The organism is Ruegeria sp. CDSA141, assembly GCF_059612005.1.
Genome location: NZ_JBXWPT010000006.1, coordinates 55,808 through 113,478, shown reverse-complemented (window position 1 = coordinate 113,478; position 57,671 = coordinate 55,808). Strand labels below are relative to the sequence as shown.

Here is a 57,671-nt window from a genome sequence, read left to right as displayed (position 1 = left end):
ACCCTTTCAGGTTCTCGGTAAGATTGACGATCTGGGCTTCGGCACTTTCGACTGCTTCTAGAATCTCTGCTGCGCCACGATAGAAAGATTTCCCCTGCTCGGTGGGCGTCAGGCTGCGTGTCGTGCGTTGGAACAAACGCACGCCAAGATGCTCTTCCAATTGCGATATACGCGCCGACGTAACAGCTGGCGAAACCCTCAAATCACGGCCCGCGGCAGACATGCTGCCCAGTTCGTAGACCCGGACAAAGGTTCTGATGTTATCAAGGTAGGACATTTTTTTGCATTTTTTGATACTGCTTGGTCTTTACCAGCAATACCAGAACAAAACACACTCGCATAGAGTAACCGGAACTATAGAATCTTAGGAGCAAAGCCATGTATGACTTGGCCGTAATGTGGGAGTGGATCGCCTTTTCCGTCCGTTGGCTGCATGTGATCACCGCGATGGCGTGGATTGGTGCGTCATTCTACTTTATCGCGCTGGACCTCATGTTGAAGCCAAACCCTGCCTTGCCGGACGGGGCCTACGGCGAAGAATGGGAAGTACATGGCGGCGGTTTCTACCACACCGTCAAGTATCTGGTTGCGCCCTCGCGCATGCCCGAGCACCTGACCTGGCACAAATGGCAGAGTTACACGACCTGGCTGTCGGGCGCGGCGTTGCTCATGATCATATATTGGGTCGGGGGCGAGTTGTTCCTGCTTGATCCGACCAAAGTGGACCTGGCGCTGTGGCAGGGGATCCTGATTTCTGGCGGATCGCTGACCATTGGCTGGCTGCTCTACGACCAGATGTGCAAATCGAAGCTGAGTGATCACCCGACCGTTCTAATGCTGCTGTTGTTCGTGATCCTGGTGATCATGTCGTGGGGTTACAACCAGATCTTCACCGGTCGCGCCGCGCTTTTGCATCTTGGCGCCTTCACTGCGACAATCATGACGGCCAACGTGTTCTTTCAGATCATGCCGAACCAAAGGATTGTGGTCGAAGACCTCAAGGCCGGTCGGACGCCTGATGCCAAATACGGCAAGATCGCCAAGGTTCGATCCACACATAACAACTACCTGACTTTGCCGGTCGTTTTCCTGATGCTGTCGAACCACTATCCGCTTGCTTTCGGCACCGAGTATTCCTGGATCATCGCCAGCCTGATCTTTCTGACGGGCGTCACCATCCGTCACTACTTCAACTCGATGCATGCAACCGGGAAAGGCCCGCACTGGACTTGGGGGGTGACGGTTCTGCTAATGGTCGTGATCGCCTGGCTGTCTTCGGTGAGAAACACTGAGACATGGGAGGACGCCGAAGCGCGTGACCTGACGCCATACGAACAGAAATTTGCGTCAGCCGCGGGCTTCGAAAACGCCTATGACACGGTCTTGGGGAATTGCTCGATGTGCCACGCCCGCGAGCCGGTGTACGGCACCATGAAATGGGCCCCGAAGAAGGTTTATCTTGAGACACCCGGCGATGTCGCCCGCAACGCCGACCAAATCTATCTGCAAGCCGGCATCAGCCATGCAATGCCACCACCATCTGCAGTGCAAATGGATGAAGAGGCACGCCAAACCATCATCGCATGGGTGCGTGAGGTCAGAGACCAATAGACGCCTGCGCGCAAAACGAAGATTGTTAACCGGGTCGTAAGCCCGGTTTTTTTTCTTTATGCGAAAAAGCGTTTGCTGTGCTGCGCGATGTGTTCGACAAACAGACGCACCTTGGGGTCTTGCAGCTTTTTGTGCGGATAAAGACATCCGAAAATCGTTGGCAATGGGGGCGTCTCGGGCAGGACTTCGACCAGTCGCCCATCCTTTAGAAACTCCCGTACGTCAAAGCGCGGCTTGTTGACGATCCCCCTGCCCGCCAAGGCCCAGTCTGTCAGTACATCACCATCATCCGCGTCGTATTTACCGCGAACTTCAAGTTTTCGCGGACCCATATCAGTGCGGAGCGTCCAGTAGTATTCCGGAGACCTTGGATAACGCAGCAACAGGCAGTTATGGGGCATGTGCAACAAATCGTCTGGTGTTTTGGGCGTGCCAAACTGCGACAAGTAATCGGGCGAAGCGCACAGAACACGATCACAATCCGCGAACTTCCGCAGTTTCATGGTTGAATCACCGGGCTCACCAATGAAAAAGGCTATGTCCAGACCGTCGGCCAGAATGTCCACCTTGCGATCGGACAAACGCATGCGAATCTCTGTTTCCGGGTAGCGATCAGAGAATTCCGGGACAAGTGGCGCAACGATTCTGCGCCCGACACCCAAAGGCGCGGTGATGCGGATGGCCCCCCGAGGCGCGTCGGAAAAGCTGGCGACACGCGCTTCAGCGTGATCAAGCGCCAGCAGGACCGCCTTGGCTTCATCGTAGAAAACCGTCCCCACTTCGGTTGGTGTCATCGACCGGGTCGTTCTGTTGAACAGCCGTACACCCAGATGGTTTTCAAGCTCTTTCAACCGTTTGCTGGCCACCGCCGGGGTCAACCGAAGATCACGCCCGCCAGACGTGATGCTGCCCAGTTCCATCACTCGGACAAAAACACGCAGACTTTCGATGTAAGACATTGGAACCTCCCAGCAGCGAAAGAATGCGTCATGGCCCTATCTTTTTCAACGATATGTTGAAAGTATTTGCCGTTTGCGGCGATTTTCCGACTCAATCTTTGCACCTATGGTTCCAGTGACCGCCCTCCGGAAGGCAGGGCAGAGGGAGAATTCCATGACGCATCGCACCCACATCCGATTTGTCCTGAACGGCAAGGATGTCTCCGTCCCAAACGTCTCAGCAGGCCAGACACTTCTCGATTTCCTGCGCCTGGAACGTCGACTGACAGGAACGAAAGAAGGCTGCGCCGAAGGCGACTGTGGCGCGTGCACCGTGCTTGTCGGACGGCTTGGGCGCACGGGCCTGCACTATGCTCCGGTCAATGCCTGTATCCGGTTTCTTGCCTCTGTCGACGGCTGTCATGTCGTGACGGTTGAACACCTGACCGGACCTGAAGGCCGACTGCACCCGGTTCAACAAGCCATGGTCGATCATCATGGCAGCCAGTGCGGGTTCTGCACGCCAGGCTTCGTCATGGCCCTCTATGCGCTTTGGATGCAAACTCCGGAACCAACCGAAGTTCAGGTTGAAACCGCATTACAGGGTAATCTGTGCCGTTGCACAGGGTATGAGCCTATTATCCGAGCGGCCATTGCCGTCGGCCGCTACGGCACCCCGGCTTCTGACCATCTGAACACCGAACGCGAAACCATGACGGCGCGCCTGGCGGCCCTGAAAGACGGGCGGCGCGTGGTGTCCGGTCCTGAAGACAACCTGAGCATTCTCCCATCCAGCGTTGATGATCTTGCCGCATGTCTGCAAGCTTATCCAAACGCCACGATCGTGGCCGGAGCCACCGATGTGGGCCTTTGGGTGACCAAGTTCCTGCGCGACATTGGCCCCGCCATCTTCACCGGTCATCTCGAAGACCTGAGAACAGTTGAAAGACAGGGGTCCCTCCTCCTGATCGGTGCTGGTGCCAGCTACACCGATTGCCAGGAACTTCTGTCTGAGCACCTGCCACACCTGTCCTCCTACTGGGATCGCATCGCAGGGTGGCAGGTGCGGAATATGGGAACTGTTGGCGGGAATATCGCCAACGGCTCCCCTATCGGGGATACGCCGCCGGTTCTGATTGCGCTAGGCGCAGAAATCACGCTGCGGCGCGGTTCCGAAAGCCGGACGCTGCCTCTGGCTGATTTCTTCATCGACTATGGCAAGCAAGATCGCCAACCCGATGAATTTGTCGCAAGCATCCACGTGCCCCTGCCCGGCCCCAACGATCTGAACGCGGCCTACAAGATTTCCAAGCGGCGTGACGAGGACATCTCTTCCGTCGCTGCCGGTGTCCACATGACGGTCACGGATGGCACGATCAGCAATGCGCGCATCGCATTCGGCGGCATGGCCGCTACGCCCAAGCGAGCCGCAGCTGCCGAGGCCGCGCTAAACGGTCAACCCTGGTCACGCGAAAGCTTTGAAGCTGCCGCTGTGGCGCTGGCACAGGATTTCTCTCCTCTGACCGATTGGCGTGCATCGTCTGACTACCGGATGCTGACCGCCCAGAACCTGCTGCGTCGGTTCTTCCTTGAGAATGACGCTAAAACCGACACCCCCGTTCAACTGGCTAGCGCGTAATTAGGAGACGGCAAAATGAAAGATAACGTTTCCATCATTGGATCAGCCCACACCAACGTCAAACATGACAGCGCGATCAAGCACGTCACAGGGCGTGCCGACTATACCGACGATATTGCCCAGCCCGAAGGCACGCTGCATGCCTATCTGGGTGTCTCCGACGTCGCCCATGCCAAGTTATTGGACATTGATTTCACCGAAGTGCTGGCCACGCCGGGGGTCGTCGGTGTACTGACCGCAGACGACGTGCCGGGGGTCAATGACATCAGCCCGACACATCTGAACGACGAACCTGTTTTCCCGACCGACGCCATTCAATTCCACGGCCAGCCGTTGTTTGCGGTGGTTGCCGAATCCCGCGACATCGCGCGCCGCGCTGCGGAACGGGCAAAGATCGACTCCGAAACCCTGCCCCATGCGCTGGATCCGATTGCCGCAAAGAAAGCAGGGTATCCGCATGTCACAGCGCCCCTCAAGCTGGAGCGCGGAGACGTCGCACCGGCTCAGGCGGCCTCGCCCAACCGGGTCAAAGGCCGGATGAGCGTTGGCGGTCAGGATCACATGTACCTTGAAGGTCACATCGCCTTTGCGATTCCGGGCGAAGACGACGATGTGGTGGTGCATTGCTCGACCCAGCACCCGTCCGAGGCACAGCATATGGTGGCGCATGTCCTTGGGGTGCCGTCCAATGCGGTTGTGGTCAATGTCCGTCGCATGGGTGGGGGATTTGGCGGCAAGGAAAGCCAGATGAACCTGTTCTGCGCAGTGGCGGCCATGGCTGCCAAAAAGTGGAACCGCGCCGTCAAAATCCGCCCCGACCGGGATCAGGACATGACCGCAACCGGCAAACGCCACGACTTCGTGATCGACTATGATGTCGCATTTGACGACGAGGGCCGCATTCAGGCGGTCGAAGGCAGTTTTGCTGCGCGCTGTGGCTTTTCGGCAGACCTGTCGGGCCCTGTCACCGACCGGGCGCTATTTCACGCCGACAACGCCTATTTCTATCCGAATGTACGCCTGAACAGCCACCCGATGAAAACCAACACCGTGTCGAATACCGCGTTTCGGGGGTTTGGCGGCCCGCAGGGCGTGATCGCGGCGGAACGGATGATCGAAGAGATCGCCTATGCCACGGGGCAGGACCCGTTGGATGTTCGCAAGGCGAATTTCTACGGCGCCACGGACCGCAACGTGACCCCGTACCACCAGGAAGTCGAAGACAGCATTCTCGACCGGCTGGTCGGAGAGTTGGAAGAAACATCGGAATACCGCCAGCGCCGTCAGGATATCATCGCGTTCAACAAGACATCGCCGGTTCTGAAAAAAGGCATCGCGCTGACCCCGGTCAAGTTCGGCATTTCCTTCACCGCGACCTGGTACAATCAGGCCGGCGCGCTGGTGCACGTCTACAATGACGGATCAATCCACCTGAACCACGGCGGCACTGAAATGGGCCAGGGCCTGAACACCAAGATTGCTCAGGTCGTCGCCGAGGCCTTCCAGGTCGATTTCAACCGGATCAAGATTACCAAGACAACGACCGAGAAGGTTCCCAACACCTCGGCCACTGCGGCGTCCAGCGGGACCGACCTGAATGGCATGGCAGCGTTGAACGCGGTCGAACAGATCAAGGAACGTCTGGTAAAGTTCGCTGCTGAAAACTGGAAAGTCGCTCCTGAGGAAGTCGCATTCCACGCCAATCAGGTGCAAATCGGCCAAGACGTTCTGGCCTTCGATGCATTCATCAAACAGGCCTATCTGGCGCGCGTACAACTGTCGGCGGCCGGGTTCTACAAGACACCAAAAATCCATTGGGACCGAGCCAAGGGGCAAGGCCGCCCGTTCTATTACTTCGCCTATGGTGCGTCCAGTTCGGAAGTCACAATTGATACTCTGACCGGTGAATACCACGTGGATCGGACGGATCTACTGCACGACGTCGGACATTCGCTGAACCCTGTGCTGGACAAAGGTCAGGTCGAAGGCGCCTTTATTCAGGGGATGGGATGGCTGACCACCGAAGAGCTTTGGTGGGACGATGCCGGTCGTCTGCGCACCCATGCCCCATCAACATACAAAATCCCACTCGCATCAGACCGCCCGCGCATCTTCAATGTGAACCTCGCCGATTGGTCGGAAAACCGGGAACTGACCATCAAACGCTCCAAGGCTGTTGGCGAGCCGCCGTTTATGCTCGGTATCTCGGTGTTCGAGGCGTTGTCGATGGCCGTGGCTTCTGTTGCTGATTACCGGGAATGCCCGCGCCTCGACGCACCGGCCACGCCCGAACGCGTCCTGATGGCCGTTGCGCGGTTGCAAGCGGGGCCCTGAACTATGGCAGCACCGCGTTCTCTGAGCGAATTTCTTTCCGCGCAGCTTTGTGTGATCCGCGTTGCGTTGACGCGTGTACGCGGGTCTTCGCCGCGCAATGAGGGAACAGAGATGTTCGTGGCACCCGGATCGTTGTGGGGAACCATTGGCGGTGGGCAATTGGAGTTTATTGCCATCAACGCCGCGCGGGACATGCTGCGTGATGGAGCGTTGCATCGGGACATGGATGTGCCTCTAGGCCCGGAAATCGGGCAATGCTGCGGTGGCAGGGTCGAACTGAAACTGACCCGCATGCGGGCCTCAGACAAACGGGCGGCAAAAGAACGCGCCGCCCGGCGCGAAGACGCTTTGCCCAAAGTCTACGTCATGGGCGCGGGCCACGTTGGTCGGGCTCTGGCCAATCTGCTTCAGTACCTGCCGGTGTGCTGCATCCTCGTCGACACCCGGCCCGAAGAGATTGAGCTTTGCACCGCAAATGTCGAAACCCGGGTCAGTGCAATCCCCGAAGCCGAAATCTGGCGCGCACCCGAAGGCAGCGCCTTTATCGTTCTGACCCATGATCACGGATTGGATTTCCTGCTGACGACCGCCGCGCTGGAACGAAAGGATGCCGCTTATGTGGGGATGATCGGTTCCGCAACAAAGCAGGTAAAGCTCAGGAACTGGGCGCAGAAACACTGTGACGGACTATCCGTCGAACAACTGAATTGCCCCATCGGGGCAAGCGGTAGCCGCGACAAGCGGCCCAGCGTCATCGCCGCCTTCGTGGCGGCCGAAGTGATGGCTGAATTGACCTCTGAAACTGCCGCGACCGCCCTGACCGGGGCAAACCAGGCGCCCCTGCGGGCCCACCATCACGACCGGAAAGGGAGATCGGCCTGACACCCGTCGGGCCAACCCGGTCACATCAGAGGAGGAGACCGTCATGGACGGGAGGACCTATGAATACAAGCTGTTTACCCGCAGCGACTTCAGCGCTTTCTGGGCGCTGTTCACGGACAACCTTGTAAACCTGCTAATCCTGTCGGGGGTCTGCCAGTTCGTGTTCCAAATGCCAGCGGAAATCGTCTTTGGCCGCATCGTACCCGGCGCCGCCATCGCGATTTTGGCCGGTGTCGCGGTCTACACATACCTCGCCAAATGGGCGGCAAATGCTCAAGGTAAAGACGTAACCGCGTTGCCCTACGGCATCTCGACGCCGGTAATGTTCGTCTACCTGTTCGGTGTGATCGGTCCCATCTATTGGGCAACCAACGATCCGATGCTGGCTTGGCAAGTCGGTATCGGAGCCGGATTCATGGGCGGCATTGTTGCGGCGTTAGGCGCAATCGTGGGGCCATACCTCAAGAAGATCACGCCCCGCGCAGGAATGCTGGGAACGCTTTGCGGGATCGCTCTGGTTTTCATCGGCTCCGTCCCGCTGGCCGAAGTGTTCGAGAACCCCGTCATCGGCTTTACATCGCTGCTGTTTATCCTTTGGGGTCTGATCGGGCGCTTCCGTCTTCCCGGCAACGTACCGGCCGGTCTGGTTGCAATTGCCGCTGGTACGGTGATTGCCATCATCCTTGGTGAGTCAAGGATTGATGTCAGCGGCATCGGGTTCTACCCGCCAATCCCTTACATCGGGGACCTAATTGCCGGCGTGCAATACCTTTTCGCCAACCCTGAGCTGTTTCTGGTGCTGATTCCGGTGCAGATATACAACTTCATCGAAACCATGAACAACGTGGAATCGGCCGAGGCCGCGGGGGATCACTACCCGGTTGGGCTGTGCCAGGTCACGGACGGCGCGGGCACGATGCTGGGTGCTCTGTTTGGGTCGCCATTCCCGACAACCGTGTACATCGGCCATCCGGCCTATAAACGATTGGATGCGCATGCGGGGTATATTGTCGGTGTGGCCGTTGTAATTGCCGCCGCCGCCTTCCTTGGATTCCTGTCGTTCCTTGCTGGCCTTATCCCGATCGCCGCAGCTGCACCAGTACTGGTCTTTGTCTCAGTCAGCCTGATCACCAACACGGCATGGGCTGTCAAACCGATGCACATGGCTGCGGTATCCTTTGCGATCCTGCCCCATATCTCGGCCTTCCTGATGGTCAAGTGGGGATCTTTGATGAACGCCCTGCGCAGCAGCGGTGTCGAAGGACTGCCGTCTTTGGGAGATGCAAATCTGACCTCGGCCCTTCTCATGGAAGGGGCTCATTACGAGGGACACCTTGCCCTGAGTCAGGGGGCGATCCTCACCGGACTGGTCTGGGGCGCCATCGTGGCCGATGTGATTGACGGACGCTTCCGGATGGCCGGCGCGTTTGCCGTCGCAGGTGGGCTGATGTCTTCGATCGGCATCATCCATTCCTACACGCTACAGATGCCTCAGTTCGACGGGATAACCATCGGCTATCTGATCATCGGCGCATTCCTCTGTGTCTACCCGATGTTCGCACCTAAAGAGGATCTCGAACATCGTATCATCGTACCGGATGAGCCCGATCTCATCGATGACGATTCACCCGCTCAACAAGCCTGATCGACAGCGGGGCAGTCGCACGGCTGCCCCAAAAACCTTCCAGTCCCGTTCAATCAAGGTCGTTCGCGAGGCAGAGATTGCTCTGCGACCGCTTGCCGATCTTTCTCTCGCCTTCCTCCGGGCGACGGCATGTGGTTCGGAAGGGTCTTCCAGCGGATCACCCATGGCGGTTTCTCACAACACAACTGCACCGCCTTGACTCCGTCCATCATGAACACGATCAAAGCCTTGGCTGAGGTTACATAAAACAAACGACCGCAAGTGATTTGCGCGAGGTTATGAACCTCACCTGTGGGCCCCGCGATCGGCCGTCAGCCGATCAACCGTGGCGAATTTTGTCGTTTGCAGGCTTTTCTGTCGCTTTCCCGCTTGTCGCGGCAAGCTGGTATGAACAAGAATACCTGCTTATGAATAGTTGTTTTCCAAATCCTATGGATCGCCGTGCCACCGGCTGTGACCTTGTGATCCTAGCCTGATTTCAGGGCCCCTGGCCCATATGCATCAGGCTGTGACTACGGATTTTTCGGATAACCTCATGACAACTCAAGCGCTGCGCCTGGCCATCGATATTGGCGGCACGTTCACGGATACGGTTCTTGTCTCTGGCGAAGAGACGATACTTGCCTCGACCAAAACCCTGACCACGCATCACAACCCCGCCGACGGCGCCATGCAAGGCGCAGCGCGCGTAATGCAACAGACTGGGCACCATCTGAGCGAAGTCACCGGTTTTATTCACGGCACCACGCTGGCCACCAACGCACTGATCGAAAAACGCGGTGCGGTCGTGGCAACCGTGACCACCGAAGGGTTCAGGGACATTCTGGAAATCGCCTACGAGCGGCGCTATTCGCAATACGACATCAATCTGGAAAAACCTGATCTTCTGGTCCCACGTGAGCGCGCGCTGACAGTCCGCGAACGCGTTTCGGCGGATGGCAAGGTATTGATTCCGCTAGAAGGCACAGCCGTCGACGCGTTGCTGAAGGACATCGACGCCAGCGGAGCGGAAGCCATCGCCATCTGCCTGATGCATGCTTATGCAAACCCCGAGCACGAGCGCAGGCTGCGCGATAGACTAGCGGACAGGCGCCCCGATCTGACCGTCTCGATCTCGTCGGACGTCAGCCCCGAGGCGCGCGAATTCGACCGGCTGTGCACGACAGTCGCCAACGCCTATATCCAGCCTCTGATGGAGACGTATCTGGCCCGGTTTGTCGAACAATTCGAGGCCCGGGGCGTCACCTGTCCGATCCTGATGATGACGGCAGGTGGCGGAATGTGCACCCTGCACACCGCCGCGCGGTTTCCAATCCGGCTTGTAGAATCCGGCCCTGCCGGCGGAGCCATTCTAGCCGCCCGCGTCGCCGCCTGCGCCGGTCTGGATCAGGTACTGTCCTTTGACGTCGGCGGCACCACCGCCAAGCTGTGCCTGATCGACAACGCCCATCCGCAGACTTCACGCCAGTTCGAGATTGCCCGCGCCGCCCGGTTCATCAAAGGATCCGGAATGCCGGTACGTATACCGGTCATCGATATGATCGAAATCGGCGCCGGAGGCGGTTCGATCGCCGAGGTTGATCGGTTGGGACGGCTGACCGTGGGGCCAAAATCAGCGGGATCCGAGCCCGGCCCCGTCGCCTTCATGCGCGGTGGAACCGAACCCACGGTGACGGACAGTGATATTACACTGGGTTATATCGTACCGGACACGTTTGCCGAGGGGCATATTCAGCTTGATTCCGAAGGCTCGAAACAGGCGCTGAGCCGGTTGATCGGGTCGAAGCTGGAGCTGGATGCCGTCGGAGCCGCCGATGGCGTCAGCCGTATCGTCGACGAAAGCATGGCCAGCGCGGGGCGGATGCACGCGGTGGAATCCGGTAAGGACCTTGGCCCACGAACAATGATTGCTTTTGGGGGCAACGGGCCATTGCACGCCAGCCGGGTGGCGCGATCCGCCGGGGTCAGCCGCATAGTGATCCCACCCAATCCGGGCGTCGGCTCGGCTGTCGGTTTCCTGTTCGCTCCGGTGTCTTTCGAGATCGTCCGCTCGCGCTATTCGTTGCTGGGCAGCATGGAGCTGAACGGAATCAACGCTTTGTTCGAAGCCATGATTTCCGAGGCAAGCGACGTCGTCTTCCAAGGGTCCGGTGAGGCCCCGACCGAGACGTCGCGTACTGCCTTCATGCGCTACCACGGACAGGGACACGAGATCGAGATCTCCCTTCCTGACCGCCCCCTGACCGCCGAAGATTTCGTGCCGCTGACCGCTGCATTCGAACAGGAATACCGCAAGCAATTCTCGCGCCCGGTACCGGGAATGCAGATCGAGATTCTCAATTGGGCAGTACGGGTCGCGACCTGTGACAGCGTCGTGCCGGCGGTTCCTGAAACGCCCCGGTTGAAGACAATCTCGGTGTCGGAAACCCGCCCGATCACGTGTGACGTGGACGGAGTATCAAAGCCAGCGGCCTTCATCGCGCGAGCGGATCTGAAGCCCGGCGACCACCTTCACGGCCCCGCACTGATCACCGAGCCGCAGACAACCACGCTCGTATCCGCCGACTTCTCGGTGCATGTGGATGCCCTTGGAAACCTCGTCCTCGTTCAGGACCAGAAAGGAGGCGCATGATGTCAGCCGATCTTTCACATGATCTGTCGCCCGCCCGAATGCAAGTGATGTGGAATCGTCTTCTGGCGGTGGTCGAAGAACAGGGCCAAACCCTGATCCGCGCCGCCTTCAGCCCGATTGTACGCGAATGCGGTGATATCTCCGCCGGGATTTTTGATGCCGATGGCCGAATGCTGGCGCAAGCCGTGACCGGCACACCGGGGCACATCAACACCATGGCCGAGGCAGTGCAGCACCTGCGCCGGGTTTTCCCGGTTCAGACCATGAAGCCGGGCGACATCTACATGACAAACGACCCATGGCTGGCCTCGGGACACCTGAACGATTTCCTGCTGATGATGCCCGCATTCAAGGATGGCAGGATGGTGGGCTTCACCTCCTGCACCTCGCATCTCGTTGATCTGGGTGGGTTGGGCATGGGCCCCGAAGGATCCGATATCTATGACGAGGGTCTTCTGATCCCGCCCTGCAAGCTGGTTGAAGAAAGCACTCCCAACGCTCTGCTTCTGGACATCATCCGTGCCAACAGCCGCGAGCCCATTGCCAATGATGGCGACATCTATGCGCTGATCGCCTGTTGCGAGGCCGGTGTTACAAGACTGCTGTCGATGATGGAGGAATTTGGCCTCGACGATCTGGGCACGCTCGGCGCCTACATCATCGACACGTCGCGCCGCGGTACGCTGGAGGCCATCGCCGAAGTGCCCGAAGGTGTCTACAAGAATGTTCTGAAAATGGACGGTTATGAGAATGAGCTGGAATTGCACGCCACCCTGACCGTGAAGAAGGATGGCATGCATGTGGATTTCTCCGGTACCTCGGGCTGTTCACGCAAGGGCATCAACGTGCCGCTGAACTATGCCACCGCCTACACGGTGTTTGCCTTGCGCTGCATTGTCGGCTCGGACATTCCCAACAATGCGGGATCACTGGAGCCGTTTACCGTTGACGGGCCCAAAGGCTGCATCCTGAATGCGCAGCGCCCGGTGCCAGTTGCGATGCGGCACACGCTGGGTCAGGTCACGCCCGATCTGGTTCTGGGCTGCCTGCATCAGGCCCTGCCCAATGCGGTCCCCGCCGAAGGCGCAAGCTGCATGTTCGACCTGCCCATGCGCCATGCCCCTGAAGTCGCACGAGAAGGCGGTCGCGAATTCGCTGTGGAACCCGTGCACAATGGCGGAACCGGCGCGCGACCTCATGCCGACGGTCTGTCGGCCACGGCCTACCCGTCCGGCGTGTTCGGCAGTCAGGTCGAAATCACCGAAAGCGTCGCACCTGTGACGATCTGGCGGCGCGAACTGCGCCCCGATTCCGGCGGCGCGGGCAAGTATCGCGGCGGTCTGGGGCAAAGGATCGAGATAACCTCGTCCAACGGTGCACCCTTTATCGTTTTCCTGTCGGTTGAACGGCTGAAATACCCGGCGCTTGGCCGTATGGGCGGCAAACCCGGCGCGCCCGGCCGCATCCGTTTCAGGGACGGTGCAAACGATATTCCGGGCAAAGGCGAATTGCGGGTGGAACAAGATGATTACCTGATCTTCGATACTCCGGGCGGTGGCGGCTTTGGTGACCCCGCCGAACGCGACCCGGATGCGCTGGCGCTGGACATCAAACGAGGGTTGGTGAGCGAAGAGGGTGCCAAGACTTACAGAGGTGACGCATGATCCGACCGGTTCCTTACGTTGGCGCCATGGGCGCTTATGCGCTGGCTGATCCGAGCGGCGCAGGTACGATTTCACTGGCGCAGAACGAAAGCGCCTTTCCCGCAAGCCCCGCCGCCATTGCGGCTGGGCAGGCAGCGCTGGCGGATCTGGCCCTTTATCCTGATCCGGAATGGGCCGAAATGCGCTCGGCCATTGCCGAAATACACAAGCTCGACCCGGCGTACATTTTATGTGGGGCAGGCTCAATGGAACTGATTGGCTGTCTGATCCGCGCCTTTGCCGGGCCAGGAGATCAGGTGCTGGGCACACAATATGGCTATGCCTTTGTCGCCTCGGCTACAGCACAGGCGCAGGCCGAATATGTGGCAGCGCCCGAGGTCGATTTGACCGTATCGGTGGACGCGCTTCTGGCAGCCGTCACACCTGCCACCCGCATCGTGTTTGTCTGCAATCCGGGCAACCCCACCGGCACGCTGATCCCGAATGACGAAATTGTCCGCCTCCGATCGGATCTGCCCGGCGAGACACTGCTGGTGGTGGACCAGGCCTATGCGGAATTTGCCGATGCCACGAACGATCCCGCGCAAATCTTTGCGCTGATGGACCGGGGCGACACCGTGATCACGCGTACATTTTCCAAAGCCCACGGGCTGGCTGGGGCGCGGGCCGGCTGGGGCTGTTTCCCAAGCGAAATCTCGGGCGGGGTCCGCAAACTTCTGAATCCCAACAATATCTCTATTGCCTCGCAGGCAGCAGCGGCGGCGGCGATGCGCGATCAGGCCCATATGCGCAACGTGGTCGCACGGACAGGCGAAATTCGGGACCGGTTTGCGCAGGCATGCCGCGAACTGGGCCTGAGCGTGCCGAAAAGCCACACCAATTTCGTGCTGATCCGCTTTGCCTCGACCGCGCAGGCACAATGCGCCGATGCGGCCCTGCGGGCGGAAGGCCTGCTGATGCGCGGCATGAACGGCTATGGTTTGTCGGACTGTTTGCGCGCCACAATCTGTGCGCCCGGCGTGATGGACAAGGCCCGCGACGTGTTGAAAGGAACGCTGAGATGACCGAGACCCGCACAGCCGCCAAGATCGGTGTTCTGGTGCCCTTCACCAACACCAATCTGGAACCGGATATGGAGATGCTGCGACCGCCAAACACCACTATCCATTTCCAGCGCATGGGCGGCTATGACGTGGATGAAATTCCCGGCTCGGATCAAATGGCAGGTTTGGGCGCTTCAGATATCAGCCACGATCTGCGCATGATCTCAGGGGTGCGGCCCGATGTGGTGCTGTACGGCTGCACCTCGGCCACCCTGACCCATGGACCGTCTTTCGACGCTGAGCTGGCGCAACAGATCAAATCCGGATCCGGGGCGCTGTCGCTGACCGCGGCCGGATCATTGATCGCCGCAATCAAAACGCTGGAGGCCACAAAGGTCGGCTTTTCCTCGCCCTATCTGGGCGAAATAAACGTACAGGCGATGGATTTCATGGCCCAGAACGGAATCCAGACCGTTCGATGCGCCGATGTGGGCCGCAAGCTGGGCAATTACGGTCAGGGCGAGCTGACACCGGATGAAGTCTATGATCTGGCCTGTCAGGCCGATCACCCGCAGGCGCAGGCCATAATTCTCAGCTGCACCGACCTGCGCGCGGTCGAGGCGATCGACCGGATTGAAGCAACGCTTGGCAAGCCGGTGGTCACCTCAAATCAGGCGATGATGTTCTGCCTTATTCGGGCTCTGAACCTGCCGCGTCGCGACGCGCTTCCAGGGCGATTGTTCGACCTGCTCTGAACGGATCAGGGCGCAAGGCGACAGTGTAAAGGAGCAAGCTCACCTCGTACACTTCTTGGATCAGCTAGGCTTGTTGCCAGCTTCAGTTGCGCGCCGCGGCGTGTTCTTGACCGAAGCAGCCGCCCAGATTTCCCGGAGCAGCCAGTCGCACAGCATCGGTCTTCAAACCCCTGTTTCGAAGCGTGACATCCTGTAGGCGGCTCCAATTAGCGCCTTGGCGTTCTGTTCAACCTGTGCAGCGGGCAGCAAGACCGGGGTCATCGCCGCCATCAGGATCTAGGGTGCCGATGTGCTGGTCGGAATGCGTTTCAACGGCATCTTCGGCAGATTTTACGTCTGGTCGGCGGGGGCGTAGATCAACGCGCCAAGGTCAGAGAATTTCGAACCTGGCGCACTCAGTCCCAGAACCGCATCACAAATGGCGGCAGCACGGGATGCACCCAGCGATGGTGTCGCAAATTCCATGAACTTGTCGATCACTTCTGCCTCGTCCATTGGTGCCTCGGGTCCGCCGCGTGCGTGTACGTCGCCCGACTCAAGTATCCGCCCGTCGGTCAGGGTGATGCTGACATCGGCAAACCGGCTTTTGGGGAAACGGTCGGAATGGCGTGCTGCCTCTGCTACCGAGATACGCTCGACGACCGAGGCGACCAAAGGGTCGGCCAGACCCGACCCGGTGATGCTTTCGACCCCGATCCGGCCATGCGCAACCATCGTGGCGACGGCAAACGGCAGCGAATACTGCGCCTTGGACGTATCATCCGGCATGCCTTGAAAGAGGCAGGCGCTTTCCCGAAACGTGTTTACCTGGATCGCCGCAATATCCTGATGCGCTAGGTCGTTTTCACGCATCAGCGCCCGGGTGGCGTCAATCGCCGCATGAGCCCAGCGGCAAATCGGATAGGGTTTCACATATTGATGTTCCATCTGCCAGAAATGGCCCAGATCTTGCCAATGCGGGGCAACGTCTGCCGCTTCGATGGTGATGGCTGGTGCCCCGGTAAAACCTTTTTCGGCCAAAACCGCTGAAGAAATGCCAACCAACGCGCCCCAGCCCGAACCGTCATGTAGCATTGTGGGATTGGCGATCTCGCGCATCATCTGGCTGCGCGGGCCGTGGTATTCGGCAATCCCCATGGCTTGCCGCATCTGCTCGGCCGTAAATCCGCGCATGCGCGCCGCCACAGCCACCACGCCAAGCGCGTTCCAAGCTCCGGATGTGTGATAATCGCTGACAGTGTCATGCAAAGAAATACCCGCTCGTCCCGCGATCTCGTATCCAACGATCACCGCCGCCAATGCTTCGGCCCCCGAGAAGTCTTGAACAGTTTCAGCCAGTGCCGCCAATGCCGGAATAACGGCAACTCCGATGTGGCCTTTGGTTGGATTGTATCCATCATGGCCGTCCAGATTGTCGGTCTGTGTGGCTGCTGCATAGGCCGCGCCCGCGACACTGACGCGGCGACCGTCGAAAAGTATACGCGCGCTCAGCCCCGGGTCGCCCACGCCAAACAGCGCTGCCGCACTCTCGCGCGCAATCCGTCCGGCCTGCATTGGGCCCGATCCTATGGTGATCCCCAGCGTATCCAGCAGCATCAACGCCGCAGCCTTACGGGCTGTTTCGGGAAAATCCTGCGCCGCACGACCCAGCGTAAAATCTGCAACGGTCTGAAAGGTATCTGTCACGGTGTCCAGTCGAGGTTTTTCTTTCGGGTTCCGGTTACAAGAAAAAGCCTATGTGAGTTTGCGCATAGCGGCACGAAAACAATCATGGGGCAATGGCCCCGGATTATTTGTGACTAGGACCAGATCGCATTTCGAGTCAGAACCATTCTTGTGAGTCGCTCATGGGCAAGACAGCAAGCTCTGGGCTTTTTAATTCTTCGCGATGTTCCTTGCCTGAGAAAAGCCTGTCATGATGAATCTTCCTCACCTGACCTTTCTGCGTTCGTTCGAAGCGGCGGCACGGCACCTGAGCTTCACCGCTGCTGCCGAAGAGTTGAACTGCACTCAATCTGCCGTCAGCAATCATGTCCGCTCGTTGGAAGAGTTTTTGCAGCGCCCCCTGTTCGTGCGCCATCCCCGATCCCTGTCGCTGACAGATGTGGGAGAGGCCTATCTGCCGTCAGTGCGCCATGCCCTGCAGGAAATCAACGCCGCAACGCAATCGGTCATCGTACGCTCGCATACCCGCAAAGTGGTGGTATCTTGCCCGGTCAGTCTGGCCGAGAACTGGTTGCCGGAAGTGATCCGCGGTTTCAATGCGGTGCATCCCGATATTGATCTGACGGTTCATGGCACTGTCTGGGCGGATGTCGAACAAAATGTTTCGGATATCTCGCTGACAATCAATCATATCGACGATGTTACGCCGGACACACAACAGTTATGGGTCGAAAAGCTGGCCCTGGTCTGTGCACCCGGTTTTCTGGTCGATGGCATTCCGCTTACCGACCCCAAGCAATTGCAGAATGCACCGCTGATCCATATCCTGGGCCGCCCCTCCTATTGGGAGCATGCGGCACGGCATTTCGGATTGTCCGACCTGAGCCAGAAGGACGGTTTGCGGACAAATGCCTCGAATCTGGCGATGGAAATGGCAGCCAAGTCACTGGGGTGCGTCGTCCTGCCCCGGTCTCTGGCTCGGTCTTATGTCGAGCGGGGGCTGCTGATCGAGCCATTCCAGTTCGATCTGAACAGCCCTTGGACCTATTTCATGCGTCTCAAGGAAAAACCAGTTTCGCCACCGGTACGGCTGTTTCAGAACTGGCTGTTGCAAGCCGCCGCTGAAATGGACTCCTGACCGGAAGGGTATTCGCCGGGGTATTTCAGGCGGCTCCTTCAATCCCTTTCGCTGTCAAGTCGCGCAACCCGCAATCCTGTGTACAGGTGGTGTCCCACACCGTGTCAAATCTCGCTTGGAACCACACCCAGCCACACAGCTTGTCGGTGACGAGAACACGTGGTTCACCCCTGCACGTCATCAAAACTCAAAAAAGTGGGAGCGGCGGCAGGGATTTTTCCAGTCATCAACAAGCCTTTGCTTCAACTTCAGAAGACACGGGAAATACCTGAAAAATCCTGTCATTCACATCCCATTTCACAACGAAACTCGACACCAACCGGTTCTTCGTGACCATCGATTCCGCCAAACAAAGCCGTCATGATTGCCAATTCGACGGGCCCAAGACCGTCTGCGTTCTTATTGCCTCAATATCCGCAAGAATCTATGGGATGCATCGCGCAACTGCTGGCAGCCATTGAAACCGGCGTCAGTTTCTTTGATTGTGCCCACGCCGTCCGTGGTAATTGGTAAGAAGGATTTTTAGATGCGTATAGCAATGATCGGCACCGGTTATGTTGGTTTGGTGTCCGGTGTCTGCTTTTCGGACTTCGGTCATGACGTGATTTGCGTCGACAAGGCTGAGCAAAAGATCGACATGCTCAAGTCCGGAGAAGTGCCGATCTATGAGCCAGGCCTGGATGTGCTGATGTCAAAAAACGTTGCTGCTGGTCGCCTGAGCTTTTCAACCGATCTGAAGACTGCAGTTGATGGTGCCGACGCGGTTTTCATCGCGGTCGGAACCCCGACCAGGCGAGGGGACGGCCACGCGGATTTGACCTATGTGATGGCGGCGGCAGAAGAAATCGCCCAGGCCATTACCGGATACACTGTCATTGTCACCAAATCGACCGTGCCGGTGGGCACCAATAGAAGAGTTCAGGAGGTCGTTACCACTGCCAACCCCACAGCCGAATTCGACGTGGCATCGAACCCTGAATTTCTGCGCGAAGGTGCTGCGATCGATGACTTCATGCGCCCGGATCGCGTCGTGGTCGGTGTGGAAAACGATCGCGCCGCCGAAGTGATGGCCGAAATCTACCGACCGCTCTATCTGCGTGACTTCCCGATCCTGACCACCGATCTGGAAAGCGCCGAGATGATCAAATACGCTGCCAACGCATTTCTGGCGACCAAGATCACCTTCATCAATGAAATCGCGGGCCTGTGTGAAAAGGTCGGTGCGGATGTCAAGGAAGTTTCACGCGGCATCGGTCTGGACGGACGAATTGGCAACAAGTTCCTGCACGCCGGACCAGGCTATGGTGGCTCTTGTTTTCCGAAGGATACGGCCGCGCTGGCGCGGATCGGACAGGATCACGCTTATCCGATGCAGATCACGGAAACCGTCATTCGGGTGAATGACGAGGTCAAGAAACGGATGATCGAGAAAATCCGCGACGCCTGCGACGACCGCCTCAATGGCAAGACGGTGGCGGTTCTGGGTGTCACCTTCAAACCCAACACCGACGACATGCGCGACGCGCCATCACTGTCCATCATTCCCGCTTTGATCGGTGGAGGGGCCAAAGTGCGCGTCGTCGATCCGCAGGGCAAAGCGGAAGGCGATGCACTGTTGCCCGGAGTCGAATGGAGCGACGACCCCTATGCAGCAGTTCAAGGGGCTGACGTTGTGGTGTTGCTGACGGAGTGGAACGAGTTCCGCGCGTTGAACCTGACCGAGCTGGCCGGTTCCATGAACTCTGCCCGAATGGTAGATCTGCGCAATATCTATTCGAAGTCACAGGCGCTGAAATCCGGCTTTGAAACTTATGTCGGCGTTGGACGCTGAACGCACACCGCCTGTTGGATCAAACACGCCCACCGGACCTACTTGGGTCCGGCAGGGCTCGGCCTTCACGGGCTATTCGGCGGCCCAGATATTGCGGCGGCGTTCCTTGACCATTTCATTGCCTTCATCGGTGCCGTCGTGGAACGTGTTGAACCATTCATCCCAAGGGGTTTCCCAGGTGCCGTAGTTGCAATCGAAAAACCGATGGTGCAGCTGGTGAAAGAAATCCCCGACCTGAAACTTGGCCTTGTTGCCGAACTTCACATGCTCGAACCCGGCATGAGAGGTTGGTGCACCGATGCCGTGATGGAACAGCAGGAAAATGGCGTGGATCGGATGCGACGGCAGCAGAAAAAATATCATTGTGTCGAACATCAGGAAAAAGCTCTCGACCGGATGCATCGCAAGCCCCGACCAAGGGCCGGTGTTGATATTGCGGTGATGCCAAGCGTGGACTTTTGAATAGAGCACACCCACGTGCAGCAGCCTGTGCAACCAGTAGAAATGGAACCCGGCCCAGATCGGCACAAAAACGGTCACGGCGATGAACCAGATCGGGTTGCTGTCAAGTGTGATCATCGTGATCCAGCCATTGGCATAGGAGTACAGGATCAGACATTCCCAGAACGTCCAGAACGTCAACGCCGGGCCCAAGGTCCAGAACATATTGTCCCAGACCTGGTTTTTGAACGTGAATACCTTTGCGCCCTTCATCATCGGGCGCATGTCATAGCGGTATTCGTCCTGTTGCGTGCGGAACCTCCAAAGGGCCAGGTGCAAGCCGCCTGCGGCCACCATCAGGATGCAGAAATTACGGAACCAGATTTTCGCAACCCAGTCCCAGCCGAAGTTCTCAATCCTGCTCAATGAAGGCGTCAGATAGGTCCAGGTGATGACCGCAAAGACCAGCAGCAGCGCCCGCAATGCAAGTGGGTTCCAGCTTTGCAACAGGTATTTCAACGCGGCCAGAGGTTTTATCGGCCAATCCCAGTAGGGCGCAGTCTGAATCGGCAACTGGGGCGTGTAGTTCCAGATCTTGCGCTTGGCACGTGGCGGCAGGTCGGGGTCTGACATAGTGGGCTCATTTCATCAGTTCACTGATCACAAGCCTAAGGCCAAGGATCAAAAGCTCAGACCATAATGTCTTGCCGGTGAGGCTAAGTTTTGCTTAGCCTGCTGAAATGAACACCCGTGTCCCTTCCCTCAACTGGCTGCGAGTATTCGAGGCTGCGGCCCGAACCGAAAGCTTTGCTCGTGCCGCGACGCAGTTGAACATGACACCTGCTGCCGTCAGCCAGCAGGTCAAGGCGTTGGAGACAAGACTGGGCACACCCTTATTTCACCGTCACGCGCATGCGGTTACGTTGACCGAGACCGGGCGCGCCTATCTGCCGTCGGTACAGCAATCATTGCTCATGCTTGAAACAGCAACCACCGGTCTGTTTGGCGAAACCCGCGAGCAGAGGCTTTACGTGCAGTCGGTGCTGCTTTTTGCACATGGCATTCTGGCCGGGGGCGTTCCTGAATTTCAGGCGGCACATCCTCAGATCAACCTTTCGCTTTCGACGGGCAATGTTGTGTCGGACTTTGCCAATCGGTTTACTGACCTTCAGATCGTGTTCGGTAACCCTGCGCTGTTCGGCTCGGAAAGTGACGAGTTGATGCGCGAACATCTCTATCCCATCGCCCCACCTGAGATTGCTGCTCAGATTCAAGCACCAGAGGACTTGTTCAAGTTCACCTTGGTCGAAGTTTCGACGCACCGTGCAAGCTGGCCGCATTGGTTCGAACACCTGCGGCTGCCAGCGGGACAGGCACGATACTTCTTTGCCGACAATTCGGTGATGGCGGCAGAGCTCTGTGCCAGCGGATGCGGCATTGCATTGGCGCGCGCGCCGGCATCAGATCGGATTATGAAGCTGTCCGGTTTGATCCCCTGCCTGCCAGACATCTCATGTCCGGGGCAAGAAGCCTATCACCTGGTCTACCCTTCCCGAACGGCGCTGCGCCCGGCAGCGCGTACGTTTCGCGATTGGCTGATGGGCTACAGCCCCGCCGTCCAGACGCGGTAACGCCCCTGCCCGGTGACCTCGCGAACCAGACCCCGCTGCGCGAACAGGTCGAAGTTGCGCTGTACCGCCGCACGAGAAGCCTTGGTCAGTTCTTCGGCCAACGGCGCTGACACCATGGGCCAAGCTGTCAAAGCGTCGATCAGGCGCGGTGGAGTGCGACCGCTCAGATCCTGCGTGACCTCTCTGGCCTTGTCCTCCCAGGCGCTGATCCGGTCCAGATGCAACAACCCTGCAAGGGCAGCCTGCCCTGCCCCAAGAATCCAAGCACTCAGTTTTCCCGTCGGATCCCCCGATCCGCGCAGCGCGCCGGGCCCGGACAAGGCCAACGGCATGAACAGCGCACCGCCACGCCCCATGGACGCTGCATGCCGCGCGGCAATGACGGCTGCTTCCGTGTCCTGTCCGATGCCTTGTGACACCGCCCGCCACGCATGAAACGCAATTGCTGACTGCGTCACGGGATGCAACCCGTCCGCGTTCTGCATGACCTCAGCCAGATCAACAATAGATTCAGGGGTGGCGTCGGCCCCCTGAGCAAGCCTGTCAAGAAACGCAGTCAGACCAGTTTCCCAGCCGCCGGCGGCAGGTGCTGCACCCGAACTCAGGCGCCGAACCGCCCATCCCGCCCGGAACAACGCCTGCACGTCGTCATGCGTCGCACCGATCCGCAAACCTGTCCACAAAGCCAACCGATCAACGCTGATCCGGTCTCCCGTCCACCACCCCAGATCGGATGTCTCCATCAATGCCAAGCGGTGCGTCCACCCTTCGGGACCTGCCCGCAGCCGTTCGTCCAGCGCCCCAAAAGTCAGGGTCAGATCGGCAAGTTCCGCAGAAAGTTCGGACTGCGCGGCACGCCAATCGCGCGGATCGAACAGCAGGCGCTGTTCGGGCCGCGGTCCGGGCAGGAAGAAATCATCGTCTGCCACGTCTTCATCCGGTGGCAAGAACCAAAGGTCGTCCTCTTCGGACGGATCCCCGTCAAATATACTGGCGGGGCCAAGATCTTCGGCCTCGTCTTCAGGAAGGGGCAAGGGTTTCTTCGGCGTCATACCGCGCATTCTTCGGACATTCCTGTCGGTTCACAAGGGGTATTCCGTCAGCCCGCAAAGGTTCGGGTCAGAACATCCAGTTCACCACTTAAATCGGTCTGCGGAGAGCTACCCAACAGCATGTAACCATAGCCATCCTGTGCCCAGGTCGCTGTTGCCAAACCACTCAGAACGGCCTGCTTGACCTCTGCCTTCGGGGCGTTTGGCCCCTGACGGATAACACAGAAGGCAAATGGTTGACCCTGCTCATCGGCGAAAACGACCTGAACCAAGGGCTTTCCCTTGAACGACAAAACCTGTGCACGCTTCAGCGCCAAACCCGGCAGGGATTCCAGCGCTTCACGGTTCAGAGACCTGCCAAGTGCTGCCTCGGCCATCGCGAACTGTTTGTCCAGCGATGCCTCGGAACTGTCCAGCGAGACAATCGTCTCGGGCACATAAAGCGACTGATAGATCGCCGCTTGCTGCGCCCAGCCCAGTTCTGCCGGGCGCGTTGCCCAGAACGTCAGGGCGACGGCTGCGACCCCGGCACTCGCGGCCACGGCCAGAAGGCGCAAAAATCCGCCATTGGCGTGATGCGCCACGGGTTCCGGCAAATCGACCTTCGGCGCCTCGGTGGGCAGTTTCTCAAAAACGTCCTGAACGACAGGCGCGAACGGATCCAGCGCCATCAAGCGGCGTTCAAGCTCAACGTCATCCTCAACTGCAGCCTCGATGGCGCAGCTCTGAGCTTCATCCAGTGTGCCTTCCAGATACGCCAACAGCGTCTCGTCAGAAAACGTCATTTGCCACTCCGTCGCGCGGCGACTGCCGCATCAAACTGCATCACGGTTTTCAGTTTCTGCCGGGCATTCGACAGCCGGCTCATGATTGTGCCGATGGGAACTTCCAGCAGAGCAGCGGCCTCGCGGTAGCTGTACCCTTCGACGAACACAAGCATGACCGTTTCCCGCTGCGCTTCTGGCAGCTGCATCACTTGAGTAAACACTTCAGCCGCAAAAATATTCGTTTCTGAATCCGGCCCGATTGCGACCAGTTCCGCTTCCGGCGTCACCGACAGCGCCTGTGCCCGCCGGACAGATCGAGACCGCACTTCGTTCAACCAGATTGACCGGCAGATCGTCATCAGCCAACTGTCCAGACGATCATGCGACGTCACTTGATGATGTCGCTCAAGCGCACGCAGGCATGTGGCCTGCACCAGATCGTCCGCCACATCTGATGCCCCCGACAAAGCCAGAGCAAACCGCCAGACGCGTTTTGAATGCGCCTGCACCGCTTCTCTGACGGCCTGTTCGGAAGTCATCTCGGCACTCATCGAATAAAATGCGACCTGTTTGTGTTTGTCAGTAACGGACCCGGCCCGCAGGGCCAGATTTGACATAAACTGCGGAGGAAAGAAATGAAACTTCTGTTGAAGGCTGTCACGTTTGTGTCGGCAATTGTTGCAACACCCATTTGGGCGGAAGGATGGCTACTGGATCCCGAACGTTCGCATCTGGCCTATGGGTCGATCAAGAAAGACTCGGTGGGCGAGGTCAACAGTTTCACCAACCTAAACGGGCACGTCCGGGATGGCATGGCTGAAATCGAAATCGACCTGTCTTCGGTCGAAACCAATATCGATATTCGCAATGAACGAATGATCGAATTTGTCTTTCGCCAGGCACCCACTGCATCCCTGACCGCCGAATTCGATATGGCAAAGGTTTCAGACCTGGCCGTCGGTGAAACTACGACGGTAGATGCTGCATCCGTGCTTTCGCTGGCCGGCACGGATGTTGAGTTTGACGCAGAAATGTTCGTCGCGCGCTTGTCCGAAACTTCGGTACTTGTTTCGACAAACGACATGGTGTTTCTCAGTACGGAAGACGCCAGTGTCAACACGGGCGTGGACACGCTTATGGAGCTGGCAGACTTACCCGGTATCACCCGAACGGTACCAATCACGGCCCGGCTGATCTTTCACAGCGATGAGGAACAGGCCGCAGCGGCATCGGATGCAACGGCTGTTGTTGCTGCCGCAACTGTCCAAGGTGACCCAACAGCCGGCAAAAAGGTCTTTCGCAAGTGCAGCGCCTGCCACAAACTGGAAGAAGGCCGCCATGGCGTCGGTCCGTCCTTGCACGGTATCCTCGGCGCAAAGGCTGGTCAGGCAGAGGGATTCAAATACTCGACAGCACTGAAAGGTTCCGACATCGTCTGGACGCATAGGACCCTGAGCGCGTTCCTGGCGGATCCCAAAGGCTATCTTCAGGGCAATCGAATGCAGTTTCGCGGCCTGAAAAAGAACGAGGATATTGTCGACCTTCTGGCATATTTGCAGGGAGAGGGGTGACAGCGACCCGTAAGAGATATGGTCTTTGCGCCAAATATCGACGTCAAACAACTGGACCCAGTAAAGGTCAGATACCTGGCCTGCGCCCGTCTCCTGTCTGTTTTCTGGACCAGTAAGGATTCAAAGTAGTCCGATATCCAGAAAACAGAGCTCTCTGTTAGCGGATTCTTGCCGAACGTTGCGAATCCTTAGCTGCGGGGCAAATCACATTTTGCGGTTTTTTTGCAAATCCAAGCATGCACCAATCTTGTCCGCACCTATACAACGGGGCAAATCGCGATGTCCATCGCTGCCTCCCGCTCTTGTCCGATCTTCAACCAGCTACTATCTAGCGAGGGTACATCTCAGATAGTCGGGATGGGCCGCTCTGCCGCAGCGTGGAATCTGTCCTTTAGGCCCGACAAAATATAGGTTATCTGAGCGTGCGCACAGTTTCACGATTTGGAGAACGCAATGATGAAGCGCGCCTGGAACAAGTGGCGATCAGGCTATATGGGCCGTCTTGTAGGTGAAAGCTTTTACGCGCAAGGCAGGCTGTATGGTGTTGCGATTCTGGCTATGATTGCCGTGGCCGTCACAACGGCCGGTTCCGCATACATGATGGAGTACATTGTCGATGCCATGACCAGCCCCGATTTGCAGGGCTGGGCGCATGTCATTGCGCTGGGGGTCGTGCTCCTGTTTTTGGTCAAAGCGATCGCATCCTATATTCAGGCAATCTACCTTGCCCGCGCAGGCAATCGGATCGTGGCAGAGCAACAGGACAAGGTTTACCGAAAACTGCTCAGACATGGCGTCTCGTTCTTTTCGAACAATGAATCATCGGACCTTCTGATGCGCACCACCCATGGCGCACAGGCGGCCAGAAACCTGATCGATGTGCTGGTCACCGGGTTTGTGCGCGACTCCCTGACTCTGGTCGGGCTGGTTGCGGTCATGGTGTATCAGCAACCCGTTTTGTCCGTCTTGTTCTTTGTCGTGGGTCCGATTGCCTTGTTGGGCGTTCGCTATCTGTTGAAGAGTGTGCGCACGATCATGCAGGCCGAATTCAAGTCGCTGGCGGAAATCATTCGGGTGTTGCAGGAGACCTCGGCAGGGATCAAGGTCATCAAAGTGTTCTCACTCGAAGACCGAATGATCAACCGCATGGATACCGCCATCCGGAAAGTTGAACAACGCTCGAACGACATCGCCAAGTTGCAGTCCATTGCCAGCCCTCTTATGGAGTTTCTGGCTGGCCTCGCCGTGGCAGGTGTACTTGTGGTCAGCACGATGGGCATCGCAGGCACCGAACAGCCCAGCGCAGGCCAGTTGATGTCCTTTATCACGGCGTTGCTGATGGCCTATGAACCGGCCAAGCGGCTGTCAAAAATGCGTGTTCAGATCGAAACCAACATGGTTGGTGTCGGCATGTTGTTCGGCCTGCTGGATCAGGACGACACAATGGTGGAAAGCCCAGAAGCCCATGACCTGATCGAAGGCCCCGGCCAGATCACGTTGCGCAATGTAACTTTCGGCTACCAGGGTGCCGTATCTGTGATCGAAGATATGAATGTCACGTTCGAGGCCGGTAAAACCACGGCGCTCGTCGGTCAGTCCGGCGGTGGCAAGTCTACGTTGTTTGGACTGATCATGCGGTTCTACGATCCAGATGAGGGGAGCGTCGAGATCGATGGTCAGGATCTGCGCGAGGTAAGCTTTGCGTCCCTGCGAAAAAAAATCTCTTATGTCGGGCAGGATACGTTCCTGTTTTCGACGTCGATCATGGACAACCTGCGCTGCTCGGCCCCCGACGCTTCGGATGAAGACGTTGTTGCCGCAGCCAAAGCCGCACATGCGCATGAGTTCATCATGGAACTACCACAGGGTTACGAAACGCAAGTCGGTGAAAACGGAACCTTCCTGTCAGGTGGTCAGAAACAGCGAATTGCAATTGCGCGCGCTATTCTGAGAAAATCAGAAATTCTGCTTCTGGATGAGGCCACAAGCGCATTGGATGCCGAGTCGGAATCTCTGGTCAAAAAGGCGCTGGACACCCTGACGAAGGATGTAACCGTCGTTGTCATTGCACACCGTCTGTCGACTGTTCTGGAAGCGGACAAAATTTTCGTGGTTCAGGATGGCTCTATCGTGGAACAGGGCAGTCTGGAAGAGTTGATGAAAAAGAACGGAAGTTTCCGCAACCTTTTCGATCAGCAATTCAAAAAACACGAACCCAAGGCGGAAGTGGCCGAGTAACCCCGGTCTTTGATCCGGTATTTTTTTTCCGGGCATGACCTGTCCGGGAAAATGGGCACATGTACCTCCAGAACTCCGGGGCCACTATTTTGGTCCGCGCGACGCAAGGAAATGTACATTATGTATTTCGACATATGAGTTCTTCCAACGTAACCGGTGGGCCAAAAACGCCTCTGCGATGCGGGAGACTCGCGCTGCTCCCCTTATGAGACGAACGGCCCTTGTGAACACAGGATCAGAGGTGGTGATCTTCGGCGGCACCGAATTGAACTTGGGGACATGATCGATCAGTCGCATTCAGAGCCAGCGCCTTTACATCAAACCTTAAGAAGTACGTCGCACGCACGCGCCGCTCATATCGGCGCTTCGGAGAGGTGAAAAACCGTGGCGCAGATAGACACTGCCGCATTGACCACCGTCACAGCACGAACAAAGCAATCCTGTTGCACTATAGCGGGTACAGACACGCAACCTGATGCGTTTCTCCGTCCAGTTCGGGCAATGTTGCCCTGCACTGATCAGTTGCCAACCAACATCTTTGCGCGAAGGCGCAACCATTTGGAATATTCATCGGCGAAGGCAGTTCGCCCTCAAGCTTGATCCGTTCTTTTCGGGCCGTAGGATCGGCCCGGGGAGTCGTGGACAACAACGCCTTTGAATAGGGGTGACGCGGCGCGGCGAACAGTTGCTCTTTGGGCGCTTTTTCAACAGCGCACCCCAGATACATGACGATCACGTCGTCGGCAAAATGCCGGACCACCGAGAGATCATGCGAAATGAACAGATAGGCGAGGTCAAGCCGTTCCTGTAAATCCACAAGCAGGTTCAGGATCTGCGACTGGATTGAGACGTCCAGTGCTGAAACCGGCTCATCCAGGACCAGGACCCTGGGATTCAGCATAAGCGCACGTGCAATGGCGATCCGCTGACGCTGCCCGCCAGAAAACATATGCGGATAGCGGTCATAATGCTCGGGGCGCAAGCCGACCATCTGGATCATGTCGCGCGCTTGTGCCTCGCGGTCTGCGGCGGACATGTCCGGACGGTTGATGATCAGCGGCTCCTGCAAGATCTGACCGATGCGTTGACGTGGATTCAGTGATCCATAAGGATCCTGGAACACGATTTGCACCGTCTCTCGCATCTTGCTCCATTGCGACGGGGTAATGTCGACACCGTCAATCGTCAGCCTGCCCGACGTCGGTTCTTCAATCATCGTTACCAATCGCGCCAACGTTGACTTGCCGCAGCCGGACTCTCCGACGATGGCCAGTGTCTTTCCCGGTTTCAGTTCGAAATCCACCCCCGAAAGGGCCTTTACCGTCGCTGACTTGGACAGCAACCCGCCCTTCACCGTGTAAAACCGGGTCAGATCTTTTGCCTGAACGATTGGGTCGGTCATGCCAATTCTCCGGCAGCAATTCTTTCAACGTGGTGGCAGCGTGCTTTGCCAAAGGCCTCGGCATGAGGGGTCGGTGGCTTTTCCGCGCAAGTTGCATCGGCAAACCGGCATCGCGGGCTGAACAGGCACCCTTTGGGGCGATCGAACTGCCCCGGCACAACGCCGGGAATCGTCGGAAGGACCTTTGAGGTCGCGCGCTCGGGCAAAGCGCTCAGCAGGGCCGATGTGTAGGGATGACGCGGCGCGCGGAACAAATCACGAACGGGCTGCTCTTCGACTTTTTGTCCAGCATATTGCACCTGAACCCGTTCGGCGGTTTCGGCCACCACCCCCATGTCATGGGTGATCAGTACAAGGCCCATGTCGTTGTCGTCACGCAAACGAACCAGCAGGTCGAGAATCTGCGCCTGAATGGTTACGTCCAGCGCCGTGGTCGGTTCATCTGCAATCAGAAGCTTGGGCTTGCAGGCAATTGCCATCGCGATCATGACGCGCTGGTTCATGCCGCCCGACATCTGATGTGGAAAGGTGTTCAGGCGACTTTCAGGCGCGGGAATGCCGACCTGTTCGAATAGCTCAATCGCGCGCTGGTGGCGGTCCTTGCGGTTCAAACCCAGATGGATGCGCAAAGCCTCTTTGATCTGGAATCCCACCGTGAAACAGGGGTTCAGCGATGACATCGGCTCCTGAAAGATCATCGCCATGTCCTTGCCGATGATCTTGCGGCGCTCACGGGCCGAAAGACCGGCCAGATCGAGCCCTTCAAAGCGCATCTCGTCAGCGGTGATCGTCGCGGTCCAGGGCAACAACCCCATCAGTGCCAACATCGACACCGATTTACCCGAGCCGCTTTCACCCACGATGGCCAGCAACTCACCCTTGTCCACCGACAGATCTACACCATCCACGGCGCGGAACTTGCCCGAGGCTGTGGCGAATTCAACAGTCAGGTTGCGGATCTGCAAAAGGCTCATGCGATCAGCTCCGTTTCAGTTTAGGGTCCAGCGCATCGCGCAGGCCGTCGCCCATCAGATTGATGGCAAGTACGGTGACAAGGATTGCCAGACCGGGGAAGGTAACCACCCACCAGGCGCGTAGAATGAATTCGCGCGCTTCGGCCAGCATGGTGCCCCATTCCGGCGTGGGCGGCTGTGCGCCCATGCCCAGAAAGCCCAGGGCGGCTGCGTCCAGAATCGCTGTCGAGAAGGACAACGCCGCCTGTACGATGATGGGTGCCAGACAATTGGGCAGCACGGTGATGAACATCAGCCGTGATCTGCCAGCACCGGCCACACGCGCCGAAGTGACATAATCCTTCTGACGTTCCGCCAGAACCGACGCGCGGGTCAGGCGCACGTAGTGGGGTTGGAAAACAATGGCGATGGCAATCATCGCGTTGGTCAGCGACGGGCCAAGGATGGCCACCAGCACCAGTGCCAACAGCAGCGACGGAAAGGCCAGAACGATATCCATCACCCGCATGATCAGCGTATCGATCCATTTGGGGGCAAAGCCCGACAGCAGGCCCACCATCACGCCGCCTGACACGGCCACACAGACGACAACGATCCCGACAAAGAAGGAATAGCGTGAGCCCATGATCAGGCGCGACAGCATATCGCGACCCAGCGGATCCGTACCCAACGGGAAAGCCCAGCTTCCGCCCTGCTGCCATGCAGGCGGCTGCAGGATGTGGTCGCGGAACTGTTCGGTTGGGTCATATGGGGCCAGAAGGGGTGCAAAAGCGGCGCAGAATACAAAAGCGGCAAAAACCCACAGCCCAATGACGGCACCGCGGTTTTCGCTGAAGTAATACCAAAACTCGCGCAGGGCGCTGGGGCGGTCTTCCGTTCTGGGCGGGGTTGCGGATAGTTCGGCCATTACCGCCTCCGAATTTTGGGGTTAATGATGCCGTAAAGGACATCGACCAGCAGGTTCACCAGCATCACGATCACCGCGATCATCAGCAATCCGCCCTGAACAACCGGGTAGTCTCGGCGGAAAATGCTGTCGACCATCCACTTTCCTATGCCCGGCCAGCTGAAGATGGTTTCGGTCAGGATGGCTCCTGCCAGCAACGTGCCCACCGACAGGCCAATCACCGTGACAACCGGAATCAGCGCGTTACGCAGCGCGTGCAACCCGTTGATCCGCGTTGGCGACAAACCCTTGGCGCGCGCGGTGCGGATGTAGTCTTCGCCCAGAACTTCCAACATCGCCGACCTGGTCTGGCGTGCGATAACCGCCAGCGGAATAGTCCCCAGCACAATCGTCGGCAAAATCAGGTGGCGCACGGCTGATCCGAATGCCCCTTCCTGACCCGACAACAGGCTGTCGATCAGCATAAAGCCGGTGACGCTGGGAAAGTAATACAACAGGTCGATCCGACCCGAGACCGGTGTCCAGCCCAGATTGCCCGAGAATACAATGATCAACAGCAGCGCCCACCAGAAGATGGGCATCGAGTATCCGACCAGCGCCGAGGACATCAGCGCCCTGTCAAAGAACTTCCCTCGGTTCACCGCCGCGATCACACCTGCCGGCAGACCCAGCGCAACGGCGAAGATCATGGCGCACAGGGACAACTCCAGCGTTGCGGGGAACAACGAAAAGAACTCATCCCATACGGGTTTCCTGGTGACAAAGCTTTCGCCCAGATCACCTTGAAGGACTCCGGTGAGGTATTCCCAATACTGCTGCAACACCGGCTTGTCGAAACCCAGCTTTTCGACCATTTCCTGATAACGTTCTTCCGTCATGCCGCGTTCACCGGCCATCACGATGATCGGATCGCCGGGCAGCACCCGGATGAACATGAACGAAATCAGCGTCACGCCCAGAAATGTCGGAACAAACAGGCCAAGACGGGTAAGGAAATAGCCAAGCATCAGCGACCTATGATTGTAAGTTCTTTGGGAAAGCGGGTCAGTGACCGACAACCATCCCCGGTGACAAGAACATCATCTTCTATGCGAACGCCGAACTTGTCCAATTCGTACAGACCGGGTTCGTTGGTCCAGACCATGCCCGGCAGGATTATCTGACTGTTGCCGCGCATGATATACGGCGCCTCATGCACATCCCGGCCCAGACCGTGACCTGTCTTGGTCCGGATACGATCGGCAAAGGGCGAGGCCTCAAGCACGCCTGTGACGGCGTCGTCGATGTCATGCGCTGTCACGCCGGGGCGGCAGGCTTCGAACCCGGCTTTGTTGGCGCGCAAAACCGTGTCGTAGACGTCCCGGCCTTCGTCCGGGACGACCTGAACGAAAAAAGTTCGCGTGATGTCGGCCGCAAAACCATGTTTTCGAGCGCCAAAGTCGAACAGCAAGGCGTCGCCTGCCTTGATCCGGTAGTCGGCGCGCGCCTTTCCGTGCGGTCGTGCCGAGTTGTCCCCCGCAGCCACGATGGGGGAAAAGGCCAGCGACTCGGCGCCTTCCGCAAAAAGCGCCTGTATCAGCGACTGCTCGATCTGTTTTTCGGTCTGACCTGCACGAACACCCGCAACCACACGCTCCAACGCGCGTTCCGAAATATCGATGGCCGCTTGCAGCGCGGCGATATCTTCTTCGGTTTTGATGATGCGAAGGCCTGAGATTTCGCGTTCGGCGTCCACAATTCGCAGATCCGGAATTGCGCGGGTAAACGCGTCTGACACGAAAACCCGCATCACCTGACCTTCGACAGCCAACGATCTGATCGGACTATGCGCTGCCAGCGCGGAAAAGGCAGCGTCATAGCCGGTTTGATCGCGCCAGTCGAACGCGGCACCCTCAAATCCGACCAGATCCCATGAGGCGAGTTCCAGATTGGGCACGATCGCCGCCGGATCACCCACGGCCGGAATCACCACGACAAAAGGGCGCTCGTGGCTCATGAAGGATTTGCCCAATGCACGGGTGAAATTCGGACCGGGCACCAGGGCCACTGCGTCCACTGACATATCCATTGCCAATTGGCGGTATTCGGACAAATCCGGCATTCAGCCCGACCTCCTCAATAAGAAAGCCGGAGCCACCAATCAGGCGGCTCCGGTTGGTGAGTGGTGGTTTATTCGACGCTCACACCATAGAAGATGTGGCCGCCAAGCGGGTGCACTTTATAGCCTTGCACCTTGTTGCTCATCGGCATGTAAACAACTGAATGCGCGATGGTTGCCCACGGAGCCTGCTCTTTGAACACAACCTGCGCTTCTTCATACAGTTTGGTCCGCTCGGCCTGATCCGTGCTTTGCTTGGCCTTCAGGATCAGGTCTTCGAAGGGCTGGTGACACCACTGCGCCCGGTTGGATGCTTCGACCCCGTCACAGCCCAGCAAAACCGCCAGGAAGTTATCCGGGTCGCCATTGTCCCCGGTCCAGCCCAGCAGAACGGCACCGTCCCGGTTCAGTTCTTTCGAGCGAGACAGGTATTCACCCCATTCGTACGAGACGACTTCGGCACCCACACCGACCTTGGCGAAATCCGCCTGGATAAGCTCGGCCATACGACGGGCATTCGGGTTGTAGGGGCGCTGGACAGGCATTGCCCAGATTTTCATCGACAGGTCCGAAATACCTTCGGCCTCCAGCATCGCTTTGGCGGCTTCGGGATCATAGGGATCGTCCACGATGGCGTCATTGTAGCCCCACATGGTAGGCGGGATCGGGTTCTTGGCCACCTGGCCCGAGCCCTGGAAGACCACGTCGATGATCGCCTGCTTGTCGATCGCCATGTTCAGCGCTTTACGCACCTTCGGATTGTCGAACGGCGCCATCGTGGTGTTGTAGGCCAGATATCCGACGTTCAGGCCCTCTTGTTCCAACATGCTTATGTCCGGATCATCCTTCATTGCCTGAATGTCAGCAGGGTTCGGATAGGGCATCACGTGACATTCGCCGGCTTTCAGCTTTTGATAACGCACAGATGCATCCGGTGTGATGGCAAAGATCAGGTTTTCGACCTGCGCCGGGTCTTTCCAATACTCGCCATTGGCCGCGTAACGGATCACCGCGTCTTTTTGATAAGCCACAAACGAGAATGGTCCGGTACCGATGGGTGCTGTATTCAGTTTTTCCGGCGTTCCGGCCTCCATCATTGCCTCGGCATATTCCGCGGACACGATCGAAGCAAAGTCCATCGCCATATTGGCGACAAATGGCGCTTCTGGTTTGGACAGAGTAAATTTCACTGTGTAGTCATCGATTTTTTCGATGGCCTCGACCAGATCAGGCATCCCCATACCCTGGAAATACTCCCAGGTTCCACCCGATATTTGATGATAAGGATGGGTTTCGTCTTTCTGACGCATGAACGAAAAAATCACGTCATTCGCATTGAAATCCCGGGTCGGAGTAAATTCTTCGTTCGAATGGAACTTGACGCCCTGACGCAATTTGAAAGTGTATTCCAGACCGTCATCGCTGGCCTCGACACTTTCAGCCAGACCGGGGACCACATTGGTCGTGCCCGTTTCAAATTCAAGCAACCGATTGTAGATCGGATGTGAAGAGGCATCAAAGGTTGTGCCTGCGGTGTATAGTGCAGGATCGAACCCTTCAGGCGATCCTTCGGAACAATAAACCAGAGTATTAGCCTGCGCCACGGCACCCGTCAGAGCGATCGCAGTGGTTGCGGCCAGAAGTTTGAGTTTCATGATTTTCTCCCAGAAAAGGACTTTTCAAGACAATCGCATGGCTCTTTGTCGTCAGAGCATTCAGTGACAGCATAGGTCGTTGCGATCCCTCTGCTTAATGTATCCAAAATACAAAATGTAATGTCAACAGTGTCTTTCTGCGGATGTCTCTGACGACCGTTTCTGCCGCCGCTAACTGCGTCCGGGATTTCATTCTAATCTCCGATACGCAACTAGCCTATTCTGTTCCGTGGGCGGTGATCGCAGACACTCATTGTCCGAACGCTCACTTTTTGTTTGTATGAGTAACCGCGCGCCAATCTTGTGAAGGAGGGCTTGCCAAAAGCTTTGCTGCGCGCCCCTTCATGGCTGCGGACGCAGGATCCCCGCCCCGTTCTTCATCGGCCACCTCAAACAATGCTATGGCCTGCTCGAAGTGGCCTGCTCGATAATACGCAAGACCTTTTTCGTATGTCTCAATCCACTCAAATGATCCTTCAAAACTATCGGCCATCGCAATCAGTTCATAGACGACCAGTTCTTCGGTCCGTCCGAAAACTGTAAGCGTGTCCAGCTCTCGCACGACAATTGCGTCCGCCGCTTCGCGCCTCGTCTCGGGACCAATCAGAATGCGTGTGCCATAATCCTTGTTCGCCCCTTCCAAACGGCTGGCAACATTCACAACGTCGCCTATAGCGGTGTAATTCAACCGCTGTTCTGACCCAATGTTGCCAACCAAAGCTTCACCGCTGTTTAGCCCGATCCTGACACGCAGGGAATTTCCGGCCTCGTCCTCGATGCCCGCATCTTCCACGGTCGCGACAAGATCCAGTGCCGCGCGGCAGGCATTCTCGGCATGGAGGGCATCCATACGCGGCGCCCCCCAGATCGCCATAACCGCGTCACCCATGAATTTATCGATCGTCCCGTCATGGCGCGCGACGGCTGCGGCTGCCGCCGTAAAAAAAGGCTCCATCAACTGGATGATTTTGGGGCCGAGCTTTTCCGACAACCCGGTGAATCCGGTCACATCACAGAACAACACGGAGATCTGCTTCATATCGCCGCCCGGCTGTGTCTTGATACCCTCGGCGACCAGCATCTTCACAAGATCGGTAGGCACATATTTTCGGAACGCGGACAACCCTGCGGCCATGCTGGCAGTGGCTGCTGACAGATTGGCCAGCTCGGACAGGTTGGAAGGCCTGCGTGAAATGTGTTCGACATCAAAGCGTTCGATTTTGCTCAGGTCTTCTGCGATGCGCGCCAATGGGTTGGCCACAATTTTACGGATCAACCAGATCGCCAGAGCGGTTGAGACGATCACGACCCCGATCAGGATATAGATCAAGTCTATCAAGGTTTCATCGATACCCGACAAGAAGGCCGATTCCGGAATGACCGTTGCGACGCGCCACCCGTAAAAACCCAAAGGCGTAAGGGCTACCGCATAAGGAACGCCATCGATCACCACGCGTTTCGTCGAACTGCCCGCAGTTTTGCCATCCGGGTCACCCAACAGTTTTTCCCCCGAAATCTTGGCAACCTCGTATAGCTCGCCCTCGCCCATGCGCGCAGGTGTAACTTCGTCCGCTTTTGCGTCGGGAACAGCTATTACTTTGCCATCGGCATCCAGAATAAAGGCGGCTCCAAATTCGCCAGGCTGGAGCGTCGCCAGAAACCGTGACAAACGGTCGGTTTCGATTGCGACCGCAAGGACACCCTGCCGTGTCCTGCTTGCATCAATCGGTCCTGCGAATGCGTATACAGTCTTGTCACTGCCCGGCAGATCGCGCGCTTCGATCCATCCCATCGTGTCCAGAGACATAAAATTACTGAACCAGGCATGATCGCGAGGATCATAGGACGTCTGAGCGAACTTCCTTTCTTCGAACTGGATATCCCCGGGGATAAAAATATACCGATCGGTTCGCAGTTTCCGGTCGCGGATATCCTTGTCGATCTCTATCATCTCAAGCCCGCTGTCGCCCAACCGGTGCGACGCGAAAAAATTTCCGTCCGGCCAACCGAAGAAAATCCAGGAGATATTCGGCTGCGCCTGTAACTGAGATAAAAAAACGAACTCTCGCTTATCGGCCTGCCGTGTTGCGATGACATTCTGTACAAAGATCGTGCGCACCGCCGACCATGCAGCTTCGGCGGATCTGAGGGTTGCCCCGACTTCGATGCGAACGGCATTCGCAATCTGGCTGTTGATCTCAGCTGCAAGCATGCGGCTGTTGTCACGCGCGGTCGTCCACCACAGCGAATGAACAACAAATGTCGACACACCGATGGATACGGCGACCAGCATAGATACAGCAATGCCGACGCTAAACCGCATGAAAACCCCGCAAAAACCTGACTTGTACCACAGTATTCGATTGAGATCGCAAGAAGAGCAAAGCTTACTTTGCTCCAGCCCTGCAAAATCACGCAACTGTTAAGCTAATGTGTCTTCCCCGACAGGAATTCAGAGCATTTGGTCACCTCATCCGAGGGGAAGTATGATCCACGCAGAAGGCCATTAGCCAAAGCCCCGAGACCAGACCTTGGCCGTGCCTCAATTCAATAGCCTTCTGACTGGGATTTGCGACGTTTGGGGACTGCGTTGCCACCTTTGGCGGACTTTGTGGCCGCAGCGCGTGCACGGTTCTTCTTGCTGCTTGGCTTGCCCTTCGGCGGCGGTGGGCCTTTCGGGGCATCTCCGGCTGGCTTGGCGTGACCACTCTTTTTCTCCACGCTCCCGGCCTTGCGCTTTTTCGGTTTTGCGCCCGAAGCCTTGAACTTACTTTTTGTATCGTCGTCCGACGCTCGGAGGGTTTCTGTTGCGCGCACGGTCTTTGCCGACTGGGCCTCGGGTTTGGGCTGGCGGCGAGGGGCTTTCCGCTCAGCCGGAGCAGCGTCCCTTTTCTTTCCCGAAGGCCTGCCTTTGAACTTGCGATCAAGACCGGGCCGACCGGTTGACGACAGGTCTGGTGCCTTGTCCAACCGTACAAGGTCCTTTGTCCCTTCTATCTTCATATCTGGACCAAGGCTGGTCAGAAACCTGTCGACACTGCCTTCTCGGATTTCGACATATGTTACATCATCGGCAATCCGGATGGCTCCGATATCATCTTTCGTGAGATCGCCCGCCTTGCATATCATCGGCAGCATGTGACGTGGAGATGCGTTCTGATTGCGCCCCTCGGACACTGAAAACCAGACGCTGGGGCCAAAAGATGCGCGCGGTTTTGGCGCGCGTTGATCGACCGCTGACAGCTCCTCCGGGGCGGAATGGCGCAGTTTGTATTGCCTGAGGTAGGCGGCTGCGATTTGTTCGGGCGTAAAACTTTCAATCAGTTTCTCAACCGACGGGCGTTCGCTTTCCGTGATTTCAGCCTGCCAGTCCTCTGATGCAAACATCCGGGCCTGATCGCGATCGTTCACCTCTTCGGCGGACGGGGCCGATCCCCAATCTGCTGTCAGCTTGGCAAATTTCAGAATACGCTCCGCCTTTTTGCGCGATGATGGCTCTACGATCAGTGTACTGACACCCTTGCGCCCAGCGCGGCCTGTACGGCCAGAACGGTGCAGCAGTGTTTCATGGCTGTTGGGCAGTTCGGCATGGACCACCAGATCAAGGTTGGGCAGATCGATGCCGCGGGCCGCAACATCGGTTGCCACGCAGACGCGGGCTCGCCCATCGCGCATTGCTTGCAACGCGTTGAATCGTTCGCTCTGGGTCAATTCACCGGACAGGGCCACGACTGAAAAGCCCCGGTTTGACAGGCGCGCTGTCAGGCGCGAAACCATCGCACGGGTGTTGCAGAAAACGATGGCATTGGGGGCCTCGTAATACCGCAGCAAATTGATAATCGCGTTTTCACCGTCACGCGGGGCCACCATCATGGCACGATACTCGATATCCGCGTGCTGTGTCTGTTCGCTGACCGTGCTCACACGCGCTGCGTCGCGCTGATACCGCTTGGCCAGATTGGCAATTGCGCGTGGCACAGTGGCAGAAAACAACAACGTCTGACGATCTGCAGGTGTTTCATCAAGGATGAACTCTAGATCCTCGCGGAACCCCAGATCCAGCATTTCATCGGCTTCGTCCAGTACAACCGCGCGGATAGCGGTCAAATCGATTGAACCCCGATTGATATGGTCACGAAGTCGCCCCGGAGTGGCCACAACGATATGGGCGCCTCTGGCCAATGCGCGACGCTCATCCCGAATGTCCATACCCCCGACGCAGGAGGCCAGAAACGCACCTGCCCCCGAATACAACCAGCCAAGTTCCCGCTTCACCTGCAGTGCCAGTTCCCGGGTCGGCGCAACAACCAGCGCCAACGGCGCTTCGGGCTTGCCGAGCGTTTCTTCCTCCCCCAGCACCCTGTGCGCAATCGCAAGACCAAACCCAATGGTTTTCCCTGATCCGGTCTGGGCCGATACCAGCATGTCACGCCCTTCCAGCTCGGGCTGGGTGACAGCGCGCTGAACTTGGGTCAATGTTTCATAGCCCTTGCGCGCTAGCGCATCTGCAATGGTTTGTTTCACGGTGGTGGTTCTTTGTATCGGCCAGGTGATAGGAGCTGCGCGGAATTGCGATCAGCGGATCATCCAAGGGTAAAGACAGCCCCATACCGGTTGCCATCCCTATTGTATAGACAGGAATACAGACATTTTCGCCGAAAAACTTCCCAGTTGGGAACACCGAGGCGGATCGGACGCCGCGCCCCCCGACAGAACCAGACAGCGTCAATTTTCCCGCAACGCCGTCTCAATGTTTAACATTATTGACGGCGGATGACTGACGTCGAACGTCGGAATTCCGCCCCGGACGTTCACGATCATGCCGATCAATTCGATGACACGGCCCTCGTCGACCCTCTACGGACCAAACAGGGTCGGAGCGGGCTCGTTCTTGATCTTATTGAACCGAACTCAAGTCCCCGTCGCCCAATGAAGAACTCTACCCTGGGTCAAGCCATTCACTTTTTCGACGATGGCATCGGCGTCAATACAGTGGTGGCGATAGAGATCACCGATCGTTCCTGTCTGACCAAAGTGTTCGACGCCCATCGGAATGGTCTGATGCCCGCCCACAGCGCCCAGCCACGACAATGTTGCAGGGTGCCCATCAATCACGGTGACCAGATTGCAGTGCGGCGACAGGCCAGACATCAGGGTTTCGATGTGGGAAAGTGCTGCCGGGTTGCCGCGCGAGCGCGCGCGTTGCGCCGCCGTCCACCCTGCATTCAGCCGATCCGCAGACGTCACGGCCAATACGCCGATATCGCGACGGCCTTCACCAATCATGCCAGCGGCCTTGATTGCTTCGGGCGCGACCGCTCCCTGATAGACGATTGCAACTTCGCAATTTGGTCCCGGTTTCCGTAACCAGTATGCGCCGTCTATGGCGCCCTGTCGAAACTCGTCATCCACGCGTTTGCCCGGTTGTTCAATCGGGTTGGTCGTCAGACGCAGATAGACGGAGCCACCGGTTTCGTCTCGCAGCCAGGTGCGCTCGTCCGGTTGTCCTTCACCGTCGCGTTGCAAATAGTCGAAGGCCCATTCCATGATCACCGCCAGTTCATCAGCAAAGGCCGGTTCGAATGCGGCCAGCCCGTCTTGGCTCATCCCGATCAGCGGAGTGCCAATGGATTGATGCGCGCCGCCTTCAGGCGCCAGCGTGACGCCCGACGGCGTTCCAACCAGAAGAAAGCGTGCATCCTGATAGCAGGCGTAGTTCAACGCATCGAGGCCGCGACTGACAAAGGGGTCGTACACGGTGCCAATCGGAATCAATCGCTTGCCGAAAAGGGAATGCGACAGACCCGCCGCGCCCAGAAGCAGCATCAGGTTCATTTCGGCGATCCCAAGCTCTATATGTTGCCCTTCCGGCGTGAACTCCCATTTCGCAGTCGATGGGATACGGTGTTCAATGAAGGCGTCGGCTTGCGTGGATCGGGCAAACAGCTTACGCCTGTTTACCCAGGGTCCCAGGTTTGTTGTGCCGGTGACATCCGGGGAGGTTGTCACGATGCGCTCTGCCAGCGGGCCGTCGCCTTTTGACAGATCGTCAAGGATCTTGCCAAACGCCATCTGGGTCGAGATTTCACGGCTGGTGTCGACCTCGATCCGTGGCACATCCAACTTGTCATCAAAATAACGGCGCTGACCTTTGGCAAAGAAAGGCGTATTCGTGAGGAAATCCTTGAGCTTTTCTGGGTTCTGTACTGTCGCAAGCGGCTCCCATTCCTTGCCTTTTGGCACGCCCATATGCGACTGCCACGCGGCGAACTGACTGTTGTTCATCAGCCCGCCGTGATTGTCCTTGTGGCCCGCGATGGGTGTGCCCCATCCTTTGACGGTGTAGGCAAGGAAACATGTCGGGCGATAATGATCGATGGCGGCAAATGTCTGTGCCATGGTCTCGACGCAGTTGCCGCCAAGGTTTTCCATCAGCGCCGCAAGGTCGGCATCCGTCCGCCGTTCGATCAGAGCGGTCACATCCCCCTGATCACCCAGATCATCCATGAGGCGCTGCCGCCAGACCGCCCCACCCATGAAGGTCAAAGCCGAGTAGTCCTGATTGGGACATGCGTCGATCCAGTCGCGCAGGCGCTCGCCGCCCGGTTCTTCAAAGGCCGCGCGTTGCAGAACCCCATATTTCACGCGCACGACATCCCAACCGAACGCATCGAAGATTTTCTCGATCCGTTCGAACAGCCCTTCACGGACGATACCGTCCAGTGACTGTCGGTTGTAGTCAATGATCCACCACGTATTGCGCAGGTCGTTCTTCCAGCCTTCCTGCAAAGCCTCGTACACATTGCCTTCGTCCAGTTCGGCATCGCCAACAAGGGCCACCATTCGCCCCATTGGCGCGTCTGCCCCCCAGCTTTTGGCCTTGATGTAATCCTGAATGATCGAGGCAAACGAGGTGATCGCGACACCCAAACCCACCGAGCCGGTGGAAAAATCAACGTCGTCGATATCCTTGGTCCGGCTGGGATAGCTTTGCACACCGCCAAAACTACGGAAATTTTCCATCTTCTCGCGGGTTTGATTGCCCATGAGGTATTGCATCGCATGAAAAACCGGAGAGGCATGGGGTTTGACTGCCACCCGGTCTTCAGGGCGCAGCGCTGAAAAATAGAGCGCGGTCATGATCGACACCATCGAAGCAGACGATGCCTGATGGCCACCAACTTTGATCCCATCCACCTTTGGCCGGATGTGGTTGGCATGGTGGATCATCCAATGCGACAACCATAGCAAGCGCTGTTCGACGATCTTCAACTGGGTGGGATCAATGTGCATGGCGGTCTCCTGGTTCAGGCAGCGCTGCGGGCAGGATAGGGCAAAGCTTGATCCAGGTCTGCGAGGATATCTTCTACATCTTCAAGCCCGACGGACAAACGGATCAAACCATCGCTAATCCCATGCTCGGCCCGTTCTTCTGGAGTATACGTCGAATGAGTCATGGATGCAGGGTGCTGGATCAGCGTTTCGGCATCGCCCAAGGACACCGCGCGCTGGATCATGTTGAGGCGGTTCATGAATTCAATCCCACCGGACAGGCCGGACTTGATCTCGAACGCGATCATGGCGCCGGATTGGGACATTTGCCGCTGCGCTACGTCGTGCTGGGCAAAGCTTTTCAGCCCGGGGAAATAAACCTCGGCGACGGCGGGATGGGCTTCGAGGAAATCTGCAACGACCCTGGCGGAAGCACAGTGACGATCCAGACGCAGGTTCAGTGTTTTCAGTCCGCGCAGGATCAGCATCGCGTTGAAAGGGGCCATGACCGCACCGGTCATATCCTTCATACCGACCAGGCGGATTTCGGCAATCTGTTCGGCGGTGCCAACAACCAGACCGGCGACCACATCGCCATGCCCGCCGAGATATTTGGTGGCAGAGTGCAGAACGATATCCGCCCCGTGCTCGATCGGGCGGGTCAGATAGGGGCTGGCATAGGTGTTGTCGACGACAACCGTTGCGCCTGCCGAATGCGCAATCTCGGCGCTGGCGGCAATGTCCACCAGACGCATGTTCGGGTTGGCCGGAGTTTCGAAATAGACAACGCGGGTATTCTCGGAAACCGCCGCTTTTAGGTTCTCGGGGTCTGTCATGTCGACATGGGTGATTTTGACCCCCCATTTTGCCAAACCGTGGCGCATGAAAGCGAAGGTGCAGCCATAGAGTGTTTTGTCCACGATGACTTCGTCCCCTGGCGACAGCAGGGTCCAAAGCACTGCCGTTATCGCCCCCATGCCGCTGGAAAGGGCCAGTCCGGCCTCGGCACCTTCAAGCACGGCAATGCGTTGTTCTAGAAGGTCACATGTGGGGTTCGAAATACGGCTGTAGATATGACCTGCGCGTTCACCGGCGAACATCTCTCCACCAGCCTCTGCGGTTTCGAAGGTAAACGTGGACGTCAAATGCAGCGGTGGCGTAAGCGCGCCGTCATTTTCCAAAGGGTTATAAGCGTGGTGAATGGCGCGGGTGGCAAATCCGGTTGAACGAGTCATTGCAAGCTCCTGTTTCAAGCTGACGCCAGTTTGAGCTTTTACTTTGGGCTTTTGCTTGCAAATAATACCAAGAATACGACTAATATTGGCATTTTCTGCCAAGGTTGAGGTTGAAATGGACGATAAAGACAGACAAATCATTCGGGCGCTGCAAAAGGACGGGCGCATGACGAACCAGGATCTTGCCGACGAGGTGAACTTGTCTCCATCGCCGTGTCTGCGCCGGGTCAAGAACCTCGAGTCTCGCGGAATCATAAAGGGTTACAGCGCAGATGTGGACGCCGCCGCGTACGGCATAGGCATTACCGTTTTTGTGCGGATCCGGTTGGAGCGGCACAATGAAACGGACGTTCAGAATTTCGAGAAACGCGTTCGGATGATCGACGAAGTTCTCGAATGCCACGTGCTGACCGGGGCGATGGACTACCAGTTGCGGGTGCTGGTATCGGATCTCGAGGCATATGAGGAGTTCATTCGAAACAGAATTCACCCGATCGGTGGGATTGCCTCGATCGACACAAGCTTTGTTTATGGAACGGTAAAGAAGACCGCTGTTTTTCCGCCCTGACGGAACGCGTCCGCTTAATCTGCGAACTCAGGCTGAGGTGCATGTTTAACAGGCGCTGGGATCAGGGTTCATAGCCAATAGATGACGATGGCGACGCGGGCGAGTGGATCTTTGAGCCTCTGTGGCACAGGGTTGCGACACGCCGCCAGTCCTTGAGCCTGTCAAACATGGCCTTGACGCGATTGGGCCGCTTGGTGTGCTTCGCAGGCAACCAACACTGTTTGCGACCCTGGATTCAGGCGCGCATCCCAGAGATCAGACATGTTCGCCGCTCGTTTTTCGAACCGTGAACACGCTGACCTGCCAAATTCAATGGGTTCCGGGCCTAGTAGGCGACCATCGTCAACAGCTCATATTCCGCGACCATTTCATCATCCTGCTGAGTCAGGGTGACATGCCAGCGGACTTCGCCGTACTCTTCGTTCCGCTTGGTCTTGGCCTTGACCGTCAACCGCACCTTGATGGTATCACCTGCCTCGACAGGCTTCATGAATCGCAATCCGTCGAGGCCAGTGTTTGCCAGAACCGGGCCCTCGTTCGGTTCAACAAACAATCCGGCTGCAAATGACAAAAGCAGGTAGCCATGGGCCACTCGGCCCGGGAAGAACGGGTTCCGTTCCGCCGCTGCCTGATCCATATGCGCGTAGAACGTATCGCCGGTGAAATTGGCAAAGTGTTCGATGTCTTCCATCGTGATTGTACGGGGCGCTGTGTGGATGGTCTCGCCAATCGCCAGCTCATGGAACCGGCGCGTGAATGGATGGGCTGGTCCTTCGACCTCGGTCGCGCCGGGAACCCATGTGTTCCCGATTGCGGTCAGCAGATCGGGCGATCCCTGAATGGCTGTCCTTTGCATGTAATGCTTCACGCCACGCACACCGCCCATCTCCTCGCCGCCACCAGCGCGTCCGGGACCGCCGTGAACCATATGCGGCAGCGGAGAGCCGTGGCCGGTAGATTCCTTCATCGAGTCGCGATTGTTGAAGTACAGGCGCCCATGATAAGCCCCTGCCCCCATGGCAACGTGCCGTGCCACATCGGCGTCACGGGTTATGACCGACGCCACCAGCGACCCTTGCCCGCGATTTGCCAGTTCGATCGCATGGTCGAGATCGCGATAGCCCATCACAGTGCTGACCGGGCCAAAAGCCTCGGTTTCGTGGACACGCCGGGCCGCATCCGGATTGGCACAATGATACAGCATCGGCGGCAGGAACGCGCCTTTCTCGGCATCTGCCCCATCAACCACAAAATCATCAGGGTTTCCGAAAACGCGTTCGGCTTCTTGCCCGATGATTGCCACCTTTTCCAGGACGTCGCGTTTCTGACCGTTCGAGACCAACGCACCCATGCGTGTCGTTTCCAGCCTAGGGTCACCGATGACCGTTTTGGCCAGCCTCGCGGACAGGGCTTCGATCACCGCCTGCACCAGAGGCTCTGGGGCCATGATCCGACGGATTGCGGTACATTTCTGCCCAGCCTTCGTGGTCATCTCGCGCTGGACTTCTTTGACGAAGAGGTCGAATTCCGGCGTGCCCGGTTCGGCATCAGGGCCGAGGATCGAGCAGTTCAGACTGTCCTGCTCGGCCACGAAACGAACTGAATTCTCCAGAATCACCGGGTTGGAACGCAGTTTTGACGCCGTTTCTGCAGATCCGGTGAAACTGACTACGTCCTGCATGGTCAGACGATCCAGCATATCGCCCAAACCACCCGAAACCAGCTGCAACGCGCCCGCAGGCAAAATGCCGGAGTCCAGCATCAGCCGGACGCATAGTTCGGTTACGTAGCACGAGTTCGTTGCCGGCTTTACGATGGCCGGAACGCCTGCCAAGAGTGTCGGGGCCAGCTTTTCCAACATCCCCCAGACAGGAAAGTTGAACGCGTTGATATGAACCGCCACGCCGTGCAACGGGGTGCAGATGTGTTGCCCCAGAAAGGTGCCGTTGCGGGACAGTTGCTCAACCTCACCGTCCAGGTAGACATGTCCGTCCGGCATCTCACGTCGGCCTTTCGAAGCGAAGACGAACATCGTGCCGATGCCGCCGTCAATGTCGATCAAGTGGTCCGACTGTGTAGCACCTGTGCTGAAAGACAGGTCATACATTGCCTGCTTATGCTGACCCAAATGAATGGACAGTGCTTTGAGCATCTTGGCCCGTTCATGGAACGTCATCTTCCGCAGCGCCGGCCCACCGACATTGCGCGCATAGTCCAGCATCCCCTGCACATCCAAGGCGCTATTGCCGGCCGCGGCGATCACCTCGCCTGTGACCGCGCTTGTAATATTGCGGGCACCCGCACCGGGCGAAACCCATTCACCGGCTGCGAAGCTGGAAATCTGTTGGATTGTCATGAGCGTCTCCTCATCTGCTGTGTGATCTTCGCGCGGCCGTATGCCCGTCTCACGAAATCATAATATAAACCGTACGGTCGGTCAATAAATTGGCGAATTGGAATCGAAACCGTACATCTCAGACTTGCGCTGGCAGTCGCGCGAAACCCCGAAATCGAATGCGTCCGCCTCGTTCAGCGCCGTCAGGGATGCGATAGGTCGGAAATCGCGCCAGAAACCGTCCGACGGCCACGCGTCCCTCCATACGCGCCAAGGTCAGGCCAACGCAGGTATGGGGGCCTCCGGCAAACGCATGATGCTTGTTGGGGCGTCGATCCAATACAACTTCATCAGGTTGTTCAAACTGCCGCAGATCGCGATTGGCTGCGCCGATGCACAGGTGAATGTCTGTACCTGCTGGAATGGTCTGACCATGGAACGTCACATCTTCAGTGGTCAGACGGTTGCCAAATTGATTTGGGCTTTCCAGCCGCAGGAACTCGTCCACCGCCGTGTTGATCAGATCCGGATTGGCCAGCAGCTCGGCCCGTTTGTCGCGGTGCCGTTCCAACAGTTCCAATGCGTTGCCGATCAGGTTGGTGGTGGTCTCGTGCCCCGCATTCAGAATGAAAATGCAGTTCTGGTAGAGCTCGACCTCGGTCAGGCCACCATCGGTGTCATCCTGCATCAACCGTGTCAGGACATCCGTCGCAGGATCTCCGGGGTTGGCCCGGCGATCTTCAATGATGTGCTGAAGAAAGTCCTTGAAATCAGAAACCGAGCGGTTGCCCCACTCTTCCTGATCGGGCGTCAACTGAGGCTCCAATGCGCCCAGTATAGCCAGAGACCAATCCCGCAAAGGCCCGCGTTCTGATCGGGGAATGCCAAGCAGGTTGCCGATGATCTCGATCGGGATGGCCCCGGCGAAATCCTCGATCAATTCTACCGGGCCCTTGGCTTGCATCTCGTCCAGCAACCCATCGACAAGTTGAACCAGGCCCGGTTCCATCTGCGCCAGCGCCCGTGGGTTCATCGCGCCAACCATGACCTTGCGGACGCGGGTATGCAGGGGCGGGTCATTGAACACAAGGCTGGTGGTATGGTGTTCGTACAGCGGGCTGTCGATCCCGTATTTTGGGCCGAAAACCGCCTTTTTATCCGATATGAAACGCACCGTATCCCGGTAAACCAGATCCAGGTCATCATATCGCGACAGGATCACCGATCCGTCGGGCTGCCAGCAGACGGGCGTGTCTTCGCGCAACGCGGCGTAAGTTGGATAGGGATCCGTATGAAACCCGTCCGGGAGCGCTGTCAGAGAGAACATCAGTGACCCATCGCTCCCATTTGTTCGGGAAGGACCAGAACCAGCCAGGGCACCAGAACAATCAGGGCCAGACGGAAGATGTCTGCCACCCAGAACGGGGTGACTCCTTTGAAGATTGTTCCGGTCGATACGTCCCCGACCACGCCTTTCAGAATGAACACGTTCAGGCCCACGGGCGGCGTGATCAAACTGATCTCGGTCACGACGACAACGACAATGCCGAACCAGATCGGATCATATCCCAGTGACGTGACCAATGGGAAAAAGATCGGCACCGTAAGCAACAGCATCGACAGCGATTCAAAAACGCATCCCAGAATAATGTAGATCCCGAGGATCATCAGGATCACGACGAAGGGTTCCACCTCATACGCGGTGACCAGAGCGATCAACGCTTCGGGCAGACCAGCCAGGTTGATGAAATTCGAGAAGATCTGCGCCCCGATCAGAACCGAGAACAGCGCCGCGGCGGTGAAACTGGTTTCCTTCAGCACTTCAAAGGTCGAACCAAGGGTCAGCCCACCGCGCGACAATGCAATCAGGAATGCACCCATCGCGCCCATACCGGCAGCCTCGGTCGGGCTGAACGTCAGGTTCAGAGGATAGAAATCGAACACTCCGTACAAACCGCCGATCACCAGGAAGAACAGCAGCAACACGGCCCAGACCGAGCGCAACGCCGTAAGGCGCTCGCCCCAGCCGTGGCGTTCACCTGCAGGGCCGGACTCGGGCCTGCGCCAAACAGTCCAGCGCACGGCGAACAGATAAAAGAGGATACCAAGTACGCCTGGGATGATGCCAGCAACGAAAAGTTTGCCGATCGAGGTTTCGGTCAGCAGGCCATAGATCACCAGAATAACCGACGGTGGGATCAGGATGCCCAGCGTGCCACCGGCGGCAATCGACGCCGTTGACAGCTCATCCGCGTACCCATAGCGGCGCATTTCCGGCATCGCGACTTTGGACATGGTCGCAGCCGTTGCCAGCGAGGATCCGCAAATGGCCGAAAAGCCACCGCACGCGGCGACCGTCGCCATTGCGATACCACCTCGGAAGTGGCCCAGAAAAGCGTTTGAAACCGCGTATAGTTCGCGCGCGAGCCCGCCCTTGTTCACGAACAGGCCCATGAGGATGAACAGTGGCACGACCGACAGGCCGTAGTCCTGTGCCGTGTCCGTAATCTGACGACCCACCATCGACATTGCGGCCTTCAGTCCGCGCTCGGACAGGATGCTGCCACCGCGCTCATATGCGAACCCAAGCGTCCCCACTAGACCCATCGCAAACACAATGGGCAAGCGTACCAACACAAGAATCAGGACAAGGGCGAAACCGATCAGTGCGGCAGTCATTAGGCGTGCTCCGACAAGGTTTGGGGGGCAAAAATGTACAAAAGACCGGTGATGAACATCGCAACGGCCGTGATTGCAGTGAAGGCGGCGATGAACCAACCAACATAGAAGACCGGGATTGAGAGGTATTCGGTAACGTCGCCGTAATCCCGTGCACGTTCAGCCAAAATCCAGACGCGCTGAATCGGCCAGATCAGCATGATGCCGGACACCAGATAGACGATCGCATCGCGCGCTCTGCTCAGCCGCAAGCGTGAGAAAATTCCATCCGTCAGGTCGACTGCGATTTGCCCCTTCCCTGCCGAGATCATCGGCAAGACCGAGAACACAAGGATCGCCATCAGAATCCGCGTCAGTTCGGTTGCCGCCTCGATCGGAGCATTGAAGACAGAGCGCAGGATAACGTCAAAAAAGGTCATCACCATCAGGATGAACAGCGCCACACAGGCCAGCACCGTCGGAATGATACTGACGCGACGCGCGAAGGTCACGATAGATTGCATGATTGGCCCCCAACGGGTGAAGATGGCTGGCGGGTCAACCCCGCCAGCCGGGCTGCGTTACTGAGCAGCCATTTCGTTAACGATCATGTCATATGCGGCTTGCGCATCAACACCGGTGCCATTGACCTCTTCGATGACCGTGGCGCGCACATCGGCAGCAATCGCATTAAACTTTTCCAGATCTTCAGCAGACGCTGCATTGATCGCGTTACCTTCGGTCTGTTCGGTCGCCTCACGGCCGATCGCGTCGATCTCATCCCAGATTTTACCGATTTCGCGGCTCAGCGGTTCACCGAAAACCTTTTCTTCCAAAGCAGCCTGCACATCGGCGGGCAGATCCGCAAACGTGTCTTCGTTCATGATAAACGCAAACGACCCGCGATACAGGCCACCCGGAACTTCATAGACATTTTGCGCCACTTCGGTCAGCTTGAAGCCTTTGCGGGATTCAAACGGCATGACGACACCATCAGCAGCTTTCGAAGCGAGTGTCTCGTATACTTTCGGCGCAGGTACCTGGATTCCGGTTGCGCCCAGCGCCGTGCCGACGTCGCCGCCCACACCACCTGGGATACGAACCTTGAGACCCGCCACTTCGTCAAGCGTTGTCACCGGGCTGCTGGAGTGAAGCTGTGCCGGGCCATGGGTGTGCAGCGCGACCACTTTCACACCGCGATGTTCGTCCGCCGCCTTGAGATACTGGTCGTATGTACGCCAATACGCGACCGAGGCCGCTTCGGCCGAGCCCTCATATCCGGGCAGCTCAATCATCTTGGTGGTGACGAAACGACCGGGCTGGTATCCATGAAAGATGATCGAAGCATCCGCTGCGCCATCCATGATCAGGTCCATCTGCGCCGGCGGCGGGGCAATTCCCAGCTTCAATTCTGCAGTGACTTTGCCGTCGGTAGCTTCTTCGACCATTTCCACGAATTTCGGCCACATCTTCGCGTTGATGCCGTGGGTTGGCGGTGCCCAGCTGGAAATCGTCAGCGTATAATCCGCCGCCAGTGCCACTGTGCCCGATACGGCCATCGCGGCCGAGGCCAAAAGAGTGCTCAACTTGGTGAATTTCATGGTTTTGTCTCCTCCCTGTGAAACATGACTCGAGAATGCGTTAATGGTCACTTTTGTAACCATCAACATGTTAATAGTTTTCGGATCGACCCGCGACACGCCACGAACCGGGACTTTCTTTCGCTACGGTTAGCATATTTGCGTTGGACCGGCTGTTTCCGATTTCATTGCAATAGTTCATCGGCCCTCCTCTCCAGCGCGGGAAGCCGTATCCATGGATTTGAACCATATCGACGACTTCTGCGTTTTCCGCGGTCCCTTCTTCAATGATCAAAGCGCCTTCGTTGGCCAGAACCGCCAGCAGTCTTGAAGAGATATCCTCGTCCGAAAAAACCCGCCGGGTGATGCCCTGCTGGTCAGAATAGGCTTCGATCAATGCCTCAACTTCGGAATCCCGAACTGAGTTGCGACTGCCTTCTTCGTAGCGATACCACCCTTTGCCAGTACGCTGGCCAAAACGCTCCATCTCACAAAGCTGGTCTGCGATGGTGACATAGCGTTCATTCGGGTCGCGGTGTGCTGCATTGCGTTTGCGGTTCGCCCAGGCAATTTGAAGACCGGTCAAGTCCTGAAGCTCATAAGGACCCATGGGCATCCCGAACGCCCGCATCGCATGGTCCACCTGATAGGGAAGCGCCCCATCTGCCAGCAGATAATCGGCCGCGCGCCGATAGGCTGCCAACATGCGGTTCCCAATGAACCCATCGCAGATACCCGACAGCACCGAAACCTTGCGAAGCTTTTTCCCAAGCGCGAATCCGGTTGCGACAACTTCGGGAGACGTTTGCGGAGTGTGCACGACCTCAAGCAGCTTCATGACATGGGCCGGGCTAAAGAAATGCAGACCTATGCAACGGGTCTGATTGCCGACGCCCGCGAAAATCTCGAGCGGGTCCAGATAGGACGTATTGGTGGCCAAAATCGCATCGCTGCTCATATGCTTGGCCAGCTCGTCAATTACCTGCTGCTTGACGGGCAGGTCTTCAAAAACAGCCTCGATCGCCAGTTCAGCATCCGCAGCTTCTGAATACCGGTTCACCGCACGAAGCGCAGCAAGGCGATCCCGAAGCTCCGCCTCGGACATCTTGCCTCTCTTGACCGCGCCTTGCAAAAGACCCTCAACCCGATCGTGCGCTGCCGCCGCGGCGTCCGCGTCTCGCTCGATCAACGTCACGGACAGCCCGCCGTTCAGGGCCGCAGTTGCGATCCCTGCCCCCATTAATCCTCCTCCGACAACGGCTATCCGTGATATGTCACGGGCGGCCACCCCTTTGATCAACGAAGGTTTGGACACGGCACGTTCAGCAAAAAACGCGTAGCGCAAAGCGCGGCTTTCCGGGCTTTGGCGCAACTCCAGATGGCGCGCGCGCTCTTTCGGTTGTGCGGTGGTAAATGGCTCAACCGACCAACCAAGCGCCGTCAGGTTTTCCAACGGCGATTTCTGACCCTTGGCGCGCTTCTTCAAAGCCTGGCGGCTCGCCTTCAACAGATCCGGCGCAAATTCCGCCACAGCACGCTGGCTGACAGGTATTGGGCGTTCGGGCAGGTCGGCAACCAAGTCCAGAACAGCACTCTTAGGGTCTTCGGCGACGCGGTCGACGCCGCCAAGCTCGGCCAGTGTCTCTGCCTTGAGAATTTTGCCCGAACAGGCCATGTCAATTGCAGCCCGCATCCCGACCAGACGCGGCAATCGTTGTGTGCCCCCTGCCCCGGGGATCAAACCCACATTGACTTCCGGCAGGCCAAAACCTGTTCTCGGCGCTGCGATCCGCCATGCACAGGCTATGGCGATTTCGAACCCGCCACCCAGCACGTTGCCATGCATGCAAGCGATGAACGGAACCTCGCTGTCTTCGATTTTCTGAACTACGTCAGGCAAATGTGGCTCGACCGGCGGTGCGTCGAATTCGGACATGTCGCCGCCCGCGACAAAGGTTTTACCAGCGCAACACAGCACGGCCACGCGCGCGCCCTTGACCGCATCAACCGCGTCAGACAGCCCCTGGCGAACACCTGTCGACGTCGCGTTTACCGGCGGGTTGTCAATTGTGACCCACGCCACGTCGCCCTTAAATTCAACGCTCACCAGCGACGACTGCGACATTTGCAATCCCTTTGATCGGTTCAGATTCGGTTCGGGTTTATATATTGACCAACCGTTCGGTTAATGCAATGATTAAGTTGAAACGAGAACAGATGAGACAGTCATGAACGATACGATTCTTGTACAAGACAACGGGAACTGGGTCGAAATCACCCTGAACCGCCCGGACAAGTTGAACTCGTTCAATGAAGAAATGCACATGGCGCTGCAGGATGCACTGAAAGCCGCGCGCGACGGCGGCGCCCGCGCGGTATTGCTGACCGGTGCCGGGCGTGGCTTTTGTGCTGGTCAGGACCTCAGTGATCGCGATCCGTCGAAAATGGATGGCCCGCCGGATTTAAGCAAGACGGTACGCATGTTCTATGGCCCTCTTGTCCGTTTGATCCGGTCGATGAATATCCCGGTGATCTGCGCCGTGAACGGAGTAGCAGCCGGGGCGGGTGCAAATCTTGCGCTGGCCTGTGATATGGTTCTGGCCGCGGAAAGTGCGAAATTCATTCAGAGCTTTTCCAAGGTGGGCCTGATTCCAGACACGGGCGGCAGTTGGCACTTGCCGCGTCTGTTGGGCGAGGCACGCGCCAAGGGGCTGGCCCTGACAGCCCAACCCCTTCTGGCCAAACAAGCCGAAGATTGGGGGTTGATCTGGAAGGCAGTGGCCGACGATCAATTGATGACCGAAGCGCGCGTTCTTGCCGCGCAATTGGCAAACGGCCCTACCCTCGGGCTCGGGCTGACCAAACAGTGCATTCAAACCGCTGCCACCACGTCCCTCTCGGATCAGCTTGAGATCGAAGCGGACGCAATGAAGACCTGCGGGGAAAGCGCGGATTACGCCGAAGGCGTATCCAGTTTTCTTGAAAAGCGGGCACCGAATTTCCAGGGACACTGATGATGACACCCAAGGAACGTGCCACGAGATCCGCTGAAGCGATGTGGGCGAATGACCAAGCCAGCAAATGGTTCGGGATGAATCTGGTCGAAGTCGACGAAGGCCGTGCAGTCCTGACCCTGACAGTCGCGGACCATCACTGCAACGGGCACGGCATTTGCCACGGGGGCGTCACTCATGCCCTGGCCGACAGCGCCTTTGCCTTCGCCTGCAACAGCCGCAACGTGGCAACCGTCGGCCAGCATACGATGATGAGCTATCTCGCGCCCGGAAAAAAAGGGGACCTTCTGACCGCAACCGCGACAGAGGTTGCCGTCACCGGCCGCAGTGGCATCTATGACGTTCGCGTCACCAATCAAGACAACACCCTGATCGCCGAGTTTCGCGGAATGTCCCGCGCGGTTGGCGGGCAGAATTTTCAGGAATAGCTTCGCGACTGGAGGAGTGACGCGATGGAAGACCTTTCCCCAAACAAAGCGGATCTGGACCCGATCGAGATCGCCTCGGTCGACGAAATCCGTGCGACGCAGCTTGAACGCCTCAAATGGTCCGTACGCCACGCCTATGAAAACGTGTCGATGTACAAGCAACGGTTCGACGAATCCGGTGTGCATCCTGACGATCTTCAGCAGCTCTCGGATCTGGCGAAGTTTCCGTTCACGTACAAGAATGATCTGCGTGACAACTATCCGTTCGGCCTGTTCGCCGTTCCACGCAGCCAGATCATTCGTCTGCACGCCTCGTCCGGTACGACAGGCAAACCGACGGTGGTGGGCTACACAAAAAACGACATCGACAATTGGGCGGATCTGGGCGCAAGGTCCCTGCGCGCATCGGGGTTGCGTAAAGGTGACATGGTGCACAACGCCTATGGTTATGGGTTGTTCACCGGCGGTCTTGGCGCTCATTACGGGATCGAGCGGCTTGGCGCGACAGTCGTCCCCATGTCCGGCGGGCAAACCGAAAAGCAAGTCAACCTGATCAACGACTTCCGGCCCGACGGGATCATGGTTACGCCCTCCTATATGCTCAATATCCTTGAGCAGTTCCACAAGGTGGGACTCGACCCGCGTGAAAGCTCGCTGAAGGTTGGTGTGTTCGGTGCTGAACCCTGGACTGACGCCATGCGTGCCGAAGTCGAGGCTGCGTTTGATATGCACGCGGTCGATATCTATGGCCTGTCCGAAATCATGGGGCCCGGGGTGGCCAATGAATGCGTTGAAACCAAGGACGGGCCGGTGATCTGGGAGGATCACTTCCTGCCTGAAATCATTGATCCCGCAACCGGAGAGGTCTTGCCCGATGGCGAAACCGGCGAGTTGGTGTTCACGACCCTGACCAAGGAGGGGTTGCCGATGATACGCTATCGAACCCGCGACCTGACCTGCCTGCTGCCGGGTACAGCACGGTCCATGCGCCGGATGGCCAAGATCACCGGTCGCAGCGACGACATGATGATCCTGCGCGGTGTCAACGTCTTTCCCAGCCAGATTGAAGAACAGGTCATGGCAACAGGGGGCCTTGCCCCTTATTATCAGATCGAGCTGTACAAATCCGGCCGCATGGACGCCATGCGGGTTTTTGTTGAATCGTCCCCGGATTCCACCGACGAACTGTCCAAGACAGCCGCAGCACGTATGCTGACGAAGCGGATCAAGGACGTCGTTGGCGTCTCAACGGAAATTGTTGTAGGTGACCCCGGCGACGTCGAACGCTCTCAGGGCAAGGCGAAGCGCGTCGTCGACAATCGCGATAAGGAATAAGCCGTGGCCCGTACAATCGCCAAAGACCACGACCAGAAGCGGGAACAAATCCTTAAAACGGCAGCCAAAGTGTTCGCCGACCAAGGGTTTGATCGCGCCTCCATGACCCTGTTGGCAAAAGAGTGCGGGATTTCCAAGGCAAACATCTACCACTACTATGACAGCAAGGATGCCATCCTGTATGACATCCTCGAAACCTACCTGCGCGAGCTTCGCGACCGCATCTGCAATGTGGACCTGAATGGTCTCACGCCTGAGCAGAAGCTGCGGAAAGCGATACGCGAAATCCTGTTTGCCTACCAAGGCGCAGATGACGAACACCGGGTGCAGATCAGCGGCATGAGCGCATTGACCGAGGAACAACAGAAGCTTCTGCGCGGGTATCAGCTGGAATTGGTGAATTTTGTGCGCGACATCCTGAAGGAACTGTCTCCGGAAGCCTTCAACGACAACAGGGACAAGCTGCGCGGCGCCACGATGTCAGTTTTTGGGATGCTGAACTGGTATTACATGTGGAACACCGGAGCAGGGTCCAGGGCCCGCGAAGACTATGCTGATCTGGTCAGCACTCTGACCGTCCATGGTATCCACAAGCTTTAGCTGTGGCCTTCGGACAAAGCTGTTCGAAATCTATCGCAGGTATGCCTACCTTTGTCCCGTTGCCACAGTGCCAGTTTCAGGGCCGTAACGCGGTTCCTCATCCTGACCAGTCAATGCGGAACTCTTCCCGAAAGGCAAAACGCACCAGATGAGCCTCAATTACCCGTTGCCATCCGGCCAGATCACCGCGCGCCCGGGTGGCGGCGGTTACGGCCAGGCTGGTAGCGCTTGCTGAAAGGGTGACGCGATTCCCGTCTGGAAAGCTTACACTGCCCCGCGTTTCATCGAATGTTACCTGGGCCTTGTGCGACCAGTGTTTGCAAAGCTGTTGCAGGTATTTCGACGCCGCGCCTGTCTGCGCAATTCCCGAAGCCACCTGATCGGGCAGCAGGCTGAGCCCATCAGCGGCAGCGGCCCGGATCGCCTTGGCAAACAAGGTCACATCGATATCAGTGGCCACGAATGTTGCCCCCAGATCCAGACATTTTCGCTGCATGACCGGATCCAGCGACAATATCCCTGCTGCCTTGCCTGCCGCAACGATGCGCTGGATCGCATCCAGCACGGCCTCGATCACGTCCGGGTGCCCGGCATTGCCGATATGGCCCATATCAGCGGCCAAATCCGACGGGCCGACGAACACCCCATCGACTTCGGTCGCCAGAATGTCGCCCAGCGCCTCCAGCCCAAGCCTGTTTTCGACCTGCACCAAAAGACAGATCTGCTCGTCCGCCGTTTTCAGATAATCCGGGATAGCCGCAAAACGCGAGGCCCGCGCCAAGGCGGAACCTACGCCCCGAACGCCATGAGGTGGATACAGCACGGCCCGCACCAGTTCGCGCGCCTGATCGCCGCTTTCCACCATCGGCACCAGAATGTTCTGCACACCGGCATCGAGATATTGCTTGATCATCCAGGTCTCGCCAATCGGCAGGCGTGCGACGGGGGTACTGCCAGATCCTTCAATCACCCTCACTTGCTCGAGGATCGAGCGCAGATCGTTTGGCGCATGCTCTCCGTCGACCAGCAGCCAGTCAAATTGCGCGGTCGCGGCGATCTCGGCGGTGTAGGCATTGGCCAAGCCGATCCAGCACCCGATCAAAGGGGTTCCCGACGTCAGCGCGGCCTTGAACGTATTGCTTGGCGCGGGCATTGGCGAACCTTTCAGGCGAAATTGATATCAACTGAGCCGAACGGCCCGAAATCCGCGTGGATTTCTGTTCCCGAGGGGCATTCGACCGGGCGGATAAAGCTGCCTGACAGAATAACCTGGCCCGGCGCGATGCTTTGACCGTATTGCGCCATACGGCGCGCTAGCCAGACGACGCTTTCGACCGGATCGTTCAGCACCCCCGCGCCCAGACCGGTTTCTTCGATTTCACCATTGCGGAAGGTCAGCGCACCAACCCATCGCAGATCAAAAGCATCGACCGGATGACGCTCTGCACCCAGAACGATACCTGCATTGGCGGCATTATCACTGATAGTGTCAAACACCGTGCGGGCCTTGCCGGTTTCAGGATCCACACGTTGAATCCGTGTATCCAGAATTTCGATGGACGGCGCGACGTAATCCGTCGCAGCGATGATTTCTTCGCGGGACACGTTTTCTCCGCCAATGGCCGATTTCATCACCAAGGCAATTTCAGCCTCGATCCGGGGCTGAATGAATCGCCCGGCCGGAACGGTGGCACCCTGTTCAAACACCATGTCGTCAAACAGAATCCCACTATCAGGAATGTCGATGTTCAGCGCGTATTGCATGGCTTTCGAAGTCAGGCCGATCTTCCACCCAATCACTTTGCGCCCTTCGGACAGTTTCTGGCGATAGATGGCGTTCTGCACATCGTAAGCGTCATCCATGTCCATCTCGGGATGGCGCAGACTGAGCAGGCCAATCTGTTCATGCGTGCGTTCTGCCTGCAAAAGGTCAGCGGCCGCGCGCACATGGTCTTCGGGCGTCATACCTTTTCATCCTCAACCGTATTTCGCAGCGTACCGATGCCTTCGACCCAGACCTCGACCACATCACCGGGTGCCAGATATTTCGGCGGGTCGAACCGCGCGCCCGCCCCGGTCGGTGTACCGGTCACAATGATATCGCCGGGCAGAAGCGTCATGAAAGTCGAAATA

General features: G+C 57.7%; 45 protein-coding genes (2 of these 45 running past the window's edge). 19 read left to right on the top strand and 26 right to left on the bottom strand.

The features are described from left to right. Positions 1–277, bottom strand: partial view of a LysR family transcriptional regulator gene (locus tag AC2FLP_RS11180; protein WP_117873810.1) — the beginning only. Its footprint begins 644 nt before the window's first position; 277 of the gene's 921 nt are visible here — the first part of the coding sequence; the start codon lies at positions 275–277; its stop codon lies off the left edge, out of view. 101 nt (positions 278–378) lie between these two features. Here AC2FLP_RS11180 and AC2FLP_RS11175 point away from each other — a divergent pair, with 101 nt between their 5' ends. Next, positions 379–1,611 carry a urate hydroxylase PuuD gene (locus AC2FLP_RS11175; RefSeq protein ID WP_496683717.1) on the top strand — a complete coding sequence of 411 codons (1,233 nt, stop codon included), beginning with the start codon at positions 379–381 and terminating at the stop codon, positions 1,609–1,611. Between the two features lie 56 nt (positions 1,612–1,667). Here the strand turns inward: AC2FLP_RS11175 and AC2FLP_RS11170 are convergent, their stop codons facing one another. Next, positions 1,668–2,570 carry a LysR family transcriptional regulator gene (locus AC2FLP_RS11170; RefSeq protein WP_117873814.1) on the bottom strand — a complete coding sequence of 301 codons (903 nt, stop codon included), beginning with the start codon at positions 2,568–2,570 and terminating at the stop codon, positions 1,668–1,670. A gap of 154 nt (positions 2,571–2,724) precedes the next feature. Between AC2FLP_RS11170 and xdhA the strand changes: the two genes are divergently transcribed. From xdhA to AC2FLP_RS11130, 8 genes are all read left to right on the top strand, one after another. Continuing rightward, positions 2,725–4,188 carry a xanthine dehydrogenase small subunit gene (xdhA, locus tag AC2FLP_RS11165; RefSeq protein WP_496683714.1) on the top strand — a complete coding sequence of 488 codons (1,464 nt, stop codon included), beginning with the start codon at positions 2,725–2,727 and terminating at the stop codon, positions 4,186–4,188. 15 nt (positions 4,189–4,203) lie between these two features. After that, a complete protein-coding gene (gene xdhB, locus AC2FLP_RS11160) occupies positions 4,204–6,522 on the top strand; it encodes a xanthine dehydrogenase molybdopterin binding subunit (protein ID WP_496683711.1) in 2,319 nt (772 codons plus the stop codon). Positions 6,523–6,525: 3 nt separating this feature from the next. Continuing rightward, a complete protein-coding gene (gene xdhC, locus AC2FLP_RS11155; RefSeq protein WP_496683708.1) occupies positions 6,526–7,404 on the top strand; it encodes a xanthine dehydrogenase accessory protein XdhC in 879 nt (292 codons plus the stop codon). Positions 7,405–7,447: 43 nt separating this feature from the next. Then, complete coding sequence (locus AC2FLP_RS11150; RefSeq protein ID WP_117873821.1) at positions 7,448–9,049, top strand: xanthine/uracil/vitamin C permease; 1,602 nt, start codon at positions 7,448–7,450, stop codon at positions 9,047–9,049. A 535-nt stretch (positions 9,050–9,584) separates the two neighbouring features. Next, a complete protein-coding gene (locus AC2FLP_RS11145) occupies positions 9,585–11,681 on the top strand; it encodes a hydantoinase/oxoprolinase family protein (RefSeq protein ID WP_299897400.1) in 2,097 nt (698 codons plus the stop codon). Then, positions 11,681–13,345, top strand: coding sequence for a hydantoinase B/oxoprolinase family protein (locus tag AC2FLP_RS11140; RefSeq protein WP_496683703.1), 1,665 nt, complete (start codon positions 11,681–11,683; stop codon positions 13,343–13,345). The genes AC2FLP_RS11145 and AC2FLP_RS11140 overlap by 1 nt, the downstream gene beginning before the upstream one ends. Beyond that, positions 13,342–14,409 carry a pyridoxal phosphate-dependent aminotransferase gene (locus AC2FLP_RS11135; protein ID WP_496683700.1) on the top strand — a complete coding sequence of 356 codons (1,068 nt, stop codon included), beginning with the start codon at positions 13,342–13,344 and terminating at the stop codon, positions 14,407–14,409. The genes AC2FLP_RS11140 and AC2FLP_RS11135 overlap by 4 nt, the downstream gene beginning before the upstream one ends. Next, complete coding sequence (locus tag AC2FLP_RS11130; RefSeq protein ID WP_496683697.1) at positions 14,406–15,143, top strand: maleate cis-trans isomerase family protein; 738 nt, start codon at positions 14,406–14,408, stop codon at positions 15,141–15,143. Before AC2FLP_RS11135 ends, AC2FLP_RS11130 begins: the two co-directional genes overlap by 4 nt. A 330-nt stretch (positions 15,144–15,473) precedes the next feature. On the opposite strand, the gene AC2FLP_RS11125 is transcribed toward AC2FLP_RS11130, so the two are convergent. After that, positions 15,474–16,829, bottom strand: coding sequence for an MmgE/PrpD family protein (locus AC2FLP_RS11125; protein WP_496683694.1), 1,356 nt, complete (start codon positions 16,827–16,829; stop codon positions 15,474–15,476). A gap of 229 nt (positions 16,830–17,058) precedes the next feature. Here AC2FLP_RS11125 and AC2FLP_RS11120 point away from each other — a divergent pair, with 229 nt between their 5' ends. Then, positions 17,059–17,946, top strand: a complete 888-nt coding sequence (locus AC2FLP_RS11120; RefSeq protein ID WP_117873832.1) for a LysR substrate-binding domain-containing protein — start codon at positions 17,059–17,061, stop codon at positions 17,944–17,946. A gap of 526 nt (positions 17,947–18,472) precedes the next feature. Further along, complete coding sequence (locus AC2FLP_RS11115; RefSeq protein ID WP_117873833.1) at positions 18,473–19,777, top strand: UDP-glucose dehydrogenase family protein; 1,305 nt, start codon at positions 18,473–18,475, stop codon at positions 19,775–19,777. 72 nt (positions 19,778–19,849) lie between these two features. Here the strand turns inward: AC2FLP_RS11115 and AC2FLP_RS11110 are convergent, their stop codons facing one another. Beyond that, a complete protein-coding gene (locus AC2FLP_RS11110; RefSeq protein WP_299897421.1) occupies positions 19,850–20,851 on the bottom strand; it encodes a sterol desaturase family protein in 1,002 nt (333 codons plus the stop codon). A gap of 107 nt (positions 20,852–20,958) precedes the next feature. Here AC2FLP_RS11110 and AC2FLP_RS11105 point away from each other — a divergent pair, with 107 nt between their 5' ends. After that, on the top strand, positions 20,959–21,849 hold the full coding sequence (locus tag AC2FLP_RS11105) for a LysR family transcriptional regulator (protein ID WP_299641106.1): 891 nt from the start codon (positions 20,959–20,961) through the stop codon (positions 21,847–21,849). Here the strand turns inward: AC2FLP_RS11105 and AC2FLP_RS11100 are convergent. Genes AC2FLP_RS11100 through AC2FLP_RS11090 form a run of 3 tightly spaced genes read right to left on the bottom strand, consistent with a single transcriptional unit; the run spans position 21,822 to position 24,207 of the window. Further along, the gene (locus AC2FLP_RS11100) at positions 21,822–22,901 is read right to left on the bottom strand and encodes a helix-turn-helix domain-containing protein (protein WP_496710056.1); all 1,080 of its coding nucleotides are present in this window, start codon (positions 22,899–22,901) and stop codon (positions 21,822–21,824) included. The genes AC2FLP_RS11105 and AC2FLP_RS11100 overlap by 28 nt on opposite strands. Positions 22,902–22,948: 47 nt before the next feature. Further along, positions 22,949–23,686, bottom strand: a complete 738-nt coding sequence (locus tag AC2FLP_RS11095) for a hypothetical protein (protein WP_496683685.1) — start codon at positions 23,684–23,686, stop codon at positions 22,949–22,951. Beyond that, positions 23,683–24,207, bottom strand: coding sequence for an RNA polymerase sigma factor (locus tag AC2FLP_RS11090; protein WP_496683682.1), 525 nt, complete (start codon positions 24,205–24,207; stop codon positions 23,683–23,685). The genes AC2FLP_RS11095 and AC2FLP_RS11090 overlap by 4 nt, the downstream gene beginning before the upstream one ends. 96 nt (positions 24,208–24,303) lie before the next feature. On the opposite strand from AC2FLP_RS11090, the gene AC2FLP_RS11085 reads away from it, so the two are divergent. Continuing rightward, the gene (locus tag AC2FLP_RS11085) at positions 24,304–25,239 is read left to right on the top strand and encodes a c-type cytochrome (protein ID WP_496683679.1); all 936 of its coding nucleotides are present in this window, start codon (positions 24,304–24,306) and stop codon (positions 25,237–25,239) included. A gap of 453 nt (positions 25,240–25,692) precedes the next feature. Continuing rightward, positions 25,693–27,477 carry an ABC transporter ATP-binding protein gene (locus AC2FLP_RS11080; RefSeq protein ID WP_496672687.1) on the top strand — a complete coding sequence of 595 codons (1,785 nt, stop codon included), beginning with the start codon at positions 25,693–25,695 and terminating at the stop codon, positions 27,475–27,477. Positions 27,478–27,925: 448 nt separating this feature from the next. Here AC2FLP_RS11080 and AC2FLP_RS11075 read toward each other — a convergent pair whose 3' ends face one another. The 10 genes from AC2FLP_RS11075 to AC2FLP_RS11030 form a co-directional block, all read right to left on the bottom strand. After that, positions 27,926–28,879 carry an ABC transporter ATP-binding protein gene (locus AC2FLP_RS11075; protein ID WP_496683675.1) on the bottom strand — a complete coding sequence of 318 codons (954 nt, stop codon included), beginning with the start codon at positions 28,877–28,879 and terminating at the stop codon, positions 27,926–27,928. Next, positions 28,876–29,853, bottom strand: coding sequence for an ABC transporter ATP-binding protein (locus AC2FLP_RS11070; RefSeq protein ID WP_496683672.1), 978 nt, complete (start codon positions 29,851–29,853; stop codon positions 28,876–28,878). The genes AC2FLP_RS11075 and AC2FLP_RS11070 overlap by 4 nt, the downstream gene beginning before the upstream one ends. 4 nt (positions 29,854–29,857) lie before the next feature. Continuing rightward, entirely contained in the window at positions 29,858–30,760 is a 903-nt protein-coding gene (locus AC2FLP_RS11065) for an ABC transporter permease subunit (RefSeq protein WP_117873851.1), read from the bottom strand. Next, positions 30,760–31,767 (bottom strand): ABC transporter permease subunit, encoded by a 1,008-nt coding sequence (locus AC2FLP_RS11060; RefSeq protein WP_117873853.1) that lies wholly within the window; start codon positions 31,765–31,767, stop codon positions 30,760–30,762. The genes AC2FLP_RS11065 and AC2FLP_RS11060 overlap by 1 nt, the downstream gene beginning before the upstream one ends. Next, positions 31,767–32,861 (bottom strand): M24 family metallopeptidase, encoded by a 1,095-nt coding sequence (locus AC2FLP_RS11055; RefSeq protein ID WP_299897447.1) that lies wholly within the window; start codon positions 32,859–32,861, stop codon positions 31,767–31,769. The genes AC2FLP_RS11060 and AC2FLP_RS11055 overlap by 1 nt, the downstream gene beginning before the upstream one ends. 68 nt (positions 32,862–32,929) lie before the next feature. Continuing rightward, positions 32,930–34,513, bottom strand: coding sequence for an ABC transporter substrate-binding protein (locus tag AC2FLP_RS11050; protein WP_496683667.1), 1,584 nt, complete (start codon positions 34,511–34,513; stop codon positions 32,930–32,932). A gap of 265 nt (positions 34,514–34,778) precedes the next feature. After that, positions 34,779–36,836: an adenylate/guanylate cyclase domain-containing protein gene (locus AC2FLP_RS11045; RefSeq protein WP_496683664.1), complete on the bottom strand. Its 2,058-nt coding sequence runs from the start codon at positions 36,834–36,836 to the stop codon at positions 34,779–34,781. Positions 36,837–37,060: 224 nt separating this feature from the next. Continuing rightward, entirely contained in the window at positions 37,061–39,037 is a 1,977-nt protein-coding gene (locus AC2FLP_RS11040; RefSeq protein ID WP_496683661.1) for a DEAD/DEAH box helicase, read from the bottom strand. 387 nt (positions 39,038–39,424) lie between these two features. Further along, positions 39,425–41,806 (bottom strand): thiamine pyrophosphate-binding protein, encoded by a 2,382-nt coding sequence (locus AC2FLP_RS11035; RefSeq protein WP_496683658.1) that lies wholly within the window; start codon positions 41,804–41,806, stop codon positions 39,425–39,427. Between the two features lie 14 nt (positions 41,807–41,820). Then, a complete protein-coding gene (locus tag AC2FLP_RS11030; protein WP_117873866.1) occupies positions 41,821–43,020 on the bottom strand; it encodes a methionine gamma-lyase in 1,200 nt (399 codons plus the stop codon). Between the two features lie 115 nt (positions 43,021–43,135). Between AC2FLP_RS11030 and AC2FLP_RS11025 the strand changes: the two genes are divergently transcribed. Beyond that, the gene (locus AC2FLP_RS11025) at positions 43,136–43,588 is read left to right on the top strand and encodes an Lrp/AsnC family transcriptional regulator (protein ID WP_117873868.1); all 453 of its coding nucleotides are present in this window, start codon (positions 43,136–43,138) and stop codon (positions 43,586–43,588) included. A gap of 325 nt (positions 43,589–43,913) precedes the next feature. On the opposite strand, the gene paaZ is transcribed toward AC2FLP_RS11025, so the two are convergent. The 6 genes from paaZ to AC2FLP_RS10995 form a co-directional block, all read right to left on the bottom strand. Beyond that, entirely contained in the window at positions 43,914–45,944 is a 2,031-nt protein-coding gene (gene paaZ / locus AC2FLP_RS11020; RefSeq protein ID WP_299897464.1) for a phenylacetic acid degradation bifunctional protein PaaZ, read from the bottom strand. Between the two features lie 118 nt (positions 45,945–46,062). After that, the gene (locus AC2FLP_RS11015) at positions 46,063–47,250 is read right to left on the bottom strand and encodes a cytochrome P450 (protein ID WP_496683653.1); all 1,188 of its coding nucleotides are present in this window, start codon (positions 47,248–47,250) and stop codon (positions 46,063–46,065) included. Then, positions 47,250–48,602: a TRAP transporter large permease gene (locus AC2FLP_RS11010; RefSeq protein ID WP_299897470.1), complete on the bottom strand. Its 1,353-nt coding sequence runs from the start codon at positions 48,600–48,602 to the stop codon at positions 47,250–47,252. The genes AC2FLP_RS11015 and AC2FLP_RS11010 overlap by 1 nt, the downstream gene beginning before the upstream one ends. Then, positions 48,602–49,105, bottom strand: coding sequence for a TRAP transporter small permease (locus AC2FLP_RS11005; protein ID WP_299897473.1), 504 nt, complete (start codon positions 49,103–49,105; stop codon positions 48,602–48,604). Before AC2FLP_RS11005 ends, AC2FLP_RS11010 begins: the two co-directional genes overlap by 1 nt. A gap of 57 nt (positions 49,106–49,162) precedes the next feature. Beyond that, a complete protein-coding gene (locus tag AC2FLP_RS11000; RefSeq protein ID WP_299897476.1) occupies positions 49,163–50,182 on the bottom strand; it encodes a TRAP transporter substrate-binding protein in 1,020 nt (339 codons plus the stop codon). A 70-nt stretch (positions 50,183–50,252) separates the two neighbouring features. Then, entirely contained in the window at positions 50,253–52,286 is a 2,034-nt protein-coding gene (locus AC2FLP_RS10995) for an FAD-dependent oxidoreductase (RefSeq protein WP_496683650.1), read from the bottom strand. 103 nt (positions 52,287–52,389) lie between these two features. On the opposite strand from AC2FLP_RS10995, the gene paaG reads away from it, so the two are divergent. The 4 genes from paaG to AC2FLP_RS10975 are packed head-to-tail and all read left to right on the top strand — an operon-like array spanning position 52,390 to position 55,538. Beyond that, positions 52,390–53,175: a 2-(1,2-epoxy-1,2-dihydrophenyl)acetyl-CoA isomerase PaaG gene (gene paaG, locus AC2FLP_RS10990; protein WP_117873880.1), complete on the top strand. Its 786-nt coding sequence runs from the start codon at positions 52,390–52,392 to the stop codon at positions 53,173–53,175. Positions 53,176–53,177: 2 nt separating this feature from the next. Further along, complete coding sequence (paaI, locus tag AC2FLP_RS10985) at positions 53,178–53,603, top strand: hydroxyphenylacetyl-CoA thioesterase PaaI (protein ID WP_117874108.1); 426 nt, start codon at positions 53,178–53,180, stop codon at positions 53,601–53,603. A 24-nt stretch (positions 53,604–53,627) separates the two neighbouring features. Continuing rightward, entirely contained in the window at positions 53,628–54,938 is a 1,311-nt protein-coding gene (paaK, locus tag AC2FLP_RS10980; protein WP_117873882.1) for a phenylacetate--CoA ligase PaaK, read from the top strand. A 3-nt stretch (positions 54,939–54,941) separates the two neighbouring features. After that, positions 54,942–55,538 carry a TetR/AcrR family transcriptional regulator gene (locus AC2FLP_RS10975; RefSeq protein ID WP_299897484.1) on the top strand — a complete coding sequence of 199 codons (597 nt, stop codon included), beginning with the start codon at positions 54,942–54,944 and terminating at the stop codon, positions 55,536–55,538. A 97-nt stretch (positions 55,539–55,635) separates the two neighbouring features. Here the strand turns inward: AC2FLP_RS10975 and AC2FLP_RS10970 are convergent, their stop codons facing one another. The 3 genes in view from AC2FLP_RS10970 to AC2FLP_RS10960 are tightly spaced (at most 11 nt apart) and all read right to left on the bottom strand, a layout consistent with a single transcriptional unit that may run on beyond the window. Then, entirely contained in the window at positions 55,636–56,691 is a 1,056-nt protein-coding gene (locus AC2FLP_RS10970; RefSeq protein WP_496683645.1) for an aldolase/citrate lyase family protein, read from the bottom strand. An 11-nt stretch (positions 56,692–56,702) separates the two neighbouring features. Continuing rightward, complete coding sequence (gene hpaH / locus AC2FLP_RS10965; protein ID WP_299897487.1) at positions 56,703–57,503, bottom strand: 2-oxo-hept-4-ene-1,7-dioate hydratase; 801 nt, start codon at positions 57,501–57,503, stop codon at positions 56,703–56,705. Next, positions 57,500–57,671 carry the final stretch of a fumarylacetoacetate hydrolase family protein gene (locus tag AC2FLP_RS10960; RefSeq protein ID WP_299897490.1) on the bottom strand. It continues 683 nt past the right edge of the window, so only the last 172 of its 855 coding nucleotides appear in the window; the start codon falls outside the window, past its right edge; its stop codon occupies positions 57,500–57,502. Before AC2FLP_RS10960 ends, hpaH begins: the two co-directional genes overlap by 4 nt.

Bases quoted from the DNA above. Each gene is read 5' to 3' on its own strand.
- AC2FLP_RS11175 (WP_496683717.1), top strand. From the start codon at position 379: ATGTATGACTTGGCCGTAATGTGGGAGTGGATCGCCTTTTCCGTCCGT.
- AC2FLP_RS11170 (WP_117873814.1), bottom strand. From the start codon at position 2,570: ATGTCTTACATCGAAAGTCTGCGTGTTTTTGTCCGAGTGATGGAACTG.
- xdhA (WP_496683714.1), top strand. From the start codon at position 2,725: ATGACGCATCGCACCCACATCCGATTTGTCCTGAACGGCAAGGATGTC.
- xdhB (WP_496683711.1), top strand. From the start codon at position 4,204: ATGAAAGATAACGTTTCCATCATTGGATCAGCCCACACCAACGTCAAA.
- xdhC (WP_496683708.1), top strand. From the start codon at position 6,526: ATGGCAGCACCGCGTTCTCTGAGCGAATTTCTTTCCGCGCAGCTTTGT.
- AC2FLP_RS11150 (WP_117873821.1), top strand. From the start codon at position 7,448: ATGGACGGGAGGACCTATGAATACAAGCTGTTTACCCGCAGCGACTTC.
- AC2FLP_RS11145 (WP_299897400.1), top strand. From the start codon at position 9,585: ATGACAACTCAAGCGCTGCGCCTGGCCATCGATATTGGCGGCACGTTC.
- AC2FLP_RS11140 (WP_496683703.1), top strand. From the start codon at position 11,681: ATGTCAGCCGATCTTTCACATGATCTGTCGCCCGCCCGAATGCAAGTG.
- AC2FLP_RS11135 (WP_496683700.1), top strand. From the start codon at position 13,342: ATGATCCGACCGGTTCCTTACGTTGGCGCCATGGGCGCTTATGCGCTG.
- AC2FLP_RS11130 (WP_496683697.1), top strand. From the start codon at position 14,406: ATGACCGAGACCCGCACAGCCGCCAAGATCGGTGTTCTGGTGCCCTTC.
- AC2FLP_RS11120 (WP_117873832.1), top strand. From the start codon at position 17,059: ATGATGAATCTTCCTCACCTGACCTTTCTGCGTTCGTTCGAAGCGGCG.
- AC2FLP_RS11115 (WP_117873833.1), top strand. From the start codon at position 18,473: ATGCGTATAGCAATGATCGGCACCGGTTATGTTGGTTTGGTGTCCGGT.
- AC2FLP_RS11110 (WP_299897421.1), bottom strand. From the start codon at position 20,851: ATGTCAGACCCCGACCTGCCGCCACGTGCCAAGCGCAAGATCTGGAAC.
- AC2FLP_RS11105 (WP_299641106.1), top strand. From the start codon at position 20,959: ATGAACACCCGTGTCCCTTCCCTCAACTGGCTGCGAGTATTCGAGGCT.
- AC2FLP_RS11100 (WP_496710056.1), bottom strand. From the start codon at position 22,901: ATGACGCCGAAGAAACCCTTGCCCCTTCCTGAAGACGAGGCCGAAGAT.
- AC2FLP_RS11095 (WP_496683685.1), bottom strand. From the start codon at position 23,686: ATGACGTTTTCTGACGAGACGCTGTTGGCGTATCTGGAAGGCACACTG.
- AC2FLP_RS11090 (WP_496683682.1), bottom strand. From the start codon at position 24,207: ATGACTTCCGAACAGGCCGTCAGAGAAGCGGTGCAGGCGCATTCAAAA.
- AC2FLP_RS11085 (WP_496683679.1), top strand. From the start codon at position 24,304: ATGAAACTTCTGTTGAAGGCTGTCACGTTTGTGTCGGCAATTGTTGCA.
- AC2FLP_RS11080 (WP_496672687.1), top strand. From the start codon at position 25,693: ATGATGAAGCGCGCCTGGAACAAGTGGCGATCAGGCTATATGGGCCGT.
- AC2FLP_RS11075 (WP_496683675.1), bottom strand. From the start codon at position 28,879: ATGACCGACCCAATCGTTCAGGCAAAAGATCTGACCCGGTTTTACACG.
- AC2FLP_RS11070 (WP_496683672.1), bottom strand. From the start codon at position 29,853: ATGAGCCTTTTGCAGATCCGCAACCTGACTGTTGAATTCGCCACAGCC.
- AC2FLP_RS11065 (WP_117873851.1), bottom strand. From the start codon at position 30,760: ATGGCCGAACTATCCGCAACCCCGCCCAGAACGGAAGACCGCCCCAGC.
- AC2FLP_RS11060 (WP_117873853.1), bottom strand. From the start codon at position 31,767: ATGCTTGGCTATTTCCTTACCCGTCTTGGCCTGTTTGTTCCGACATTT.
- AC2FLP_RS11055 (WP_299897447.1), bottom strand. From the start codon at position 32,861: ATGCCGGATTTGTCCGAATACCGCCAATTGGCAATGGATATGTCAGTG.
- AC2FLP_RS11050 (WP_496683667.1), bottom strand. From the start codon at position 34,513: ATGAAACTCAAACTTCTGGCCGCAACCACTGCGATCGCTCTGACGGGT.
- AC2FLP_RS11045 (WP_496683664.1), bottom strand. From the start codon at position 36,836: ATGCGGTTTAGCGTCGGCATTGCTGTATCTATGCTGGTCGCCGTATCC.
- AC2FLP_RS11035 (WP_496683658.1), bottom strand. From the start codon at position 41,806: ATGCACATTGATCCCACCCAGTTGAAGATCGTCGAACAGCGCTTGCTA.
- AC2FLP_RS11030 (WP_117873866.1), bottom strand. From the start codon at position 43,020: ATGACTCGTTCAACCGGATTTGCCACCCGCGCCATTCACCACGCTTAT.
- AC2FLP_RS11025 (WP_117873868.1), top strand. From the start codon at position 43,136: ATGGACGATAAAGACAGACAAATCATTCGGGCGCTGCAAAAGGACGGG.
- paaZ (WP_299897464.1), bottom strand. From the start codon at position 45,944: ATGACAATCCAACAGATTTCCAGCTTCGCAGCCGGTGAATGGGTTTCG.
- AC2FLP_RS11015 (WP_496683653.1), bottom strand. From the start codon at position 47,250: ATGTTCTCTCTGACAGCGCTCCCGGACGGGTTTCATACGGATCCCTAT.
- AC2FLP_RS11010 (WP_299897470.1), bottom strand. From the start codon at position 48,602: ATGACTGCCGCACTGATCGGTTTCGCCCTTGTCCTGATTCTTGTGTTG.
- AC2FLP_RS11005 (WP_299897473.1), bottom strand. From the start codon at position 49,105: ATGCAATCTATCGTGACCTTCGCGCGTCGCGTCAGTATCATTCCGACG.
- AC2FLP_RS11000 (WP_299897476.1), bottom strand. From the start codon at position 50,182: ATGAAATTCACCAAGTTGAGCACTCTTTTGGCCTCGGCCGCGATGGCC.
- AC2FLP_RS10995 (WP_496683650.1), bottom strand. From the start codon at position 52,286: ATGTCGCAGTCGTCGCTGGTGAGCGTTGAATTTAAGGGCGACGTGGCG.
- paaG (WP_117873880.1), top strand. From the start codon at position 52,390: ATGAACGATACGATTCTTGTACAAGACAACGGGAACTGGGTCGAAATC.
- paaI (WP_117874108.1), top strand. From the start codon at position 53,178: ATGACACCCAAGGAACGTGCCACGAGATCCGCTGAAGCGATGTGGGCG.
- paaK (WP_117873882.1), top strand. From the start codon at position 53,628: ATGGAAGACCTTTCCCCAAACAAAGCGGATCTGGACCCGATCGAGATC.
- AC2FLP_RS10970 (WP_496683645.1), bottom strand. From the start codon at position 56,691: ATGCCCGCGCCAAGCAATACGTTCAAGGCCGCGCTGACGTCGGGAACC.
- hpaH (WP_299897487.1), bottom strand. From the start codon at position 57,503: ATGACGCCCGAAGACCATGTGCGCGCGGCCGCTGACCTTTTGCAGGCA.